The sequence below is a fragment of the Natronorubrum sulfidifaciens JCM 14089 genome (genome assembly GCF_000337735.1).
GTDB classification, from domain to species: Archaea; Halobacteriota; Halobacteria; order Halobacteriales; family Natrialbaceae; genus Natronorubrum; species Natronorubrum sulfidifaciens.
Genome location: NZ_AOHX01000001.1, coordinates 1 through 56,723 on the forward strand (window position 1 = coordinate 1; position 56,723 = coordinate 56,723).

Annotated in this window: 54 protein-coding genes and 2 pseudogenes; 30 read left to right on the plus strand and 26 right to left on the minus strand. The window is 59.9% G+C overall.

Annotated elements, in window-relative coordinates; all coding sequences use genetic code 11:
- Positions 1-107 precede the first annotated feature (107 nt).
- Positions 108-224: pseudogene (locus C495_RS18275) on the minus strand (DNA-binding protein); the annotation flags it as partial.
- A 576-nt stretch (positions 225-800) separates the two neighbouring features.
- Between C495_RS18275 and C495_RS18650 the strand changes: the two are divergent.
- Positions 801-962 (plus strand): DUF7563 family protein, encoded by a 162-nt coding sequence (locus tag C495_RS18650; RefSeq protein ID WP_449406465.1) that lies wholly within the window; start codon positions 801-803, stop codon positions 960-962.
- Positions 963-1,368: 406 nt separating this feature from the next.
- Positions 1,369-1,872 (plus strand): DUF7344 domain-containing protein, encoded by a 504-nt coding sequence (locus C495_RS00005; protein WP_049890049.1) that lies wholly within the window; start codon positions 1,369-1,371, stop codon positions 1,870-1,872.
- 59 nt (positions 1,873-1,931) lie between these two features.
- Here C495_RS00005 and C495_RS00010 read toward each other — a convergent pair whose 3' ends face one another.
- The 4 genes from C495_RS00010 to C495_RS00025 all read right to left on the minus strand — a co-directional run bounded on the left by C495_RS00010 (position 1,932) and on the right by C495_RS00025 (position 6,242).
- Entirely contained in the window at positions 1,932-3,608 is a 1,677-nt protein-coding gene (locus tag C495_RS00010; RefSeq protein WP_152418827.1) for a DUF7282 domain-containing protein, read from the minus strand.
- Between the two features lie 158 nt (positions 3,609-3,766).
- A complete protein-coding gene (locus tag C495_RS00015) occupies positions 3,767-4,264 on the minus strand; it encodes a helix-turn-helix transcriptional regulator (RefSeq protein WP_008158757.1) in 498 nt (165 codons plus the stop codon).
- Positions 4,265-4,782: 518 nt separating this feature from the next.
- Complete coding sequence (locus tag C495_RS00020) at positions 4,783-5,136, minus strand: hypothetical protein (protein WP_008158759.1); 354 nt, start codon at positions 5,134-5,136, stop codon at positions 4,783-4,785.
- A gap of 137 nt (positions 5,137-5,273) precedes the next feature.
- Positions 5,274-6,242, minus strand: a complete 969-nt coding sequence (locus tag C495_RS00025; RefSeq protein WP_008158761.1) for an NAD-dependent epimerase/dehydratase family protein — start codon at positions 6,240-6,242, stop codon at positions 5,274-5,276.
- A gap of 207 nt (positions 6,243-6,449) precedes the next feature.
- Between C495_RS00025 and allB the strand changes: the two genes are divergently transcribed.
- Complete coding sequence (gene allB, locus C495_RS00030) at positions 6,450-7,823, plus strand: allantoinase AllB (RefSeq protein WP_008158764.1); 1,374 nt, start codon at positions 6,450-6,452, stop codon at positions 7,821-7,823.
- Between the two features lie 304 nt (positions 7,824-8,127).
- A complete protein-coding gene (locus C495_RS17910) occupies positions 8,128-9,471 on the plus strand; it encodes a hypothetical protein (RefSeq protein WP_049890050.1) in 1,344 nt (447 codons plus the stop codon).
- Between the two features lie 842 nt (positions 9,472-10,313).
- Here the strand turns inward: C495_RS17910 and C495_RS00040 are convergent.
- From C495_RS00040 to C495_RS00050, 3 genes are read right to left on the minus strand one after another with little or no spacing between them, the layout of a single operon-like run.
- Positions 10,314-11,258 carry a hypothetical protein gene (locus C495_RS00040; RefSeq protein ID WP_008158769.1) on the minus strand — a complete coding sequence of 315 codons (945 nt, stop codon included), beginning with the start codon at positions 11,256-11,258 and terminating at the stop codon, positions 10,314-10,316.
- On the minus strand, positions 11,255-11,944 hold the full coding sequence (locus C495_RS00045; protein WP_008158771.1) for a signal peptidase I: 690 nt from the start codon (positions 11,942-11,944) through the stop codon (positions 11,255-11,257). Before C495_RS00045 ends, C495_RS00040 begins: the two co-directional genes overlap by 4 nt.
- Entirely contained in the window at positions 11,941-12,459 is a 519-nt protein-coding gene (locus C495_RS00050; RefSeq protein ID WP_241430567.1) for a DUF7344 domain-containing protein, read from the minus strand. Before C495_RS00050 ends, C495_RS00045 begins: the two co-directional genes overlap by 4 nt.
- A gap of 686 nt (positions 12,460-13,145) precedes the next feature.
- On the opposite strand from C495_RS00050, the gene C495_RS00055 reads away from it, so the two are divergent.
- Positions 13,146-13,364, plus strand: a complete 219-nt coding sequence (locus C495_RS00055) for a hypothetical protein (protein WP_008158775.1) — start codon at positions 13,146-13,148, stop codon at positions 13,362-13,364.
- A gap of 35 nt (positions 13,365-13,399) precedes the next feature.
- Here the strand turns inward: C495_RS00055 and C495_RS00060 are convergent, their stop codons facing one another.
- From C495_RS00060 to C495_RS00095, 8 genes and pseudogenes are all read right to left on the minus strand, one after another.
- Positions 13,400-14,470 (minus strand): quinone-dependent dihydroorotate dehydrogenase, encoded by a 1,071-nt coding sequence (locus C495_RS00060; protein WP_008158777.1) that lies wholly within the window; start codon positions 14,468-14,470, stop codon positions 13,400-13,402.
- A 74-nt stretch (positions 14,471-14,544) separates the two neighbouring features.
- Positions 14,545-15,903 carry an MmgE/PrpD family protein gene (locus C495_RS00065; RefSeq protein ID WP_008158779.1) on the minus strand — a complete coding sequence of 453 codons (1,359 nt, stop codon included), beginning with the start codon at positions 15,901-15,903 and terminating at the stop codon, positions 14,545-14,547.
- Between the two features lie 63 nt (positions 15,904-15,966).
- Positions 15,967-17,154: a thiolase family protein gene (locus C495_RS00070; protein WP_008158781.1), complete on the minus strand. Its 1,188-nt coding sequence runs from the start codon at positions 17,152-17,154 to the stop codon at positions 15,967-15,969.
- Positions 17,155-17,434: 280 nt separating this feature from the next.
- A pseudogene (locus tag C495_RS00075) lies at positions 17,435-18,313 on the minus strand (RNA-guided endonuclease InsQ/TnpB family protein); the annotation flags it as partial.
- Positions 18,314-19,492 (minus strand): CaiB/BaiF CoA transferase family protein, encoded by a 1,179-nt coding sequence (locus tag C495_RS00080; RefSeq protein ID WP_008158788.1) that lies wholly within the window; start codon positions 19,490-19,492, stop codon positions 18,314-18,316.
- 2 nt (positions 19,493-19,494) lie between these two features.
- A complete protein-coding gene (locus C495_RS00085; RefSeq protein ID WP_008158790.1) occupies positions 19,495-20,085 on the minus strand; it encodes a MaoC family dehydratase in 591 nt (196 codons plus the stop codon).
- A gap of 40 nt (positions 20,086-20,125) precedes the next feature.
- A complete protein-coding gene (locus tag C495_RS00090; protein ID WP_008158792.1) occupies positions 20,126-21,364 on the minus strand; it encodes an acyl-CoA dehydrogenase family protein in 1,239 nt (412 codons plus the stop codon).
- Positions 21,365-21,447: 83 nt separating this feature from the next.
- On the minus strand, positions 21,448-21,798 hold the full coding sequence (locus C495_RS00095) for a (2Fe-2S) ferredoxin domain-containing protein (RefSeq protein ID WP_008158793.1): 351 nt from the start codon (positions 21,796-21,798) through the stop codon (positions 21,448-21,450).
- Between the two features lie 300 nt (positions 21,799-22,098).
- Here C495_RS00095 and C495_RS00100 point away from each other — a divergent pair, with 300 nt between their 5' ends.
- Genes C495_RS00100 through C495_RS00140 form a run of 9 tightly spaced genes read left to right on the plus strand, consistent with a single transcriptional unit; the run spans position 22,099 to position 30,525 of the window.
- Positions 22,099-23,172, plus strand: coding sequence for a monovalent cation/H+ antiporter subunit E (locus C495_RS00100; protein WP_008158796.1), 1,074 nt, complete (start codon positions 22,099-22,101; stop codon positions 23,170-23,172).
- Positions 23,169-23,456, plus strand: coding sequence for a cation:proton antiporter (locus tag C495_RS00105; RefSeq protein WP_006067404.1), 288 nt, complete (start codon positions 23,169-23,171; stop codon positions 23,454-23,456). Before C495_RS00100 ends, C495_RS00105 begins: the two co-directional genes overlap by 4 nt.
- A complete protein-coding gene (mnhG, locus tag C495_RS00110) occupies positions 23,453-23,785 on the plus strand; it encodes a monovalent cation/H(+) antiporter subunit G (protein WP_008158802.1) in 333 nt (110 codons plus the stop codon). Before C495_RS00105 ends, mnhG begins: the two co-directional genes overlap by 4 nt.
- A complete protein-coding gene (locus C495_RS00115; protein WP_008158805.1) occupies positions 23,782-24,330 on the plus strand; it encodes a DUF4040 domain-containing protein in 549 nt (182 codons plus the stop codon). Before mnhG ends, C495_RS00115 begins: the two co-directional genes overlap by 4 nt.
- Complete coding sequence (locus tag C495_RS00120) at positions 24,330-24,830, plus strand: MnhB domain-containing protein (RefSeq protein ID WP_008158807.1); 501 nt, start codon at positions 24,330-24,332, stop codon at positions 24,828-24,830. The genes C495_RS00115 and C495_RS00120 overlap by 1 nt, the downstream gene beginning before the upstream one ends.
- Complete coding sequence (locus C495_RS00125) at positions 24,823-25,206, plus strand: cation:proton antiporter subunit C (RefSeq protein WP_008158809.1); 384 nt, start codon at positions 24,823-24,825, stop codon at positions 25,204-25,206. Before C495_RS00120 ends, C495_RS00125 begins: the two co-directional genes overlap by 8 nt.
- Entirely contained in the window at positions 25,199-26,719 is a 1,521-nt protein-coding gene (locus C495_RS00130) for a proton-conducting transporter transmembrane domain-containing protein (protein WP_008158811.1), read from the plus strand. Before C495_RS00125 ends, C495_RS00130 begins: the two co-directional genes overlap by 8 nt.
- Positions 26,720-28,678, plus strand: coding sequence for a proton-conducting transporter transmembrane domain-containing protein (locus C495_RS00135; protein ID WP_008158813.1), 1,959 nt, complete (start codon positions 26,720-26,722; stop codon positions 28,676-28,678).
- Complete coding sequence (locus C495_RS00140; protein WP_008158814.1) at positions 28,675-30,525, plus strand: Na(+)/H(+) antiporter subunit D; 1,851 nt, start codon at positions 28,675-28,677, stop codon at positions 30,523-30,525. The genes C495_RS00135 and C495_RS00140 overlap by 4 nt, the downstream gene beginning before the upstream one ends.
- Before the next feature lie 250 nt (positions 30,526-30,775).
- Here the strand turns inward: C495_RS00140 and C495_RS00145 are convergent, their stop codons facing one another.
- Entirely contained in the window at positions 30,776-31,918 is a 1,143-nt protein-coding gene (locus tag C495_RS00145; protein WP_008158816.1) for a tyrosine-type recombinase/integrase, read from the minus strand.
- 743 nt (positions 31,919-32,661) lie between these two features.
- Between C495_RS00145 and C495_RS00150 the strand changes: the two genes are divergently transcribed.
- The 3 genes from C495_RS00150 to C495_RS00160 all read left to right on the plus strand — a co-directional run bounded on the left by C495_RS00150 (position 32,662) and on the right by C495_RS00160 (position 35,177).
- Positions 32,662-33,276: a GAP family protein gene (locus C495_RS00150; protein WP_008158818.1), complete on the plus strand. Its 615-nt coding sequence runs from the start codon at positions 32,662-32,664 to the stop codon at positions 33,274-33,276.
- A gap of 263 nt (positions 33,277-33,539) precedes the next feature.
- Positions 33,540-33,944, plus strand: a complete 405-nt coding sequence (locus tag C495_RS00155; RefSeq protein WP_049890051.1) for a DUF5518 domain-containing protein — start codon at positions 33,540-33,542, stop codon at positions 33,942-33,944.
- Positions 33,945-34,145: 201 nt separating this feature from the next.
- Entirely contained in the window at positions 34,146-35,177 is a 1,032-nt protein-coding gene (locus tag C495_RS00160) for an AI-2E family transporter (RefSeq protein ID WP_008158822.1), read from the plus strand.
- 237 nt (positions 35,178-35,414) lie between these two features.
- Here C495_RS00160 and C495_RS17980 read toward each other — a convergent pair whose 3' ends face one another.
- Positions 35,415-35,579, minus strand: coding sequence for a hypothetical protein (locus C495_RS17980; RefSeq protein WP_008158824.1), 165 nt, complete (start codon positions 35,577-35,579; stop codon positions 35,415-35,417).
- Between the two features lie 101 nt (positions 35,580-35,680).
- Here C495_RS17980 and C495_RS00165 point away from each other — a divergent pair, with 101 nt between their 5' ends.
- From C495_RS00165 to C495_RS00175, 3 genes are all read left to right on the plus strand, one after another.
- Positions 35,681-36,391, plus strand: coding sequence for an alpha/beta hydrolase family protein (locus C495_RS00165; protein WP_008158827.1), 711 nt, complete (start codon positions 35,681-35,683; stop codon positions 36,389-36,391).
- A 212-nt stretch (positions 36,392-36,603) separates the two neighbouring features.
- The gene (locus C495_RS00170) at positions 36,604-36,951 is read left to right on the plus strand and encodes an ArsR/SmtB family transcription factor (RefSeq protein WP_008158829.1); all 348 of its coding nucleotides are present in this window, start codon (positions 36,604-36,606) and stop codon (positions 36,949-36,951) included.
- The gene (locus tag C495_RS00175) at positions 36,948-37,256 is read left to right on the plus strand and encodes a DUF7521 family protein (protein WP_008158831.1); all 309 of its coding nucleotides are present in this window, start codon (positions 36,948-36,950) and stop codon (positions 37,254-37,256) included. Before C495_RS00170 ends, C495_RS00175 begins: the two co-directional genes overlap by 4 nt.
- A gap of 421 nt (positions 37,257-37,677) precedes the next feature.
- On the opposite strand, the gene C495_RS00180 is transcribed toward C495_RS00175, so the two are convergent.
- Entirely contained in the window at positions 37,678-38,079 is a 402-nt protein-coding gene (locus C495_RS00180) for a universal stress protein (RefSeq protein WP_049890052.1), read from the minus strand.
- Between the two features lie 161 nt (positions 38,080-38,240).
- On the opposite strand from C495_RS00180, the gene C495_RS00185 reads away from it, so the two are divergent.
- The 3 genes from C495_RS00185 (at position 38,241) to C495_RS00195 (ending at position 41,071) form a co-directional block, all read left to right on the plus strand.
- Entirely contained in the window at positions 38,241-39,056 is an 816-nt protein-coding gene (locus tag C495_RS00185; protein ID WP_049890053.1) for a hypothetical protein, read from the plus strand.
- A 103-nt stretch (positions 39,057-39,159) separates the two neighbouring features.
- The gene (locus tag C495_RS00190) at positions 39,160-39,372 is read left to right on the plus strand and encodes a hypothetical protein (RefSeq protein ID WP_008158838.1); all 213 of its coding nucleotides are present in this window, start codon (positions 39,160-39,162) and stop codon (positions 39,370-39,372) included.
- A gap of 73 nt (positions 39,373-39,445) precedes the next feature.
- The gene (locus C495_RS00195; protein WP_008158839.1) at positions 39,446-41,071 is read left to right on the plus strand and encodes a cobyric acid synthase; all 1,626 of its coding nucleotides are present in this window, start codon (positions 39,446-39,448) and stop codon (positions 41,069-41,071) included.
- A 20-nt stretch (positions 41,072-41,091) separates the two neighbouring features.
- Here C495_RS00195 and C495_RS00200 read toward each other — a convergent pair whose 3' ends face one another.
- Positions 41,092-41,481, minus strand: coding sequence for a hypothetical protein (locus C495_RS00200; RefSeq protein WP_008158842.1), 390 nt, complete (start codon positions 41,479-41,481; stop codon positions 41,092-41,094).
- Between the two features lie 251 nt (positions 41,482-41,732).
- On the opposite strand from C495_RS00200, the gene C495_RS00205 reads away from it, so the two are divergent.
- The 3 genes from C495_RS00205 to C495_RS00215 all read left to right on the plus strand — a co-directional run bounded on the left by C495_RS00205 (position 41,733) and on the right by C495_RS00215 (position 44,960).
- Positions 41,733-41,984, plus strand: a complete 252-nt coding sequence (locus C495_RS00205; RefSeq protein ID WP_008158843.1) for an MTH865 family protein — start codon at positions 41,733-41,735, stop codon at positions 41,982-41,984.
- Between the two features lie 427 nt (positions 41,985-42,411).
- Positions 42,412-44,427 carry a bacterio-opsin activator domain-containing protein gene (locus tag C495_RS00210; RefSeq protein WP_008158845.1) on the plus strand — a complete coding sequence of 672 codons (2,016 nt, stop codon included), beginning with the start codon at positions 42,412-42,414 and terminating at the stop codon, positions 44,425-44,427.
- Between the two features lie 275 nt (positions 44,428-44,702).
- Positions 44,703-44,960 carry a hypothetical protein gene (locus tag C495_RS00215; protein ID WP_152418828.1) on the plus strand — a complete coding sequence of 86 codons (258 nt, stop codon included), beginning with the start codon at positions 44,703-44,705 and terminating at the stop codon, positions 44,958-44,960.
- A 68-nt stretch (positions 44,961-45,028) separates the two neighbouring features.
- On the opposite strand, the gene C495_RS00220 is transcribed toward C495_RS00215, so the two are convergent.
- From C495_RS00220 to C495_RS00230, 3 genes are all read right to left on the minus strand, one after another.
- Positions 45,029-45,382: a winged helix-turn-helix domain-containing protein gene (locus C495_RS00220; protein WP_008158849.1), complete on the minus strand. Its 354-nt coding sequence runs from the start codon at positions 45,380-45,382 to the stop codon at positions 45,029-45,031.
- Positions 45,383-45,499: 117 nt separating this feature from the next.
- On the minus strand, positions 45,500-46,318 hold the full coding sequence (gene otsB / locus C495_RS00225; protein ID WP_008158851.1) for a trehalose-phosphatase: 819 nt from the start codon (positions 46,316-46,318) through the stop codon (positions 45,500-45,502).
- Between the two features lie 3 nt (positions 46,319-46,321).
- Positions 46,322-48,067 (minus strand): alpha,alpha-trehalose-phosphate synthase (UDP-forming), encoded by a 1,746-nt coding sequence (locus C495_RS00230; RefSeq protein WP_008158853.1) that lies wholly within the window; start codon positions 48,065-48,067, stop codon positions 46,322-46,324.
- 188 nt (positions 48,068-48,255) lie between these two features.
- Here C495_RS00230 and C495_RS00235 point away from each other — a divergent pair, with 188 nt between their 5' ends.
- Positions 48,256-49,455 carry a M24 family metallopeptidase gene (locus tag C495_RS00235; RefSeq protein ID WP_008158854.1) on the plus strand — a complete coding sequence of 400 codons (1,200 nt, stop codon included), beginning with the start codon at positions 48,256-48,258 and terminating at the stop codon, positions 49,453-49,455.
- Between the two features lie 105 nt (positions 49,456-49,560).
- Here C495_RS00235 and C495_RS00240 read toward each other — a convergent pair whose 3' ends face one another.
- Positions 49,561-50,766, minus strand: a complete 1,206-nt coding sequence (locus tag C495_RS00240) for a Cdc6/Cdc18 family protein (protein ID WP_008158856.1) — start codon at positions 50,764-50,766, stop codon at positions 49,561-49,563.
- Positions 50,767-52,756: 1,990 nt separating this feature from the next.
- Positions 52,757-53,911, minus strand: a complete 1,155-nt coding sequence (locus C495_RS00245) for an iron transporter (RefSeq protein WP_008158858.1) — start codon at positions 53,909-53,911, stop codon at positions 52,757-52,759.
- Positions 53,912-54,084: 173 nt separating this feature from the next.
- Between C495_RS00245 and C495_RS00250 the strand changes: the two genes are divergently transcribed.
- From C495_RS00250 to C495_RS00260, 3 genes are read left to right on the plus strand one after another with little or no spacing between them, the layout of a single operon-like run.
- Positions 54,085-54,819 (plus strand): SCO family protein, encoded by a 735-nt coding sequence (locus C495_RS00250; RefSeq protein ID WP_008158860.1) that lies wholly within the window; start codon positions 54,085-54,087, stop codon positions 54,817-54,819.
- A 2-nt stretch (positions 54,820-54,821) separates the two neighbouring features.
- The gene (locus tag C495_RS00255) at positions 54,822-55,397 is read left to right on the plus strand and encodes a TlpA family protein disulfide reductase (protein ID WP_008158862.1); all 576 of its coding nucleotides are present in this window, start codon (positions 54,822-54,824) and stop codon (positions 55,395-55,397) included.
- A gap of 2 nt (positions 55,398-55,399) precedes the next feature.
- Positions 55,400-56,068 carry a cytochrome c biogenesis CcdA family protein gene (locus C495_RS00260; RefSeq protein ID WP_049890054.1) on the plus strand — a complete coding sequence of 223 codons (669 nt, stop codon included), beginning with the start codon at positions 55,400-55,402 and terminating at the stop codon, positions 56,066-56,068.
- Between the two features lie 379 nt (positions 56,069-56,447).
- On the opposite strand, the gene C495_RS00265 is transcribed toward C495_RS00260, so the two are convergent.
- Positions 56,448-56,660, minus strand: a complete 213-nt coding sequence (locus C495_RS00265; RefSeq protein ID WP_008158865.1) for a hypothetical protein — start codon at positions 56,658-56,660, stop codon at positions 56,448-56,450.
- Between the last annotated feature and the right edge of the window lie 63 nt (positions 56,661-56,723).

Below are 56,723 nucleotides of genomic sequence, written 5' to 3' on the forward strand. Positions count from 1 at the left end.
ATCGTCGACCCCGACCTCAACAGCAGCTATCTCGGTATGATAGCGGTCAGATCCGACGCAATTTCGGCGTGATCACCGTCTCAGTCAGTCGCTAAGCTAGAACGGATGGGCCCATCACTCGTGGCAACGAGGATCGTTCGTGCACACTCGTCACCGAGCACATCGAGTTGAGCGGCTGTGTCAGGGGTTGATTCCGATCGCGAGTTACTTGCTTGCATGGACATTGTCGTAGGTTCCTCTTTGTGGCCGTGTGGTGGTAGGTTCGCTCCGACAAGCGGGACCGAGACAGAGCAACTCGGAAAGCGGTCCATCCCTATCGTGGGCACCACCAGTACGTTCCAGCACAACGATCGGTAAGCGATAGTGGTATTTTATAACGATGTACCTTATCCAGCGAAATAAGATCATTCTTCGGCGAAACTCCAGATTTCTATCGGGAAATGGCTGATTTCGAGGTCGATTTAGCGGTCAATATCGTGTTTGCAACTCGAATACAGGCCAATACAGCTAAATTCGACGGAGGAACGGCAGTGTCGAAACGTCGCGAGTTGCCGGCACGACCCTGCTACAGCGACTGACTGGCCGGAAACTACGTATTTCGCGGCTCCAGCACCACCCCGACAAATAAACAGTCTGCGTCCTTTATTCGCGTTTGCCCCCCTCGATAGGATGATGCTCGGATGCCTGTGGCAGTGTCGCCGGTGATCGACCGCGACGGCCACCGCTAGACGACACTCGCCACATCGCATCCGCGTACCACCCCCACCACCATGAAATCCACACAACACGACTGGAAGCCCATGGAATCGTCGACAGCAGGCGCACGCTGTCGAAACTGCGGTACACATGTTACCCAACAGTTCGCCCGCGTGTTCGGTGACAACGGTGACATCGTTCACGGCTGCCCATCCTGTACGACGTACCGAGAAATGCAGTCCGGTGGCCATCTGCCAGGCAAGTGAGCCACCACGAACAGTGCGGTGCCGATAAACGAGCGCTGTTTGGCCCGTTTTTCCCGATTGCAGCGGTGTGCCTCGAGACGCACTAACCGAAACGGAACGTGATCGACGACCAGTGCGACGACACACGTGCCGACTCAATAGCTATTATCGGTTGGCTGAACTAATCAGTGTGATGTCGAATTAGGTAGATTATCCGAGGTTCCGATGTCCCGGGACACCTGCAGCTGTCGACAGACGGCTTGGCGGTCGTATTCCACACCTACTCTAGGTGGCCGACAGGAGTGTGTGCAGTCGGTGCCTAACGGCGGGGGCTAGTCTGCAAAAGTTAAAGTTAGTGGTCTGCGAAGCGTCACTGTACATGGTAGTTGGTGGACTAGTCGTCAATAACGCTCGCTCTTCCTGATCGATGTCTGTACAAACCAACCGTACCGAGTCACTTGCTGAAAGTGATGTGTTTCATATTCTCGGTAACGACAGACGTCGGTCGATCGTCCAGTTGCTCGCAGCCGAAGCCGGCCAAGTTGACGTCTCGGACATCGCCTCCGAAATCGCCGCCAACGAATCCGATACCACTCCCGTTCCGAACAACCTCTACAAGAGCGTCTACGTCTCCTTACAGCAGACACATCTCCCACAGCTACAAGAAGACGCCGTGATTGAGTACGATTCCGACGCAAAGACGATTCAACCGGGTCCGAACTTCGACGACGTGTTGCAGTATATTGACGGCCACAAAGAACAGCAGTCGACGGCTCTCACACTTCATCTGGCGCTCTGTGTTCTCGGTCTTGTCGTGATCGCCCTCGCTGGACTCGGCATCCCACTGCTCTCGAGCATCGATCCCGTTCTCTCGAGTGTGCTCGTGTTACTGGCCGTTGCTGCGAGCAGTCTCTATCGACTATTGGGATAGCCGTCGGTGGCGTTCGAGTTGTAAAAAAAGACGTCGGACGGGCTGTGCCGTGACGGCCGTCAGTATACGACAGCAGCACCAATCAGCGATCCGGCGACAGCGGTGTCCTCAGCGTCTTCAGTGTCATTCTCGAGGCCGTCAGCCTCCTCGTGGACTGGCTGGTCTTCCATGGCATCCTCGAGGAGTTCATCGAGATCTTCGATGACCACGAAGACGGATATCTCCTCGATGACAATGGTGTCGTCGGCAGCCTCGTCGTTCGTCTCCATCGTCACGTCGTCAGCATCGGACTCCGTTTCGACGGCGTCATCCTCGAGGCCATCAGCAGCGTCTTCATCGAGTTCATCGTCGGTTTCCGGTGTCATCTCCTGTGGCTCATCGACCGGGACGATCGTTAGCTCGTTGATAGTGACGTCGAGTTCGACGTTCTCGAGTTGGATGACAGTTCCCTCGTCGTCGTACATGTCGTCATCGGTGGCCATGTCATCGTCGTCTTCTGCAACGGGGTCGTCACCAGCGATCTCTCCATCGTCCGCAACAGAGTCATCGTTGGCAGCGTCGACACCAACAGCATCCTCGCCGTCAGCCATATCGTCCGGTAGTTCACCGACGTAGACGTAGACGGTTGCCCGTTCGATGACGATCTCAATGACATCGTCCTCGGCGACTTCAGATTCGTCCTCGATTGGTTCGTCAACGGGTTGCTCGTCAGTCGGTTCCTCAGCAGGCTCCTCGTCGACTGGTTCGTCAATCGGTTCCTCAGCTGGTTCCTCGTCGACTGGTTCGTCAATCGGTTCCTCAGCTGGTTCCTCGTCGACCGGTTCGTCAGCCGACTTTTCCTCCGCAGGTTCCTCGTCGACTGATTCGTCAGTCGGCTTCTCCTCGGCTGGTTCCTCGTCGACCGGTTCGTCAGCCGGCTTTTCCTCCGCAGGTTCCTCATCGACTGGTTCGTCAGTCGGCTTCTCCTCGACTGGTTCCTCATCGACTGGTTCGTCAGTCGGCTTCTCCTCGGCTGGTTCCTCATCGACCGGTTCGTCAGTCGGCTTCTCCTCGGCTGGTTCCTCATCGACCGGTTCTTCGGTCGGTTTCTCCTCGGCTGGTTCCTCGTCGACTGATTCGTCAACGGGCTCCTCATCGAGGGCATCATCGCCGTTCGCAACAGGGTCCTCGTCAGCATCACCGACAGTGACGACAGCCTGATCAGTCACCGGTTCGTCGTCAGCAGTCAGGTATGGGCCGTCTTCCTCACCCTCGGTCTCGACGAAATCGTACTCCTGATTCTCGTTCGTGTCGCGATGTGGCATCGCGATCAGCGTTTCATCTTCCTCGAGTGGCTCATCGAGCGTCACTTCGACGTTCTCGTGTGTGCCCGACTCGAGATACTCGGAGGTGCCAATGACGCTCTCGAGTACGTCGCCGACGAGCAGGCTACTGTCGTGGATCGTGACGAATCCACCGCTTGCCATCGTCACGTCGTCGACGACGACCGTCTCGCCGTCAGTCGTCTGATCGGAGAACGTTACATGGGCATCCTGTGCATCGTCCGCATCGGTTTCGGTCGGCTGTTCCTCATTCGGTTCGGTGTCCGGTTCGTCGGTTGCGTCGTCGTACTCATCATCGGTAGCTGTGTCCTCGTCGACAGTCGCAGCCGGTGTCGCACCGGCGACCATCGCCCCGCTCGAGCACACGAGCATCAACGCAGTAAGTACCACAAGTAGCTGATTGCGTGCAGTCATGTCTATGCCGTGAAGGCAGTCGCTAATCGAGATTTTACCACATAAACTGACACAGCGCTTTCGGCTCGTAACTGCATACTGTGCCTCCGGGCCGCAGTGCAGACTCTCGGTCTCGAGTGGAAAGCAACGGTTGGTGACAGATACAGCCCGCGATCACGTTACTCGCTTTTGGGCTGTTCAGGCGTCTGTGAAGCCGTCGGCTCGTGTCCCGGCAGACACACCAAGTTCTCACGTCCGAGCCGCAGTTTCGTGATTCGACCGTCCTCCTCGAGTTCGGCGAGGAGCCGGCTGACTTTGGCTTTCGACCAGTCAACTGAGTCGACGATCTTCGACTGTTTCATCCGCCCGCCGTGTTCACGAACGAGCTGTTGTACCCGCTCTTGGTCGGTCAAGAACTCCTCGTCGTGTGGCTTCGACGTGGCGACGAACGTATTCTGGGCGGCGAATCGGTTCCGGGCCATGAGAACACCGCCGAGAAGTGCGAGGACGACGATACCCACGAGTGCCGCGAGATGTGGACCCCATTCGAGCTGAAAGAGAGAGACAAGACCGAGTGTGACTGTCTCAGAACGGGTTCCAACACCGATGACGCCGCTGCTGCTCGCGATACCAGTGGAGGCGGTTATCGTAGCGACCCGCTGAAACGGTGTATTCATGGCGTCTCGATGGGACTGAGTTCGCTCACACTGCTCTGTATCATCACCATCACCTGTGAAAGTGTTTTTTATCGATCATTTATTGGTGTCCGTCTGCAATTCACCAGTTCTTGTATATCATTTCCCACACGATTCCAACTCGAGTCATCCACCCGATTTCGGTCACAGAGTGTCACATCGTCGTCGATGTCGTTGGTCGACTGCTCCGACACGGTGGCGTATCAGCGTGACCTCTGACCGGGATACACCTGATGTGTGGATAAACGCAGTCGGACGTTCGCAATGGCTAGCGCGGATTCTCCTCGGTTCAGTTGGTAAGCAAATATTTCACTGACTAGTCCAATACGCGGAGTCTACAGTAGAACTGTATGTTTTCAGATACGTATCGGTGCCGCCGAACGTCAGCATAACCAATCGGCCAGCGACTCGACATCGGTATCGAACCGACCCAGTCGTACCGGAAGACGAGACACATCTTCGACAGTCCCGCAATGACCGTCACTGGCTACGATAGCGGTTTACACGCCCGGGACGCCGACAGCATCGAATCCAGTCGCACCGACGAGTGCGAGGACATACAGAACGACCAGCACCGACAGCCACGCGACGATCGTAATTGCAGCAGCATCGACCCAGCCACCGGGGTATCGTGCATTGATCACCGCGAGATAGGCGATGAAGACGAGCAAGGGCCCAAGCAGCGGAATCCAGCCGAAAAAGAGCCCAACGAGACTCCAGACGATCGCCCCTAATAGGGCTGTGACGACAGCGTACGTGTAGTTTTCGGCGTCGACGATTACTTTTGCACCTGCGTAAATGCCGACAGCACCGATTAGCAGGCTCACGACGAAGACAACGAGGTTATCGATCATGGGCCACGCTGAAGCCGTGGCTACCGTTAGTTATCTTTCACCTACACTCACGGAAACGGTGCACTATGAGCCGACATTGGTTCGATCTGTGTGTAACTCGGTTCAGTTGGTACGAGAGAAACGACAGCGCCAGCCCCTTACATCGGATCAACGACGGAGTCGACATCGTCACCCATCGGCGACAGTCTCGTGCCGTCGACCAGCGATCGAATGCCGCACTCGAGGCTCACTCGAGGCTCGAAGCCAAGCGTCCGCGTTGTTCTGGAGAGATCGGCACCACTATGTCTGATATCACCCGGTCGAGACTCGTGATGGACGATCGGCGAGGACGAGTCGGTCACATCACGGATGAGTTCGGCTAGCTCATTGATCGACGTCCGAGAGCCCGTCCCGATATTGTACGCGTCGCCAACGTCGTCAGTGGTCGCTGCCCGCAGGTTCGCCCGAACGATGTCACTCACGTGGACGAAATCGCGCGTCTGCTGGCCGTCACCCTCGACCGTGATCGGTTCGTCTGCCCGTGCCTGCTCGAGAAACGTCGAGATGACGCCGCTGTATGGCCCCTGTTGGCGTAACCCGTAGACGTTGAAATACCGTAGCGCGACCGTCGGCAGGTCGTAGAGTTCCTCGTACAGTCGAGTGTACTGATCGAGTGCGAGTTTCTGCACGCCGTACGGGGAGGTCGGATCGGTCGACGCCGTCTCCGGAACCGGCAGTTCGGAGGGGTGGCCGTACACCGCCGCACTCGAGGCGACGACAACCCGCGCATCCTCCTGACGAGCCTGTTCTAAAACGAGGAGGCTCGCATCGAGGTTCGTTTCGTTGCTTCCACGCGGCGCATCGACACTCTGGGAGACGCTGACAACCGCTGCATGGTGGAAAATAATATCGACGCCGCGAGCAGCCTGCTGGAGCGCGATCGGGTCGCGGATATCCCCATCGACAACGGTTACGTCCGCTGGGAGCCGTGAACGCTCGCCTGACGAAAAGTTATCGAGCACCCGAACCTCGTTGTGTGGCGCCAAGGCCTCCACGAGATGACTGCCGATAAAGCCCGCCCCGCCGGTCACGAGTACCGTCTCGTCACGAATCGCTTGCGAGTCCATTTCCTCGACACACCATGTCCGCTCCGTTTAGTATAGCACTCGTACCTCGAGTATACCACACTCCTAGCTCGAGTATGAGCTGATTACCGGTCGTCTCGAGCGGAATCGGTTGCCGATCGGTTTCGTCGGGAAAGGTCACTCGAAAGAGCGAGTGCTGTGCGATCGGTCAACAGAAGGTATATGGACGGCGATTGGCAACGTCCGGCAATGAGTGTCGATCTCGTCGTACGCAACTGTACCGTCGTTACCCCTGCCGGGCGAACGCCCGACGCGGGCGTCGCTGTCGAGGACGGAACCATCGTTGCCGTCGGCAGAAGCGACCGACTGCCCGACGCAGACCGGGTCCTCGACGGGAACGGGAACGTTCTGGTCCCCGGCATCATCGATGGTCACATCCACAACCGCGAGCCCGGACTCGAGTACAAAGAAGACTGGGAGTCGGCCACACGTGCTGCCGCCGCCGGCGGTGTGACGACCGTCGTTGGGATGCCAAACACCGACCCAGTGATCGACCGACCCGAGCACCTCGAGTTGAAGTTCGACCGCGGAGAGGCGTCAGCCCACGTCGACTTCCAGAGCTACGTCGTCGTCACATCCGAAAACCTCGATCTCATTCCGGATCTCGACGAGGCCGGCGCGCTCGGGTACAAAATCTTCCTCGGCTCCACAGTTGGCGACGTGCCGCCACCGAACGACGGCGAGATCCTCGAGGCGATGGAGCGAATCCGCAAGACGGGCAAGCGACTCGGCTTCCACGAGGAAAACGGCGAGATCATCGACCACTACACGGAGCAGTTCAAAACAGCGGGGAAGAACGACCCGATCGATCACTCCCACTCCCGGCCGGTCATCGCCGAGCAGGAAGCCGTCGAACGAATGCTCACCTTCGCCGAGGAGACTGGCGTCAAGGTCCACATGTTCCACGTCTCCTCGGGGTCGGCCGCCGAAGCCGTCGCCCGCGGCAAGGCTCGTGGTATCGACGTCACTGCCGAGACCTGCCCACACTATTTGTGGTTTACCGAGGAGGTCATGCGCGAGAAAGGGAATCCAGCACGGATTCAACCACCCATTCGGGACGGCGACGAGCGAGAACGGCTCTGGGAGGTCGGCATCGACAACGGCGCGATCGACAGCATCGCGACCGACCACGCACCTCACACCCCCGAAGAGAAGAAAGTCGACGACCCCTTCGGGAACACCTGGGAGGCGATCTCGGGCTTCGTCGGCCTCGAGACCGAAGTCCCAGCGCTGCTCACCTTCGTCGATCAGGGCCGACTCACGCTCGAGGAGTGGGTCCGCCGCCACTCGACCCGTCCCGCCCAGATCTGGGGGCTGTACCCCAAGAAGGGGTCGCTGCAGGTCGGTACCGACGCCGACTTCACGATCGTCGACCCCGACCTCGAGTGGACACTCGAGGACGGCGACGAGCTGCACTCGAAAAATTGCGTGACGCCGTTTATCGGTGAGTCTTTCACTGGCAAAGCAACGGCGACCGTCGTTCGCGGCGAGGTGGTGTACGAGGACGGTGCCGTGGTTGGCGAGGCGGGATACGGGACTCGAGTCGACGTAGACGACAGCTAACTAAACAGATCCGTTTTCAGTCATTATCTTCGGTGGCAATGGCAAGCAGCGACAGCGCTCGAGCGGGTTCGTTCGGCATCAGTAGCCCGTGATTGACACGCTCGAGAACAGTCAGCAAATCCGTAACGAGGTGGCTACCGTTTGTCGAGTTCCTCGAGGCTCCGTCTAGCGGTCTACATGGCTGTGTATATATACACCCCTCCATACGGTCGGTTCTGGTGTCTCACTCGGAGCGAGCGCCGACGGCTCGCCACGCGGCGACGCCGTGTCACGGCAGCCCGACTCCGACGTGGGGGAGACAACCATGACAGACGAAAGCAGTTCAGTCTCGAGGCGAAACGTGCTCGCAGGACTCGGTACCATCGGTGTCGGTGGGGCACTCGTGGGTGCAGGCACGAGTGCGTTCTTCAGTGACGAACAACAGCTGCCGAACGAGATGGTCGCTGGCGAACTCGAGCTCAAACTCGACTGGCAACAGCGCTACTACGGTGCATCACAGGAGACGCGACCGCAGGATTACGGAGGTGCAGGACGGCCGTACGTCAACGCACACCCGGACCACGACAAAGACGGCGAACAGTCGATCGTGGTGAACGACACGGAGTACAGATACGGTGAACTCGGCCGAAACATCGGCGACGACGAGATCGATTACTGTGCAGATCTCGATCAAGACTTCTACTTCGGCGAAAATCAAGACTCACTGATCGAGCTCGACGACATCAAGCCAGGTGATTGTGGCGAGATTACCTTTAGCTACCACCTCTGTGATAACGACGGATGGATCTGGTTCCGAACGAAGAACAAGGACTACCCAGAGCCGAGTGAAGAACCACACCTCGTCGACGCGATCGAGGCAAAGGTGTGGTACGACGTGTACGAAAACGAGGACGAAGGTATCGAACAGGGAGACAATGAGCTCCAAGAGGAAAAAGAACCGCTGATCGCCCAAGGGTCGCTGCGTGACGTGCTTGAGGAACTCAACGAGACCAACGGTGGATTCCTGCTCAATCCCGATCCGCTGGTCGATCCAGATACGAACGATGAGAACAAAATCGACGGCTGCGTCGAACTCGATACGATCGACGACGATCTCGAGGCCGTCGACGACGTCCAGCAGTACCTACGCGACCTCTTTGCGTCCTATCAAGAGAACGAACAGGACGGAGAGTACATTGAACTCGAGGGAGAAGGTGACGACGTAATCAGAATCTGGATCACCGGCCTGATCTATCAGGACGCGAATGATCCCACCTCCGAAGTCGTCGGCTTCGACTGGGAGAGCAACTACGGTATCTGTCGGACGAGAGTGAAAGGCGGTCCGGACGACGACGAGTTTACCGTCGAAGACTGTGCCTTCGAGGGAACGTCTGTCGCGCCGTTCGGTGCTGCACAAGGAACGAAGCGCTCCGGCGTCAGCAACTTCCAGTTCTGGTACTGTGAGGGTGTCGAGGAAGCGAAAGAACCAGAATGTTTCGAGGCATCGACCACCCACTACATCGGCTTCGAGTGGTGTCTCCCAGAAGGCGTCGGCAACGAGATCCAAGGCGACGCACTCGAGTTCGACTTCGGGTTCTACACTGAGCAGTGCCGACACAACGACGACCCAACACCGTACTGGAACGAGGAAGAGGAAGAAAACAGCTGAACTAATCCCGTCGACAGACGCGTTTTTTCCGTGTTTATTTACCCCGTTTCTATCGACAGTCTCAATCTCGGGCTGACTGTTTCTGTGCGCTGGATTACCGAAACACCTGCAGTCTACTATTCGGCACTTCTCGAGCAGCCCGTCATCAGCCGTGCTGAGTCAGAGACGGCCGCGTGACCATCGGCGTGAGACGTGATTGACGAGCGACTGAGAGGGGGTGCTGTCGTCGGTGACCGCCAATCGCCGATCCGTGGCTGGCGATCGGCGGGAACTCAGTACAACAGTCCCGATGAAACGGTGGTCTGTGAGAGTTGTCGTGTAGCTACCGTTCGATGACCGTATCGGTCATTTCAGTTGCGTTGGGTGTATGTTAGCACACTGGAGATGATTTCCAAACGACAACGCACAATGGAGCCGTCCTCGAGTCGCCGGGCCCGAAAGCTCGACAAAACCGCTCGAGTGTCAGCGGGTGCTGTCCGATAGGGACGGTGAGAGTCGCATCATGACTGAGCCACGTTCCGTGACAGCGGACAGTCACAGAATCGTGGACCCAGTGACGAACGCAGTGCTCACACTGATTGACCGACCGCCAGCCAGTGCTGTCGTGTCGGCCACTCTGCTGGGAGAGTCCAACCCAGTCGCTGACGTGACGGACTACGAGTGCGTATGTGCTGCTCGACAGCGCGACCAAATGGACTGTTGCAGTTGACTATCTCTGCTGCTGTTCACTGGTCACGCGCTGGACGTATGCGAACGACAAGACGGGACTCGAGCGGTCACGTGTCGTACGGTTGAAAAGGAGTTGCCAGTGTAGCAGCCACTATGTGCCGTTCACACGGTGATTATTCGCCGTCGGTTTCATCGGTCTCATCCGACGGCGTGTCTTCGTCGCCATCATCAGTGGTATCGTCTTCCTCAACCACACCGTCGCTAGCGTCGTCATCGGAATCAGTCTCGTCTTCGGTATCGGAGTCATCTGTTTCGGTCCCGTCTTCGCCATCAGAACCGTCTGTTTCGGTCTCGTCTTCGGTATCAGAGTCGTCCGTTTCGGTCTCGTCTTCGGCATCAGAGTCGCCCGTTTCGGTCTCGTCTTCAGCATCCTCATCAACGGGATCGGCCTCGTCATCCGTCTCCTCACCATCGTCACCAGTGTCGTGTGCTTGTTCCTCGTTCTCGTCGGCGTTATCAGCGGTCTCATTTTCCTCGAGGTCGTTTTCATCGGTCTCGTCTGTGACCGTGTCCGGTTCAGTATCCCCATCGCCAGACGAGTTGCCATCCTCACGTTCGGTACTGGTCTCGTTTCGATCACCATCCAACTCCCCGTCACCGCCATCGTCGGTAGTAACGCTGGCTCCGCCTGGCCCACCACTGCGGACAGCTGCAGTTCCGCTGACGGAGCCGCTGTCAGCAGTGAGTTCGTACGTGTACTCGCCGCCAGCCAACTCGTTCGGCGGCACTGTAAGCGTTGTTTCAGCACTTTCTCCAGCCTCGAGTTGCAGTTCATCCGTCAGTGAAAGCTGTGCGATCTCGAGTGTGACCGAGACGGTCTGTGCACGATCGAGGTCGTTGGTAACGGTCACGCTGATCGGAGTCGCGCCACTGTCGCTGATTTCGAGTGTCCCTTCGTCGATCGTGGTTTGCCACTCGTCGGCGGCGCTCATCTGATTCTCGGTGAACGAGTTGTGATCAGAGAGGACAGCCGTCGTCGGAGCGACTGCAGCACCACCAGCGACGGTGCCGATCAGTACGAGGACGACGGTCAGTCGAGTGATGGCTGTGGTTGTCATTCGGTCTCCTCCGTCGATGTCGTCTCGTCTTCTCGTGTCGGTGGCTCGGATACCGTCGTGTCTGTGTCACCTGCACCGACTGTGTGGGACTCGAGTACCGTCTCATCGGCTGGCTCCAATGCCGGTGGATCGTCGGCTGCCTCGAGTTCGGGTGGCCCAGCAGCCGAGAGATAACCGAACTCACGGAGCAACTGCAAGCTGCCCGAGGCGACGAGTGCGACACCGGGGGCGATTACGAGGACGAGCAGTCCGAGACCCGAGCGAGCAAACAGGAGCAAGTGACCGAGATACGGAATATGCCAGTGGAGATCACCCTGTGCGTACTCGGCCGGGACGAGTCCGTCGTCCGGGTTGTCGTTAGCATCACCCTGCAACTCGAAGTAGCGCTCGCCGTCTTCCTCGACGATGTCGACGACTCTGTGGGTGACATAGCCCGAATCATCGCTGCTCCCGTCGTGGAAGGTGACGACATCACCAGTCTCAATCTCGTCCGGTGAGACATCCTGCGTAACGATGACGTCACCCGGCTCGATTGTCGGGCTCATGCTTCCGGAGGTGACGATGTATGTATCGTCGCCACTGACGAGCCCCGGAACGGCGATTATCCCCACGAGCAACAGTAGGATCAACAGGCCGCCGCCGAGAAGGACAGTGAGCCCGGTTTTGACGCTCGAGTGTGCGTTCATGCGTCCTCACCTCCTGTCTCGTTCGGTGGCATCCCGTTCGCACCGAGTTGCATTCGACTGTCATGGCGAACGTGAACGAGAGCCGATGCAGTAAACAACACCGTCACGAGGGTCGTCCCCGCCAACGGTGGGATCAACGAAAACGGAAGCAGTCCCACCCACATTCCGACGACGAAGCCAGTACAGAGAACACCCAACCCGAGATAATACTTGCTCCACGGAATATCGTCGTGTGGAACGACATCGAGATACACCTCGAGTTCCGATGCGGCGTCGGTAAGGACGACAGTTCCACGATCGGCATCGAACGAGATGATGTCACTGTCATCCAGTTTCGGCAAATGTGACTGTCGCAACGCGGTGTAGACCCGCGTTCGTTGCTCGTAGGTTACCTCGGTCGTCGGGACACCGTTCTCCCAGGCGGCGATCTGTGCGACAAGTTCGCGCAGGTCAGCGACGCCATCTGTCTGCTTGAGATAGTGCAAGACGTACCGACGGCGTCGGCAGCTCAGCATCTCGAACGCGACATCCTGAGACAGGTGTGGCGTTCGGTCTGCCGACTCACTAACTGGTCGTAAAGCGCCCGTCGACATCATTGCCCTGTGTGTCGAAGCGAGTCACCGCCCGTCGAATTACTCGTTCGCCACCGTGAAACGAGCGTGATACTCCCCATAGCTGCACGCCTGACTGATAGTACGGTTTTTCGCATACTCCAGACATCACATCAATTATGGTTAGTTATGGACAATGTAGACAGTCTCGAGCTTCGAGGAGTTCCAGTTTGGCAGCGACTAGAGATCGTTTTCAGACGGTTACGATCACGACGCTCCCGGCTCTCAGAAACGAATCGGTGCGATAGACAGCCAAATAGTACGACTCAGCCGGTCTTCCGTCCCAATGGCCCACCGGTCATGAGGACGGAGTCGGTCACAACGGGCCGTGACGACAGCAGTCCGTCTCACTGGTGTAGTAACCGCAAAACGTCACTGCACATCACCCCGTACGACAGCTGTGCGATGCGTGTGTCAATCGCTTCAGTTGAGATTATCGGACGGGTTCGACACGACATCCAACCGTCGTCGACGTACTCGCACTCACGCTCAACGTGCCACACGGACCCGTGCGCGTTCTCACGCTGTGAAATTGTCAGCAGGTTTATATTCAGTACCGAACCAAACGGATTCGGTAGCTGTTCCGATCAATGACAGAAACAACTTCCGAACGCGACGAGACGAGCCAAGCAGAACGACTCCGATCGGTGTATCTCTCCGTAACCGGCGACGCCGAGCCCGTCGTCGAATCACAACAAGAAGATTCACCAAGTCGAGAGATCCAGACGGAACGTGCCGACGGAGCCGTCGGCCCGGCTGAACTGCACGGACTCGACGATGCGATCGACGATCCCGGCCCTGCCGATTAACCGCCGTTATAGCCGATCGATGGCAACGGCTCGAGCTATTCGAGGCCTGCACCCACGGCGTCTTCGATCGAGGCGAAGCCATCCCGCTCGAGTAGCTCCACGAGCCCCTGATTGATCCGTTTCGCCGTCGAGGGACCCTCGTAGACGAACCCGGTGTAGAGTTCGACAAGCGATGCACCGGCGCGGATCTTTTCATAGGCCGCTCCGGCCGAATCGACGCCGCCGACGCCAATGATCGGTACGTCGCCGTCGGTGTACTCGGCGATCGTTCGAATGACCGCAGTGGATCGATCCTCGACCGGTTTCCCGCTGAGGCCGCCCCACTCCTCCTGGTTCGGGGACTCGAGACCGTCTCGAGTCGTCGAGGTGTTCGTTGCGACGATCCCGTCGAGGCCAAACTCCTGGACGATATCCACGAGGTCCAGAATCGAGTCGTCGGGCGAGTCAGGGCCGATCTTCACCAGAATCGGTTTGTCGGCGTCGTTTTCGGCCTCGAGCATCTCGAAGATCGCGCGAAGATGCTCGGGCGAGCCCTCGTCGAACTCCTCGGGCGTGTTCGGACAGGAGACGTTGACGACGACGTAGTCGGCAAACGGTGACAGACGGTCGAACACCCGCCGATAGTCCTCGATCGCTTCCGACTCACTCGAGGAGTTCATCTTTCCGATGTTTACGCCAAGCGGAAATCCAGGCGTCCCGTCGGTCTCGAGTCGCGATTTGACACGCTCCATTCCCTGGCCATTAAAGCCCATCCGGTTGATCATCGCCTCGTCCTCTCGGAGTCGGAACAGTCGGGGGCGATCGTTGCCCGACTGCGGATAGGGCGTGACGGTGCCGATTTCGACGAATCCGAACCCAAGCGCTTCGAGCGCGTGAGTTACTTCGGCGTTTTTGTCGAAACCAGCAGCGACGCCGACCGGGTTCGGAAACGTGGTGCCAAAGAGGTCAACCTCGAGTGCGGGATGGTCGTACTGATAGGCCGCTGCGAGCGCGTTTCGTGTCGGCCACGTCGACTGCGCCGCCCGGAGCGTCCGCTTCCCGAGATCGTGAGCCGTCTCGGCTGGAAGTTTGAACGCGAGGGGGCGAACTCGCGAATAGAGCGTCATTGGCAGCTATTCGGACCGGCGGCTAGGTAAACGTCTCGAAGCTGTCGAACGACTGGAGCATCCAGACGAGTGGGTTACAGTTTCTCGAGGAGGCGACTCACGTCCGAGAGCGTTCGGAGCGTATCGAGGTCGGCACACGCGCCGTCGATATCGACAGCGTCGGGTGCATGCTCGGCACACAGCCGGAACTTCTCGTGGAGTTCGTCGTCGGTAAGCGGGTCGTCGTGCGTTCCCGGCGGCTTCGCCTGGAACTGCTCGTGGCGTTCTCCCGAGCGCGTCGTGATCTCCACGGTGGCGGCGTTCGAGTCGTAGGGCAACTCGTCGTCGACGATCAGCGACACCTGTTCGCGAACGGACTGGACTGCCCGATCGTCGATACGCTCGTCGTCGAACGCCGCGAGATCGACGCGCTCTCGAGCGATGGCGCTCGCGATGAGATACGGCATCGAAAACTTCGCCTCGAGTCCCGTCGACGGATCGTCGTGGGCGAGTGCGTCGGCCGCACCTTGCGAGGCCGTGACAACTACGTCGTCGATCTCCTCGGCCTCGAGTCCATGTGTGTCCGCGAGTTCGCTTGCAGCGTAGATTGCAGCGTGGGTGTAGTAACAACAGGGATACTTTTTCACGTCGATGCCGTCCTCGAGCAGCGACCATCGCGTTCCCAACTCGGGGAGTCGTTCGAAATCCGGTTGTCCATCGCCGCGATAGGAATCGAAAAAGCCGCGCTCGCCGTCGATCGCCGCCGAATCCGCTGTTGCACCCTCGCCGGCGAGCAGCGCCGCAGTCATCCCGGACCGTGCCGCCTGACCCGCGTGGATCGGTTTCGTCGTCGAACCGAAGTTGCGTTTGAGCCCGGCCGGCATCGAGGCAGCGATTCCGAGTGCGTGTTCGACGCGCGCCTGTGATAGCTCGAGCAGTTTCGCGACGGCCACAGCGGCACCGAAGACGCCGAACGTCGACGTCGCGTGCCACCCGCCTTCGTAGTGGCCGGGGCTGATCGGCCGCGAGAGATAACACTGGGTCTCGAAGCCGGCGACGAAGGCCGTCAGGACGTCGCGTCCCGAGGCATTCTCCCGTTCGGCGACGGCGAGCAGCGGTGCGACCATCGGCACGCTCGGGTGGCCGTCCATCGCTGCGAGCGCGACATCGTCGAAATCGAGCGCGTGGCCGCCAACCCCGTTGATGAAGACGGCATCCGAGAGCGGACGCGTTTCGTCTCGCCCGAGCAGCGTCGTTTCGCCGGTCCCATCACGGATCGCCGCCGTGGCGATCTCGCCGGCGTCGGCAGCCGCCCCCGCGAGCGTCACGCCGACGGTGTCCAGAATCGCCCGTTCGGCGAGCCGAAGCGCCTCCTCGGGGATATCGTCTGCCGATAGCGACGTGACGAACGTCGCGAGTTCACTGGCAGCCCGTCCCATGTCTGCATCGGTCATGCTCGTCCTATCTGCCCGCATCAATATATACTGTCGGACGGGACGCGAAACCGTCGGACGAACTCAGCGCTCCTCGAACAGCGCCATGATCGCGCCGCCGCCGCCGACGCTCATACCCACGAGTCCGCGTGAAACGTCGGGATCGTCCCGCAGCTGATAACCGAGGCTGGCGGTAAGCATCCCACCCGAAGCACCGATCGGGTGCCCGAACGCGATCGCGCCGCCACAGGGATTCATCGTCTCGCGTGGGATCTCGAGGCGGTCCATAACGTACACCGACTGGGCAGCGAACGCCTCGTTGATCCAGAACGCATCGATATCGTCGACCGAAAGGTCGTTTTGCTCGAGCAGTTCGGCGACGACGTCACCGACAGCTTCGTTGAACTCGTCCGGATTGCGGTAGACGAGGTCGTAGTCGACAAGCGTCGCCATCGGCTCGAGACCGCGATCGGCGGCCGTCTCGCCGTCGGCCAGCAACACCACGCCCGCGCCGTCGCTGAGCTTCGAGGCGTTTCCGGGCGTGATGGTGCCGCCGTCGCGAAACGGTGTCGGGAGCTCGGCCAGCTCCGACAGCGTCGAGTCGGGTCGCGGGCCTTCGTCCCGCTCGACGCTGCCCGAGCGCGTCTCGACGGGAACGATCTCGTCGTCGAACGCGCCGGATTCGATCGCCTCGGCCGCCAGTTGGTGGCTCTTCATCGCGTACTCGTCCTGTGCTTCTCGAGCAACGTCCTCGCGGTCGACGAGCCGTTCGGTGATCTCGCCCATGTGGAGGTCGAGGTTGACGTCCCACAACGAGTCCAGCAGCATCGAATCCTTGAGTTCGACGTTGCCATGGCGTCGCCCCTTTCGATATCCGGGTAGAATCCACGGCGCGTTCGACATCGACTCGAACCCACCGGCGATCGCGAGATCTGCGCGACCGGCCGCGATCCGGTCGGCCGCGAGCGTAATCGCTCGCAGCCCCGAGCCGGAGGCTTCGTTAACCGTCGTCGCCTGTGTCTCGTTCGGTAGCTCCGACTTGATGACCGCTTGTCGACCGGGCACCTGTCCGATCCCGGCCTGAATGGCGTTGCCGAGAGCCACCCAGTCGATTTCGGTTTCGTCGATGACGACGCGCTCGAGTAAGTCATCGATGGCCGTTCGGCCGAGATCGACAGCCTCGACATCCGCGAGCGAACCGAGTAGCGTTCCGTGTGGCGTGCGCGCACCGTCGACGAGGACGATGTCGCTGCCGGGTTCAGTGTCGGACATGGTGGGCCGTCAACGCGAGTCCGCATTAATGTTGTTCCAAGGACATACTCGGTTGGAGATGGGTTGCTCGAGTCTCGAGTGCCGAGCGACGGGAAAGATGGAGTCGATGTGGAGACAAAACTCCCTCTGACCACCCCTCACTTCCGGTCCAAAGTCACTGTATAGAGTCTCTGTCCGGGTTATTCGATCATATTCAGGAGAAAGAGAAGACAAACACACCCCTCGTTTTCAGTCAACAGCCTCGGGGCTTGACCCCGAGGCTTGTCGGTGAACTCCCGTTCTACCCCTCCAATCGAGGGGAGGCGTTGAAATCGCCATTTACGTTCAACGTTCCCGACTTCAGGGCCAGTTGACAGGTGGCCCATCCACCGCGAGACTTTTGCCCGCGATGGATATACGCACAGTATCGGTTTGCGATGTTCTTCGCCGCATTGTAGTCTGCGTTCACCTCGTAGTCGCACTTGAGACACTCGAACGACTTATCCGAGCGGCTGTCCTCGTGGACAAACCCGCACTGCGAACACCGCTGGCTGGTGTATGCGGGATTCACCGTATCCACGAACAGGACGGTGTCTTCCACCTTGTATTCCACCAGTTTGATGAACTTTGCAACTGCCCATTGCTGGAATTTCGCGGCGTTCGAGATGCGTTTGCGGATGTGCTTCAGGTTCTCGAAGACGATCCCGTGCACATCCGAGCGTTTGGCTTCAGCGATCAGCTCGTTCGCACGGTTGTGGAGCCAATCGAGTGACCACTTCGAGAACCTATCTCCGATAGATTGGATTGTAAGGTGTGCCGAGCGCGTGCCGATTTGTTGGAGCCGACCTCGACGCTTCTCGAACTCGTTGCGACGGTGTGTGAGGTGATCCGCAGAACCGATGAATACTCCTGTCGAGGTGACAGCGAACGCGCCGTTCACGTTCAGGTCGACGCCGAGAACCACTCCGTTCTCGGAACCATCATCTTCGTGAGCGGCTTCTTGCCGTTCGCTGTCGGCATCACCAACGTGCTTCGTGGTGACGTGCAGATAGAACTCATCGGCCAGTTCGTCGTACTGTAGCGTGGCGTGTGAGGCGTCCCACTCGTCACTATCGTAGTAGCGACCAAATGGGGTTTCCTCACGCTTCGACTCTGGAGGAACGACGTACTCGGGAAACACTCAGACCACGTCGTCGGCCCGCAACTGCTCGATTTCCGCACTCGAGTAGCCAAGCGCCGCCAACACGTCATCCGTATCCTCACCGAGGTCGGGCATCGGTTCGGCCGCGAACTCGAGCGAGTCGCTGTCGATCGGGGTGTCGATATAGGGAATCGGACCGTCCTCAGTCTCGAGGTCCTTGACCAGGTCCAAATGTTCGGTCTGTGGATGCTCGAGGACGTCGTCGAGGTGGTTGACGTCGCCCCACGGAATGCCGGCCTCGTCGAGCCGGTCAGCCCAGTAGTCCCGCGGCTGGTCGGCAATGAGCGACTCGATCGTTGGCTCGAGGACGTCGCGGTTTTCGACGCGGGCTTCGTTGGTCGCGAATCGCTCGTCATCGAGCAGGTCGGGTCGCTCGAGGACGGCGTCACAGAGCAGTTCCCAGTGGGCCTCGCTGAGGATCGCGAAGTTGATGTATCGGTCGTCGGCCGTCTCGTGGGGGCCGTAGGGTGTCAGCAGGTGGTGGCGCATGCCGATTCGCTCCGGAAGCTCGTCGTTGTGCCAGTACTTCTGTGGGAAGTAGCCGAGCCACGAGAGCATCCCGCCGAACATCGTGACGTCGAGTTCTTGGCCCTCGCCAGTGCGTTCGCGATGGAAGAGCGCGAGCAGCGTCGAGATCGTCCCGTAGGTCGCAGCGTTGATATCACAGACGCTCAGTGGGATCTTGGCCGGGGCGTCCGGTGAGCCGTTCATCAGGATGAGTCCGGTTTCGCCCTGCATGACCATATCGTAGGCCTTCCGGTCGCTGTAGGGGCCGTCCCGGCCGTAGCCGGAGATATTCAGATAGATGATATCCTCATTGATTTCGCGAACGTCCTCGTAGCCGACCCCGAGACGGTCGACGACGCCCGGCGAGTAGTTCTGGACGACGATATCGGCTTCCTCGACGAGTTCGTGGAAGATTTCGGTTCCCTCGTCGCTCTTGAGGTTCAACTCGACACTCAGCTTGTTGCGGTCGACCCAGACGTGCGCCGAGGAGTCCCCATCGACGACCGAATCCCAGTGGCGGTTGACGTCGCCGACGCCGGGGCGTTCGACCTTGATGACTTCGGCACCGAAATCGCCGAGCAGTCGGGTACACAGCGGCGCGCTGATCCCGCTCTCGAGACTGACGACCGTGATGTCCTCGAGTGCGAGCACGGTTACAGGTCCTCCGGCTGCGTGCCGATGCCCTCAGGCCAGCCCGGCGGCTCGGCGGCCGAGGGCTCAGCGTGGCTTCGTTTGAGGACCATCGGAGTGCGCTCGAGCGAGAGGACGAGGTCGCCGTGTTGGTTGTACGCCCGGAGTTCGGTTTCGACGATGCCGACGTGGTCCCGGGACTCGAGTTCGCGTTTGTGCAGCACCTCGCTCTCGGCGAAGATGGTATCGCCGTGGAAGACGGGGTTGTGATGGCGAATATCGTCGTAGCCGAGATTGGCTGTGGCGTTGACCGAAATGTCGATGACGCTCATCCCCACTGCGAGTGCGATGACGAACGTGCCGTCGACGAGCCGTTCGCCGAACTCCGTTTCGGCCGCGTAGGCCTCGTTAAAGTGCATCGGATTGAGATTCATCGTGACGTTCGTCATCCAGACGTTGTCCGTCTCGGTGACAGTACGCCCGAACGGATGTTTGTAGATGTCGCCAACCTCGAAATCCTCGTAGTAGCGGCCGTGCCAGCCGGAGACGAGTTGCTTGTCGGTCGATTCGTCGTCAGTAGCGTCTGTATCGGTAGTATCGTCTGTATTGGACATGGTTCGTGGGGTGGTTCTGGGAGTCGTCGTCAGTGAGTGTTCAGTACGACCGCGGGAGTCCGAGCACGTTCTCGCCGAGATAGTTCAGCGCCAGTTGCTGGGTGATCGGCACCAGCCGCGTCAGGCGGGCTTCTCGGAAGTAGCGTTCGACGTCGTACTCCCTTGCGACGCCGAACCCGCCGTGAGTCTGGACCGCTGCATCGGCCGCCTCGTAGGCCGCATCCGCGGCGAGGAACTTCGCTGCGTTCGCATACGCACCCAAATCGACATCCTCGTCCGAGGCGGCGCGATCCGCGGCGTTGTAGGTCAGCTGTTTTGCCGCCTGTAGGCGAGCGTAGGCCTCCGCCAGGGGGTGCTGTATCGCCTGATTCGAGCCGATAGCGCGGTCGAAGACCTCCCGGTCGGTGGCGTACTCGACCGCTCGCTCGAGTGCCAGTCGACCCAGCCCGATACACTCAGCGGCGATGACGAGTCGTTCCTCGTTCAGTCCGTCGAGCACCTGATAGAAACCTTCGCCCTCGACGCCAATGAGGTTCTCCGCGGGCACGCGGAGGTCGTCGAACCAGAGTTCGAACGAATGGACGAACTCGCTGGCCGATTTGGGGATCGGCTCCATCTCGAGCGCGCCCTGTTCGTGGGCGTCCTCGAGGTCGACGAGAAACATCGAGATGCCGTGGGTTCGTTTCTCGACCTCCGACCGCGGCGTCGTCCGCGCGACGACGACGACGTAGTCCGAGACGTCGACGCGGGAGGTCCAGATCTTCTGGCCGTTGATGACGTACTCGTCGCCGTCTGTTGCCGCGGCTGCGTCGCTTCGTGCCTCGCTTTTCTCTGCACGCGTCTCGATCGCCGTCGAGTTCGAGCCCGCGTTTGGTTCGGTCAGTCCGAACGCTTGGATCGAACGCTCGCCGTTTGCGACGTGAGGAAGCAGGTCCGCCTTCAGTTCCTCGCTCGCGTATTCGACGATGGGCACGGAGTTGTAGACGCCGCCGTGGACGGCCTGTGCGGCGCTGAAGCCGCCGCCGTTGGCGGCGATTTCCTCCATCATGACGACGGTTTCCTGCGTTCCCATTCCCGCACCGCCGTACGCTTCGGGGACGAGAATCCCCATCCAGCCGTGGTCCGCGAGCGCATCGACGAACTCGTGTGGGTACTCTCCGTCGGCAGCACGTCGACGCCAGTACTCGTGGTCGAAATCCGAACAGATATCGCTGATGCTCGAGCGAACGAGCTGTTGGCTCTCAGTGAGTGCAACCGCATCGTGCAGGAGTCTGGCCATCGGGTAGACCTCGTCAGGTCAGGAGAAAAACGTTGTGTCGCAGGCGGGCGATTCCTATCTCGTTGGCGGGACAGCAGGCCGTCTCACTCAGTGGCTCGCTGTTCGTACTCGTCACCGATACAGTCGGCGTTCGGGCCGAACTCGGACTCGAGAAGTGCCGGCACGTCTTCCGGTTGGACATCGGAGTACCACTCGTTGCGCGGTTGAATCGCAAGCGCAGTGCCACCCTCGCTACAGAGCCCCAGACACTGCGTCTCCGTCACTGAAATCGGCGACCAGAAGGCGTTGCGGTCGCGAAGCCAGGATTTGATTGCCTCAACAGTTTCTTTTCCGCCGGCGTCGGCACAGCAGGCGTACTCGCCGTCGCGGTCAGTCGTACAGACGAACACCTGCGCCTTGAGGCGCGTTCGCTGTTGGTCAGTGCGGCGTTTCATCTGTTGCCAGACCGAAGTGGAAGTCGAATCGAAACGGGGGCGTTCGTCGGCATGAATTTCGATTTTTGTTACTGAAACTGAGGTTGTAAACGTTGTGTTTCATCAGATACGTGTCCCGTGTTCGCACACTCGATAGTCCGATGAAATTCAGCGTTCAGTTACAAGTACGGCGTATTGGTTGATATATTTGCGGGAACGTGATATACTAGTGAATGTATGACGAGCGACCGGGCCAACTGCCGGATAACGAAATTGTTTTCCTACGGGTAACGCTTGAGTCGACTATCAACGAGTCCATGAATGTCCAACGACGGTCACCAAGAAGGGGGGTTCGCCGTGGCGGCTGACCGACTACTCGTACCGCTGTCGGACACGGTGACCGTCCGACAAACGGTCGGCTACGCGGTTCGATCCGGCCTCGAGCGCAGCGACGAACTCGAGGTTCATCTCGTCGTCGCGCTCCCACACGAGGCGGATTTACCCGAGAGTCGCCATCACACAGCGGACGCCGAAGAGTTGCTCTCAAAGGCGGCAAACTGGGTTCGAGAGGACGCGGGCAGCGCGTCAGTCACGGTCGAAACAGCACTGCTCGGAACGGATGAGTACCTCTTTGGCCCCCGTGACTTCGCCGACACGTTCGGCGACTACGCACAGGAACACGGGATCGATCTGGTGGTTCTCGACCCGGAGTACCAACCCGGGGCGACGGCTCAGATGCTCCAGTCGATCGAGCGCGAACTCGAGCGCGTCGGACTCGCCTACGACGAAGCGCCGGTCGAGCGACCGGCTCGCCACGAGCGGTTGGTCGGTGACGGAACCGAACGGTTCGATCGACTGTTCGCGATGTTCTGGATCTCCTACGGCTTCTATCTCGTACTCGGGGACCCAACGTACTGGTTCGACCTCGTGACGGGAGCCGCAGTTGCCGGAATCGTCTCGGTGTCGCTTGCACAGATCACGTTCACGTTCCCGCTGGACCGTGTCCAGTCGCCGATCCGGACGGTCCGGTTTGCGTTCTACGTGCCGTATCTCCTCTGGGAGATCGTCAAATCCAACCTCGCGATCTCACTCGTCATCCTGCGACCATCGATGCCCATCGAACCCACGATGACACGGGTCAACACCCGCGTCAGAAGCGGGCTTCCGCTGCTCGCACTGGCAAACAGCATCACGCTCACGCCGGGCACGCTCGTCGTCCGAGCCGACGACCAGCGGCTGCTCGTCCACACCCTGATTCCATCCGCACGCGAGGGGCTGTTCGATGGTGACCTCGAGCGGGCCATCAGGTTCGTCTTCTACGGCCGTGAGTCGGCAGCGATCCCGACGCCGCGCGAGCGCGGTGATACGGAGATCATCGGAGGTGACGACCAGTGATTCCGAGCGGAGTGACCATCGAGGAGATTTTCCTCGGGGCGGCCGCGCTGTTCGTCGTCCTCGCGATCATGATGTTTTATCGTGCCGTCGCGGGACCGACGACTCAGGATCGATTGCTCGCGGTGAACGTCCTCGGGACGAACACGGTCGTGATTCTCGCGCTGCTTGCGGCGGGACTCGACGAGCCGTGGTTCCTCGATATCGCGCTGATCTACGCCCTGTTGAACTTCCTGATGGCGATCGCTATCTCGAAGTTCACCGTTGAGCGAGGTGGTGTGCTATGATCGAATCGCTTCGCTTCTGGGCGATTATCGTGCTCGTCGCCTTCGGCCTGTTCTTTACGTTCGTCTCGGCGGTGGGCGTGCTTCGACTGCCAGACGTCTACGCACGAGCTCACACCGCATCGCAGGCGGACACGCTCGGTGCTGGACTCGCACTCGCAGCCGTCGCGATCGCACTCGGCTGGCAGCACGCGACAGTGTACACCGTCCTGTTGCTGTTTTTCGTGTTCATCACGAACCCGACGGCAGCCCACGCGATCGCACGTTCCGCCGCAGAGAGCGGGATCGATCCATGGACGACCGACGATACAGAGGAAGGTGAGTCGAAATGAGCCCGTTCGCACTGGTGCTGGCCCTGTTCATCCTGCTCACTGCGCTCGCAACGGCCCTGTTCCGAGACGTCCTCTCGGTGATCGTCGTCTTCGGTGCCTACAGCCTCGGCATGGCGATCCTCTATACGTACCTGCTTGCGCCCGACGTCGCGATGACCGAAGCCGCGATCGGAGCCGGCGTGACGACGATTCTGCTCCTGTTGACGATCGCGCGGACGACCCGGCCACCGACCGACCGGCTGTTCGAAAAAATCGACGTGCCAGCGATCGTCGCCGTCGGCGCGTTCGTGCTCGTCTTGATGACGCTACTGCCGGATATGTACGCCGTCGGTGTCGAAGACGCACCGATCTGGGGTGGCGGGGTGCTCGAGCAGACGCCCTCGCTGTACTACCTGCAGGAAACGTACGCTGATACCGGTGCCCAAAACGCCGTGAGTGCAGTGCTTGCCTCCTACCGTGGGTTCGACACCTTCGGTGAGGCCGTCGTCGTCTTCGCGGCCGGGCTCGCCGTTCTCCTCGTCTTGAAACGGGAGGTGTTCACATAATGTCTCGTGCAGAATCCTACGACGATACCTACACCGAAAGTCAGGTGATCATGACCTCGGTCAAGATCATTGCACCGTTTATCCTCACCTACGGGATGTTCATGAGCCTCCACGGCGCTGATACGCCCGGTGGGAGCTTCCAAGGTGGTGCCATTATCGGCGTCACCGTCCTCATGCTCGCTTTCGCGTTCGGGATCGAACCCACCCGTCGGTGGCTGAAAAACTCCTTTATTGTCGGCCTCGTCACCGGCGGCGTCACCATCTTCATCGCCACCGGTCTCGCGACCATCGCACTCGGGGGCAACTTCCTCGAGTACGACCAGTTCACCGAAACCTTCGGCATCGCCCACTACTGGGGGATGGAAGCGATCGAAGTCGGTGGCGTCGCACTGATCGTCGCGGGCATCGTCATCACGCTCTTTTTCGCGACCGCCGCGGGCTTTACGCCCAACCGTCGTGAAAACGACGGCCTCGAGACGGAGGTGAGAGACGATGATTGACGCTGCAGTCGACGTGCTGACGACGCGGTACGCCTATGCCCTGATGTTCGTCGTGATGGGCATCGGGATGTATATGATGATCGCAAACGAGAACCTCGTCAAGAAGCTGATTGGTGTCAACCTCTTCCAGACCGCGATCTTCCTGTTTTTCGTCGCGGTTGCCTACGTCGAGGGTGGAGACGCACCGATCGTGCCAGCCGACCCGAACCCGGGCGAGCTCGCGATGGCGAGTCCGCTCCCGCACGTGATCGTGCTGACCGCGATTGTCGTCGGGATCGCGCTGACTGCCGTCGGATTGGCACTGCTCGTCCGCATCTACGCGGAGTATGGAACCCTCCGCGAGGATACCCTTCGGGAGGTGCGTGCCGATGAGTAACCTCGCCGAACTGCTGCCGGCCCTGCTGATCGCCGCGCCGATCCTACTTGCGACCGTGCCGATCGTACTCGGCCTTCGGTTTGACCGAACCGGCTGGTCCGTGGCTGCGATCACGACGACGGCGCTGTTCGCCGCGACGGCTTATCTCGCCGCCGCCGTCTACGAAACCGGCCGCGTCGTCCACGTCCTTGGCGGCTGGGGCGAACCACAGGGGATCGGCATCGAACTCGTCGCCGACGAGTTCTCCGTGCTGATCGCCCTCCTCGTTACGGTCACTGCGGCGGCCGTCCTCGCATACACCCGCACCGGCGGCCCGCGCGGAAACACGTTCTACACCGGCTACCTGCTGCTCGTCGGTGGCCTGCTCGGTCTCTCGATGACCGGCGACGTGTTCAACATGTTCGTCTTCCTCGAGATCGTCGGGCTGGCGACCTACGCCATGATCGCCAGCGGCGACGGTCCCGAATCCGCAGTCGCCGCCCTGAAATATCTCATCCTCGGCACGCTCGGGGCCTCGATGTACCTGATCGGTGTCGGCTTCCTGTTCATGGCGACCGGCGCACTGAACATGGACGTCCTCGGTGAGGCGATTCCACAGATCGCCGACAACGGCGGAAGCGATCTGACGCTGCTCCGTGCGGCCTTTGCGTTCATCTTCGTTGGCTTTGCGCTGAAGGTGGCCCAGTGGCCATTGCACAGCTGGCAGCCCGATGCCTACCAGCACGCTCCTGACGGCGTCACCCCAGTGATCGCCGCCCTCGTCTCGACCGTCTCCGCGTACGCGCTCGGTCGAATCATGTACAACGTCTTCGGACCCGAGTTCCTCACCGCGACGCCGTATCTGACCGAGATCGTTGTCACGGTCGGCGCTGTGAGCGTCCTCGCCGGGAGCACGCTCGCCGTGATCCAACGCGACGTCAAACGCATGTTCGCGTACTCCTCGGTCTCGCAGTTCGGCCTCATCGTCGTTGCCTACGGCCTCGTCACACAGACGGCGTTCGTCGGCGCGGTCATCCACCTGATCGGCCACGGCGTCATCAAAGCCGGCCTCTTCATCGGGGCTGGCGTCGTCGCCGTCGGCTACGGTGCCCGAACCGTCGATGAGTACGCTGGACTCGCCAGTAACCGGCCGTTTGCGGCCGGTTCGATCGCGCTCTTGCTGATCGCACTGATCGGCATCCCGCCGTCGGCTGGCTTCATCGGCAAGTGGTATATCGCCGTCGGCGCGGTCGAAGCCGAGCTGTGGCCCATCGCGATCGTTATCTTCCTCAGCACCATGCTGACGCTGGCGTATTCGGCGCGGCTGCTCGAGAAGATGTATTTCACCCCAGCAACTGGCGTCGACTCGCCACACCCAGCAGGGGTTGCAACTGACGGTGGCAGGGCCGGAGCCGTCTCGATCGGCATGCTCGGCATCCTCATCGTGACAGCCATCGTCGCCATCGGGCTCGGCTTTGCGGGTGGTGCCTTCTTCGAGTGGCTCGAGCCGTTTACTTCGGAGGTGTTCAACTAAATGACTGAAGCGTCCATACTGCCGTTGGCCGCCGTCCTCGTGTCGGCGGTTGCGATGTGTCTGATCATCGCGTCGTATCGTTATCCGAACGTCCGCGAGGGCTGGTCGGTCGTCGCCGCACTGACGAAGTTCGGGATCGTCGCGAGTATGCTCCCGGGCGTCATGGAGGGGACGACCTACTACTGGAGTCTCAGCGAGTCACTCGGCGTCGAGTTCCTCGCTGGAATCGACTTCGTCCTGCGTGCCGATCCGCTTGGCATGCTGTTTGCAATGCTCGCGAGCTTCCTCTGGATCTTCACTTCGTTCTACGCCGCCGGCTACATGCGCGGGCTGGACGAACACGCCCAGACCCGATTCTTCGCGGCCTTCGCAGCGAGCCTCTCGACGGCGATCGGGATTGCCTTCTCCGGGAACCTGGTGACGATCTTCATCTTCTATGAGCTGTTGAGCCTCGTCACCTACCCGCTGGTCGCCCACAACGAGGACAACGAGGCCCGCATCGCGGGTCGGAAATATCTCACCTACACGTTCTTCGGTGGCGGGGTCTTCCTGCTCGCCGGAACCGTGTTGGTCTACTGGCTCACCAGTAGCGCAGACCCTGCCGGAAACGCACATCTAGCGTTCGAATCCGGCGGTATCGAGATGCTGGCCGAAGCCGCTGCCGCAGATCCGGCTATCGCCCAAGCTGCGTTCTACCTCCTGATCGCTGGCTTCGGCGTCAAAGCAGCCGTGATGCCGCTTCACTCCTGGCTGGCCGACGCGATGGTCGCGCCGACGCCCGTCTCCGGACTGCTTCATGCGGTCGCAGTCGTCAAATCCGGCGCGTTCGGCGTCGCTCGAGTGATCCTCGAGGTGTTCGGGCCGGGTCTGATTCACGACCTGCCGCTGAACGTGCCCGCGATCGGTGAGGTCGGGTTGAACGTTCCGGTGGCGATACTCGCGGCGTTTACGCTCACTGCGGCGAGTATCATCGCGATGCGCAAAGACCACCTCAAGCGTCGACTCGCGTTCTCGACGACGGCACAGCTCTCTTACATCGTGCTGGGGCTGTCGATGCTCCATCCGTACGCGATCCTCGGGGCGCTGTTCCACATCCCCGCCCACGCGTTCGGGAAGCTCACCCTGTTCTTCTGTGCGGGGGCCGTCCACGTCGAAACCCACACAGACTACGTCAGCGAGATGGCCGGCATCGGCAAACGGATGCCGCTGACGATGTCCGCCTTCGCCATCGGGGCGGCCGGCATGGCCGGAATGCCGCTGATCGCCGGCTTCGTCAGCAAGTTCTACATGCTGATCGGATCGGGAAGCGTCGGCGGCGGCTACTGGATCTTCGCGGCCGCACTCATCCTCTCGGGAATCCTCAACATCGCCTATCTCTGGCCGGTCGTCTACACGGCCTTCTTCGAGAGCGAGGACCGCCACGACGCCAAACCCGTCCTCGAGTTCCCACCGGGTGGCAAACGCGAGTCGTACTTCGCGGACGACGAGTACGCAACCGACGGTGGCGAAAAGCCAGACTCCGGACACCCACAGCCCGCTGGCGATGACGACGAAAGCGAATCCAAAGGCGCTGGAACGCCGACGGAGCTGGACGACGACGAGTACGAGTATGCCGTCGACAAGTATCCAAGCGACCACACGGCCTCTGACGACGATCACACCGATGACGGCCACGACGACACTCACAACGACGCTCATGACGACCACGACGACCATCACCACGGCGGCCCACCAGCCAGTGGCTGGGCTCGTCACACCCCATTCAGCGAGAGCACGTGGCTCATACTCGTCCCGATCAGCATTATCGCGACGGGCGCAGTCACGCTCGGGGTGGTCCCCGACTACGCCGTCTTCCTCGATCTGGCGACCTACATCGTCGAAGGCGTCTTCGGGGTCGAATCGTTCGATGAGTTGCGTGGCCGCTCGCTTGCGGAGGCTCTCGAGGTGATCAACGAATGACCGAAATCGACATGTTGACCATGGCGTACCCACCGCTGATCGTCTTTGCAGCGGCCCTGCTCGTGCTCGTCCTGCCACGGGTCCTTGGCTTTGCGCTCGGTGCGCTCAGTCTTGCGTCCGTGGTCGCAGTCGCACTGTTCGCTCCAGAGGGTGCACATCTGACGGGGACGTTCCTCGGATTCGCGGAGATACAGCCGTTCTACATCGACGACTTCACCCGAATGATGGGTGTCGCACTCGGGTTCCTTGGCACCTTCGCCGTTATCTACGCCTACTCGAGTGAGGCGTCGAAGACGATGGCCGCGTTCGCACTCGCCTACGTCGCCAGCGCGATCGGTGCGGCATTCGCCGGTGACTGGCTCGTCCTCGTGTTCATGTGGGAGATCATGGCGCTGACGAGCACGCTGTTGGTCTGGCACTATGGTGGCGACGCAGTCCGTGCGGGCTACCGGTACGCGCTCGCCCACGGGATCGGTGGCAGTCTGATGCTGTTCGCCGTGATTGCCCACTACGCGCAGGTCGGAACCTTCGCTTACGGCGAGGGTGTCGACTACGCTGATGCCGTACTGGCTGGTGGGATCGCCGACGGACTTCCACTCTTGCTTGCAGTGCTCGGGATCGGTGTCAACGTCGCGTTCGTCGGGTTCCACACCTGGCTGCCCGACACCTACCCCCGCCCACACTTCGCGGCGTCGGTGTTCCTCGCTGCTTTCACCACGAAGACGAGCGCGTACGTTCTCCTGCGGGCCGTTCCGGAGGGGAACATCTACCTCGCGTACATGGGCGGCCTGATGGCCGTCTACGGCGTCGTCTTCGCCCTGCTCCAACACGACATGCGCGCGCTGCTGTCCTATCACATTCAGGCCCAGCTTGGGTACATGGTTGCCGGGATCGGTATCGGGACCACGATCGGTGCCGCCGGCGCGATGGGACACCTGTTCAACAACGTCCTCTATAAGAGCCTGCTGTTCATGGCCGTCGGGGTCGTCATCTACCGAACTCGAGAGAACGACCTCTACAAGCTCGGCGGCCTCTGGCGTGAGATGCCGCTGACCGCGATTGCCTTCTTCATCGGCGCGCTCTCGATTACCGCCGTCCCCGGCTTCAGCGGCTTCATCAGCAAGGGGATGGTGCTCGACGCTGCGTCAGGCTACTTCGGTGGCCCTGAACACCAAGCCCTGTACTGGCTGCTGTTCCTCGGGGCCATCGGCACGTTCCTCTCCTTTATCAAACTCGGCTACTACGTCTTCTTCCACGGCGAGAGCGACCGTGAGGTCCGCGATGCGAAACCGGGACAGACGACGGCGATGTTCGCTGTTGGCGGGGCATGTGTCGTCCTCGGACTGCCGGCGATCGGGTGGCCAGTGTTCACCGACCTGTTGCCGCTGGTCGATGGAGCCCAGTTCGCCGGGACGGACGGACTCGAGACGCTCAACCCGTACAGTATGGGCCATCTGCAGGATTCGGCGATCCTCATCGCCATCTCCGCAGTCGGCTTCAAGATCATCCGCAAGCCGCTTTCGAAGCTCGACTACTCCGACCCGGCACTGATCGTCAACCCCGCAATGTACCACCTCGGTCGCGGAACGATGCGCGTCACGACGTGGACGTACGCCACCGTCGACGCCGCTGTCGTCAACGTCGTCACGAGCTGTTACTGGATCGGGAACAACCCCGTGCTGGCTGTCGATGCCGCTGCCCGCCGACTCCCGATGGTCGACGTCAAGGAACACCGCGCCGCAGACGGCGGTCATCCATCGACGATTCACCTTCGAACTGGGATCGGCACCACCGTTCTCCTGTTGACGATCCTGTTGACGGTCGTCCTCTGGCTGCTGATCAACTAACGCGTCTTCGTTTTCTCGAGGTGCGACTCGACCGACCTCGAACCAGTCTGCAGTCGGTGGTGTCAAAAATCAACTGACAGTCGACAACCGGACGAACGGATACTATAGTAGCCACTGCAAGTCAGTGCGCACCTGATCGCACGACGGCTGTGCGATCAGTGTGTAAATAGTTGCAATTGTTACTATAATCAAAACCACGCCGTAACGATCCGGACAGTCGGCGATCCGTGACTCGAGCCGTCCGGCAGTGTCAGCTCTGCTCCGAGTGTTCATCGTGCTCGCTCGAGTCGACGTCGACGATCGGTGAGTACGTTTTCGGAACCGCGATCGTCCGCTCGAGTGCCGAGGTGCGTAAGGCGGGTTTCGACGCCGTGGCTTCGCGCCGGTAGTTGTCACCGTCGTGAGCCCCGCGGACGCCGCGTGGCGTCAGGTAGTCGCCGTCGACATCGATGTTCGCGTCCTTACAGAGCCGTTTGAGCACCGATCGAGCGCCTTCGGTTGTGATCGCCGGGGGCGCAATCGCGTGTTCGCGGGCGAGTTCGCTCGCCGTCGCCTCCGCACACAGCGTGTCGATTTCGTCGTTGTCGTAGCCACGCTCTGCCAGCACGTTTTTGACTCGACGAGCGATCGACGGCGCATGCCGGGTTGGAAACAGCGGCCAGTCGTTGGCCGGCGGATCGAAGACGACCCGATACCGTCGCAGCGGCGTCCGGGCCGGGCCGGGCAGTGGCACATCCTCGAGTCGCTGAGATTTGCCCAGCACGCGAATCGTGCCCGTATAGAAGTCGACGTCCTCCCACGTCGCCCCGCTGCGGCGCTCGTCGTCGGGGACGCTGAACAGTTCGGAACCCCGCACGCTCGAGTGGGCGAGCAACGAGACCATTGCGTACTCGCGCAAGCGATTGCACCGCTCGTCGTGGTTATCGGCTGCCGTCGATGCCGCAAGTGTGCGGTCTCGAAGGTAGCGCTCGAGTCGGCGGCGCTGAGTCGCCGTCCAGCACTCGCTGTCCGGTCGCTCGTCAGCGGTCGGCAGCGTGGCCATGGCGTCGTCGGTCGCAGCCGGATTCGACTCGAGAATGCCGCCACGAACACACCACGAGAGAAACGCGCGGACAACCGCGTAGTACGTGCCAGCAGTCGAAGCCGTATACTCGCCGCGGTCGACTCGAGTGCGCAACTCAGTGGCGTAGGCGTGCATATGCTCGACGTCGAGAACGAACAGTGAGTGGACGTTGTGTTCGGCCTCGAGCCAGTCAGCCCAGCGTCGCAGGATCGACTCGGCGTTGGAAGCGTACGTCCCCGCCCCCCTTCCGTCGGGATCGCCGACGGCTTTCCGCTGGAGGTAGGCGTCGACCGCGTCGACGATGGCGACGTCCGTCTCGGAGTCGGTCACGGTTCGATCACTCCGTTGGTCGTGCCGGCAGCGACGCCGCGGATCATCTACTCGTACGGTACTGGTCCAGCACCCTAAATCTGTGTTTCGGTGTCGCCGATTGGTGGTCATTGGACGGTGGCCTCCGGACGACAACCGGCAATCCTGACAGCTATTCAGACTGTCACGCAGACCCACGGCTGCAAGCCTGCTATAGTAGCCACTGACCATCACTGCACACCCGATCGCATGACGGCGATGCAATCTGTGTGTAACTCGTTTCAGGTGTCACTATAGCCCGACGGCGGTTCTGCAGCGCCCCCTCGAGAAGTTTCGACTCGTGCGCCGGACTGAATGTCGACTGTCGGTCCAAGCGTTTCCTCGTTGGGACCCTCCACAGAAATTCTCCCAAGGATTGAAAAGCAACTTCGCGATGTTGAGAGGGAACCGTTCCTCACGAGTTCGGTAGTCAAACAGGAGGGTACAGATGGGCTACAGGGTGTGATCGGTGCCTTATCAGACAGATTGAATTACGACGTTGCAGTCGCAAAAAGACGATGTTAACTGGACACATGTTACTGTGCAGTATATCTAACTAAGGCGGGACAGCCGCTACCATACCAGTACGTGATCCCGACCGAGACCAGTTCCTCGAGAAGGGGCCGAGACAGTGCCCTTCCTCGCGTCGGCTGTGCGACGGCGTCGACATCCAACGGGCGTTTCTCAGGCCACCACCTGGCGTCCAGCTGTGCAGGAGTCAACGCATGAGCATGCTCGAGCTCTTACCGCTAGTGTTCGTGATGATTGCGGGACCGCAGATCCTTACTCCGATTTTCCTCGCGACGAGCGAAAACTGGCGCAAAAACTCCGCCGCGTACGTCGCTGGCGCATCACTCTCGATTTCCCTCATCGTCACGCTTGCATACGTGTTTGGCACCGGTACCGTCGGACAGGGCGCGTCGAACACGACGCTCAGTGCAATCGTTCTCGTCGCACTCCTGCTTGCGATGGTGAACACGTATCGAACCAGAAACGAGTCCGAGCCACCGCGATGGATGGGGAAACTCGAAACCGCAACGCCACGGTTTTCGTTCAGGCTCGGTTTTCTCCTGCTGGGATTTTTTCCAACCGACATCCTCACATCGGTCGCCGTCGGTTCTTATCTCGCGGCGAACGAAGCACCGTTGACGGACGCAATCCCGTTCATTTTGCTCACACTCTTGGTTCTGGCACTCCCATCGCTGACTCTGATTGCGTTTGGCGATCGCGCAGAGACGTTTCTCCCGAAGGCTCGAGACTGGATGGACGAGAATTCGTGGCTCGTCAACGAAGCCGTAATCGTCTTTTTCATCGCGATGAGTTTGAACAATCTTTTCTGATGAGTGACATTTTACTCCCTCATACGGTTTACTGTCGTCAATTACCGCCGATCGCCAACCCGTTCTGGCGATCGGTGGGAAATTGGTACAACAATCCGTATCAGACAGACAGTCAACCATTCACCCAACGGTAGATCTACACAGTATCTGATCAGCCAATATTCTCCATCGAAGTGTTGTCAGAGATCCGGTCTGTGAAATTTGACTGTCAATATCACCTGAAACGAGTTTTATGATATCTGACAGCGTACTGATGTGTGACCATGAACATCAATTGGACAGCTGTACTCACTGGATTCGCCATGACCCTCGCGTTAGGGTTCATCAGCGGCCTCGTCTATGTCGGATCGGAGGCCTCGGTCGTGTTGCTATACTGGGGCGGAATCGGACTCCTCGGCGGCCTCACCGCTGGCTACCTCGCTGGTGGTGCGGTGAGTTCCGGTGCGGTCCATGGCGGTCTCGCAACCGTCTTCGGGTCGTTGATCCTGTTAGCTATCGTGACGGTTACGTCCCTTCTGTTCGGGGGGCTCGTCGCGTCGTTCGGTGTGCTCGTCCTCGGGTTACTCATGCTCGTGTTCTACGCCATCCCCGGTGCCTTGGGAGGTGCAATCGGGTCGTGGGCAAAACACCGCAGAGCCACCCCGGAGCCAACGGGCGCACGAGCCTGAGCGACCAGTCCCACAACAGTACAATCCTGATTTTACCGTGGCACGCTGGGACCATCATCGGCAGTTGAGTTTCATTACTGGCATAACTCCCCTATTATTATCCTTGGAGATGTAGTCTGTCTCAGCATCTCTCACAAGCAAATAATTATCATATTGGCTAGGGGTGGGACGTATAATTGATAAGTAGACATTCACAAGTGCATGAGTACAGACACGAAACGTTCGAAGCGGTTTCTCCTGATACTTGGGCTGCTAGTTGGACTGCTCTCGTTTCTGATCGTCCTGCCGTTTCTCACCTGGATTCTCGTCGCCGTGATCCTCGCGTACGCTCTCACCCCGATCAACGATCGGCTATCGCGTCGGTTTAGCTCGGGACTATCCGCCGGATTATCGATACTCATCGGTCTCTTTCTGATCGTTCTTCCGATCGTCATCATCCTCGGTGTTGCAGCGGGGCAGGCCCGTCAACTCTTCGCCGACTTCGAGCCCGGGAACGTCTCTCAACTCGACGACGTGATTGCAGATCGGTTCGGTGTCCAAGTCGATATCGCAACTCTACACGATGCATTCAGCGGTGCAGTCAAAACAGGTGCACGAGGCCTTGCTGGCAATCTCTTCAGTATTATCGGTGGACTCCCCGAACTCTTCATCGGGTTCACGGTCCTGTTTTTCGTCCTGTTTTACTTGCTGAAAGACGGGGAGCAAGCCGTTGCGTGGTTTCGGAGGAGTCTCCCGATTGAACCAGCCGTTCAAAAGGAACTGTTCGAGGGAACCGGTTTATTGCTCCACAACTCACTGGTCGGAACAGCCGCCGTCGCTGGCGCACAGGCAGCCCTCCTCGGCGTTGCGTTCCTCGTTCTCGGCCTTGGCAACGTTATTTTCTGGATCGTAACGACGTTCGTTGCAGCGATGATCCCGCTGGTTGGTGCATCGATCGTCTGGATTCCCGCGTCGCTCTATCTGTTCGTCATCGGTCGCCCCATTGCCGGAGTCGTGCTGTTTGTCTTTGGAGCAGTCGTCATCAGCACGGTCGACAATATCCTTCGCCCGATCGTCATGCGACGCGGGACACAACTCAGTCCGGTTGTCACGATCATCGGTATTTTCGGCGGGATCACACTGTTCGGGTTTGTCGGTCTCTTTGTCGGACCGATCATTCTCGGACTGCTGAAACTCATCATCGATATCTTCGTTCGGGAGTATCCCGAATCGGTACTCCTCGAGCAGGGGTGAACGTGAATTTTCGTATATCGCTATACAATTCATAGATGGTGCAAATCGGCTACGTGTAAAATAGAGCCCTCGAGCCGACAGTATTTGCCCGTCTACCGAAAAGCAGGATGTACTTTGGATTAGTCCAGTAATCACAAGTACTCTTTCTGTCCACAACGCCGTCCGGTCATTGCAGGCGATGAATACCAGCAATTTCGGGGGGTTGTCCCGGCGAAACCCACAGCAGCCGATGAACCGTCAGGACGGATGTTGATGGCTGATCTTCTCGGCGAACTGACCGGGAACCGGCGTCCCACACTGGCTGCATTTCCAGCGCCGTCGCGTGAGCGCGTCCTCTTTCTCGAGGTCCTGTTTGAACTCCAAGCGCGCGCCACAGGTGCATCTGTAGGTCGTCCGAGTCATACAGTATTGCTCGAGAGACACGAGCCTAAATGGTGTGCTGGCACGCGATCGAACGGCGACGGACACAACGACTACGGCAGCACCGTCCGTGGATGAGATCAATGACCGAAACGACACATCGGATTCCAGTCGCCAACGGCGAAGCCGTCGCGGCCGTCCACCACGACGCACCGAGCGACAACTGGCTCGTGTTCTGTCACGGCTTTCTCAGCGACAAACACGGAAGCTACGAACACCGATGTCAGCGAGCGGTCGAGGAGGGATACAACGCCGTTCGGTTCGACTTCCGGGGCTGTGGCGAGTCCGATGGTCGATTCGTCGACCAGACACTCAGTACCAAACTCGCCGATCTCCGTGCCGTCGTCGATCAGTTCGATCCCGAGTCGTACGTGCTCTTTGGCTCGAGTTTCGGCGGCAAAGTCGCGTTCCACGCCGCAGTACAGGACCCACGGATCGAGGCCGTGGTGACGCGAGCGCCCGTCACGTACAACGACGCGTTCGAGGCGTACCGCACAGCCGTCGAACACGACGGCGAGTACCAGTTCGAGACCGGCGACCGGATCGATCAGCGGTTTTTCGAGGATTTCGAAACGTACCGCTTTGCCGATGTCGAAGCCGAACTCGACGTTCCGGTCGCGATCTTTCACGGCCGAGCCGACGACTCCGTCGACATCGCTCACAGCCTCGAGGCCGTGGCCCAACTCGAGACCGACGTGCTCTTCGAGGCGTTTGCGACCGACGGCCACCGATTTTCGAGGCCGGCCGAAGCACGGCTTCTCGAGCGGCTGTATCACTGGCTCGAGACGCAGTGACGGACGATGTAGGTCACGCGGTTCAAAACTGGATCGACAGCGGTGTTCGGTCATTCATATACTCTATTACGCGATATCATTTCTCGCGTCGGTCGAGCTGTCGGCCCCGAGTCGGACGTCGATAGCCGAGTGTCCTGAGGGGAGAGACCGGATTTTCTCGTTCAGAAAAACCGGACCGTTTTTCATAGCGATACGGGAACGATGAGACAGCAGTGAGTGAGGAGACTGATCTATCGACTGTACTCGCCGTGCTCGACGACGAGTACGCACGCGAAATCCTCACCAATACGAGTATCGAACCAATGTCTGCCAGTACCCTGAGCGAGCGATGTGATGCGTCCTTGCCGACGATCTATCGGCGACTCGATCGGCTCGAGGAGTGCCACCTCGTGACCGAGGAAACGGAGCTCGCACCCGACGGAAACCATTTCAGCGTCTACAGTGCGAACCTCGATCGGCTCGAACTATCCCTCGAGGACGGCTCGTTTGCCCTCGAGTTGACCTACCGTGATGAGGATGTCGCCGACAAGTTCACCCGGTTGTGGGAGGGGATGCGATGAGTCAGGTCGTCCGAATCGACGAGGCACCGGTGTTCGAACTGCTGACTGTCGCGAGTCTGTTTCTGGTTGCGCTACTGGGGACGCTCATCGCATATCAGGCCTACCGAGGCTATCGGCGCAACGACGCGACGTCGATGCTCTATCTGGCTGTCGGCTTGCTCCTGTTGACGCTCTGTCCATTTCTGATCAATGTAGCAGTGACAACGCTCGTCAGTCCGGGACAGGTCGTCACCGTGTTTCTGGAGAACGTGAGCCGACTCGTCGGACTCGTCGCGATCATGTACTCACTGTACGGCCACCACTAGCGGTCTCTGTTGTGCTGGCTCACTGCATTCGAATCGGCGGGCGAAGGCAGGTTCGGATATCGACCACCGGCGGGGAGAGGGATTCGGTGCTCGAGCGCCGTCGATCGGCACCTCGAAGCGTTTCTGTGGGCCGAAGCGGGCAGGGACACTGGTCGGGGCCCAGCCGAACGGCATGGGCGGATTGTGGCCGTTCGTCAGGGAACGGGAGAGACCTCGAGGACGATCTCAGTCACGCCGTGCGAGAGTCGGATGGTCGTCCCCGGACGCAGATTATGGCTGTCACCTAATAGTGCCACGAGCGCGTTTTCTGGCTCGGAAAATCCATGCAGCGAAACGGATCGAATCGCCAGTTGCGTACGTAACACCGTCCCCACCTCCGGTTGTAATCGGCCGGCGATCAGCGGAATCGCAACCGGACCGGCTATTCGACGACGAGAACGGATGTCGGCGCCTTTCTCGAAACCTGCTCGGAGACGCTCTTCCGGAAGAAGCGCTCGATACCGCGATTCCGACCCATAACGATCAGGTCGACGTCGTGGTCGGCGGCGTAGTCGAGGATCGCCTGATGGCGAAGTCCGTGGGTGACCGTCGTTCGCACGTCGTCGATCCCGGCTTCCGTGGCCTGCGTTGCGACGTGATCGACGGCTCGTTCCCCGATGGGCTCGAGGTCCTCGAAGTCCATTCCCGGCGCGATTTCGGCGGAGTTGATGACGTACAGCGCGTGGACGGACGCGTCGTGAACGCGTGCGAGTTCGATCGCCTCCTCGATCGCTCGCTCGGTGTTCGGCCGACCGTCGGTCGGAATCAAAATCGTGTCGTACATACGCCGTTCTTCGACGACGCCCGGCAAAAATATCCCGAAGCTGTCACTCGCGCTGGAGCTGGCCGTAGTACTCATCGGACGACCGGGTTCGACAGATCGAACGCGTACTGGTAAACTGGTGAACAGTCCATTAATATCAGTTGGCAACAAAGAGACCACGAATGAGTGAGGACCAGTGCCGATTCACCGGTGACGCAAGGGTTCTACACGGGCGAGCAGTCAGGACACCACTTCCTGACGAAGCCGCCGAGCGGCTGTTCTACGAGAACATGATGACCATCGCGGACGGTCAAGAACGGAAGGCGGAGCTGCTTGCAGATCCAGATGTTCCGTTGTTGCAGGCGTACGAACTGGCGTTCGAGCGTATTGCCGAGAGTTTCAAACGGCGACTTCGCCATATCGCCGGCGAGAACTACGAGGACGTTGCGATAGCATACTGCCGTGGTCACCGGAACGATCGGCTGGGGGAACTCACGTCGTACTACTACGAAGCGCTCTGGCGGATTCAACAGCGGCCGACCATCACGGACATGCTCTTTTCACCGCTCATCGTACGCTATCCGGATAGCTTCACGGTGAACGTCCGGTTTGCCACCGGCTATACGACGACGGAGTCGATCCTGTACGAGTCACCGGAACATCTCACGGAGGAACTCGAGGACGAACACGCACGGACGTACCACGAAGAGAGCAGCTACTCACAAAAGCAGGCGGCGAAGTACATCAAGGAGGCGGCACGGATCATCCGAGCGGAGTTTCCCGACCCCGAAACGACCCCGTTCGAAGAGCGAAAATACGGCGGCATCGTCGCAGCGGGTGGGCGGCGAGGAACGACGTTCTCGTCGCTGCTCGAGCGCGTCGAACCGGACCGGCAGCGGTTCACCGAACCGATCGACGAACCGACTTTGGTCGACGCGGGCGAGGAGGCAAAGCGAACGGAGCGGGAACTGCTTTGCGACGGCGACGTCATCCTCTGAGACGGTCTGCTGATCCGTCGGCGTCAATTCGTAACAGAGAGCCTGAAAACGACTTTCACGTGCAAGGCATGAGGGGACCAGCCAACACCGTGATCCGTTCCGTATGAAAGTCGTCTACAAACCCGGAAACGCCTACGAAGAGATCAACTGTTTCGACTTCCGTGAGTACGAACACGGTATCGTCCTCCACGACGAAGAGGGGTACAACATCGGCTACGTTCCCCACGAAATTCTGAGCCATATCGAACCACATCCGAGCGAAACAGTCGACTTCGAAGCCGGCCACCAGCCGGGAACGGACACAGACGACGAGTAACGAGACACGCACGGCCGACACACGACAAACCGATAGGACGATACCCCGAGCCGCGCGAGGTATCCCCACGCGGATGACACGGACGCTTCTCGTCGCAGGGACCGCAAGCCACGTCGGTAAGTCGACAGTGGCGGCCGGGCTCTGTCGGCTACTCGTCGATCAGGGGCTCTCGGTCGCCCCATTCAAAGCACAGAACATGAGTAACAACGCCCGGGTCGTCGTCCAGCCCGAGGCGGTCACAGGCGATGACACCGAACACGTGGACGACTCGAGTGCCGACCAGTGGGGAGAGATCGGCGTCTCCCAGTTCGTGCAGGCACAAGCGGCACGCATGACGCCGACGACGGACTGCAATCCGGTGCTCCTCAAGCCCCGCGGCGACGGCGAAAGTCAACTCGTCGTTCAGGGCCACGCCCACGAACACGTTCCCGCCGGGGCGTACTACGAGGAGTACTGGACCGAGGCTCGCGCCGCAGCCGAGGAATCCTACCAGCGGCTCGCAGCCGACCACGACGTCATTATCGCCGAAGGTGCCGGCAGCATCGCCGAAATCAACCTCCACGATCGAGACCTCGCGAACGTCGAGACCGCCCAGTTCGCCGACGCCGACATCCTGCTGCTCGTCGATATCGAGCGCGGCGGGGCCTTCGCCAGTCTCTACGGGACGATCGAACTGCTGCCCGAGCCGCTCCGCGAGCGCATCGCGGGTGCGATCATCACCAAGTTCCGGGGCGATCCGACGCTGCTCGAGCCCGGGATCGAGGAGATCGAGGATCAGACCGGCGTGCCAATCCTCGGCGTGCTCCCCTACGACGACCCCGGCCTTCCCGAAGAGGACAGCGTCGGGCTCCCCTCGACGAGCGAACGCGGTGTGTTGGGCAACGAAGACGGCGTGCCCGACGACCAGCGGCTTACGATCGCCGTCCCCCGACTCCCGCGCATCTCGAACGCGACGGATCTCGAGGCGCTGGCGGCCGAGCCGGGCGTCTCGGTCGTCTTCGTGCCGGTCGAGACCGGTCCGACGAGCGACACAGCGGCCCCGGCCGACGAATCGCTCGCGACCGTCGATGCGGACGCGATCGTGTTCCCGGGAACGAAAAACACCGTCGACGATCTGCGCGCGCTTCACGAGGCCGGCTTCGACGACGCACTCGCCGCGTTCGACGGACCGATCGTCGGCATCTGTGGCGGCTACCAGCTGCTGGGCGAGCGAATCACGAACGCCGCCCTCGAGGGAACCGGCGACGACGACATCGTCGAGGGACTGGGGCTGTTGCCCGTCGAAACGCGATTCGAGGGCTCGAAACACGTCGAACAGACGACTGTGCCCATCGACGGCGATGCGACGCCGCTGCTCGCGGGCGCGACAGGGTCCGCCTCGGGCTACGAGATCCACGCCGGACGGACGCAGGCGCTCGAGGACGTCAGCCGGCCGCTGGGTGCTTCAAGTGCGGCCCGGAGCCGAATACTCGGCACGTATCTCCACGGGCTGTTCGACAACGAATCGGTTCGAAAGGCGTTTCTCGAGGCCGTCGCTTCGGAGGCAGGAATTGACTGGTCGACTGGGAACGTGGCTGAACACTCGGCATCGGCCGGCGAGACGCCGTCAGACCGCGCTGCGACGCTGGTCCGCGACCACGTCGACCTCGAGGCGCTGGGTGAGCCGTTCGAATCGAGCGGCGAGCAGCGGAGTCGGTAGCGCGCAGTCGCCCGAGACGACTACGCGGGCTGTTGTCGATAGGTTCCGAGCAGTTCCTCGAGGATAATACACTCCTGATCGGTCGCATCGTAGTGGGTGTCGATGAACCGCTCTGCGGCTTCGAAGTCACCGCGTAGACCGTGTTTACGGACAGTGATTACGGCATCGAGGAAGAAGGTCCCGCCGTCGGTACCGAGGGCTTTGGCGTGGTCTGCCTCGGTGATGTCGAGTTCTGATTTGATCTCATCGAAGTTGAACGTCTTCACGTCGTGATCGCCGTTGATCAGTGTGAGGACGTACTCCGCGGAGAAGCGGTAGAACTCGGATTTGCTTTCGAACATACCGTCGTCGACGAGGGTATCGATCTCTTCGACGACCTCGTCCGGATATCTGACGGTATCTTTCGCCATATCGCCATCTGCTCGCTACGGACACATTATTGTTTCGAATAACTGTCAGCCAAGATACTGGTTTTTGGAAAACAGCTTACCCCGAGCAGACACATCGGAGAGAAGTAGGTTCGAGACGTCACAGTGAGTGTTATTGCCTGAGCACGCCGAATATCTACTCTCAACCGTTCTCTCGTCGTCACAAGGGGTCGAACCAGTCTGTTGCAACTACCTGCAAATTTATTATTTATCGGACGCAAGTAGAGCGCGCAATGGCAAACGAAGACGAACTCCGCGAGCAGATGATCGACGCGTTCGAAGGTGCCGACTACCCAATCTCGAGTCCAATGGATCTCGTCCCCGCGCTGCCGAACGGCCCCGGGACGAAATTCGAGTCCGGCGACTTCTCGGTCACCGCGATGGAACTGAACACGAAAACCTCCGGCGGCGACTTCCCCTACGACGACCCCGAGTCCTTCGTCGACGACATCATCGACGACCTCAAAGAACAGGGCGAACTGTAGCTCGAGTCGCCACCCGCGGGCGACAACTATAGACGCGTTAACCGACCACCACGCCGCGGTATCGAACCAGTTTCTCGAGATTTGTATCGCCGAGTCGATACGAAGTCGACCAGTGCTCTCGAGGTCATCGCCACTGCAGAGGGTTTTCTACACAGTGTAAACGTTCTACACTGTGTAAACATTCCATACGGTGTACAGGGGCGACCAGTTCGGCATGAGTCAGACTGAAAGACATCAACGGAAGCGGAGAAACTTATGTCGTGTTTACAGAAAGAGAGGGATATAGGTTGACAAGCACAAACGGCCGGCGACGCTGATGGAATACCCGAGTCGGCTAACCAGTAGTCTTTTGTTCTGTCATTGTATTGGTTCCGAAAGACGCATCCGACTAATTACGATCGGCAACATCGTCTGCGCTACATCCTATATGACTGATGAGAACCGGCCCGGATTGATCATCCACGTGGCAGCCACCGACTCGAGTTCGCTCGAGAGACGGCTCCGCGAATCGACGACCCTCGGCGTTCGATCGGTTTCACCGGAGGCTGCACTCGAGACCGTGTTCGGTTCCAAAACCGAAACTCGAGAGAAGGAAAGTTCGACATGTCCTGCCGGTGTCGTTGTCGAACTCGACTGTCCAACGCGGACGAAGGCGATACTCGAGCGTGCCACCACCCGGTATCCGGCTGCTCCGTCGGTCGTCGTTCCACCCTCGGGAAGCGAGACGCTCGCGGCGACCGCGCTACGGGCAGACGCAGACGAGTACATCCCCGCGGACCACGAGGATGATCCCATCGAACGGGTTCTCGAGACGCTTTCCTCGAGTCAGTCCACCGACACGGAGCCAGAGCAGACGGATCGAAAGTACCACCACATCCTCGCGAACGAACTGCCCGACGAGGCGTTCGTCCTCGCCGACGATGGGACCTACCTCAAGTCGAAAGTCCGCCCCGGAACGGCCGACCGCTACTCGGTCTCGGCTGACGAGTTGACTGGACACCGACTCGAGGACGTGTATCCGGACGACACCGCAGCGAAGTTAGAAGGCTGTATCGACGAGACCCTCGAAACTGGCGATATCCAGTCGATCGAGTACACCGTCGAAGCGACCGACGGTCGCCGACGGTACGAGGGGCGTGTCGTCCCGATCGACGAACGGATCAATGGCCAACGGGCCGTCGTCTGGCTGGCACGCGATATCACCGAACGAGCCCGACGCGAGCGACGACTGCGTTCACGACAGAACCAACTCGAAACGCTCAACAGGATCAATTCGGTCGTCGGGCAGGTTATCGAAACGCTGGTCGAAGCGCGCTCGAGAGATGCGATCGAACACGAGGTCTGTGCCCAACTCGTTGACTCGGAGCTGTACTGTGGGTCCTGGATCGCCGAGCGAACGGGCGAGGGTACGCTCACCTACCGGAACGGGACGGGCAGTGCTGAAACGTACCTCGAATACGTTTCCGAGTCGGAGGTCGATCACGGGTGGCTCGCACGCCGCGCCGTCCAGACGGGAACGATCCAGACACAGCCCGGACTGACGGAGAGCGAATCGGTTCCCGACCTGCTTCGGGAGGGCGCCCGCGAGGACGATGTGAAAGCCGCAATCGCCGTTCCGATCAGCTACAACGAATCGATCTACGGCGTCTTGACCGTCCTCGCAAGCCGTGAAGAAGCGTTTACTGAGGGTGAACAAGCCGGGTTCGGGCTGCTCGGTGAAACGATCGGGTTCACCATCATGGCCATGCGGAACCGCCAGTTGCTGTTTGCCGACACGGTCATCGAACTCGAGTTTCGAATCGACGGCGGCGACACCTTCTCGTTCGATCTCTCCAGAAAGTACGACTGTACCTGCTCACTCGAGTGGGCTGGAACGACATCGGGCGGACGGACGGTACAGTACGTTACAGTTGCAGGACTCGATTGTGAGACCGTCCTCGAGGCGGCAGACGCCCACGAGTCGGTCGAGGAGTGTCGACGGATACACGATGGCGGGGAGAGCTGTACGATCGAGTTGCGCCTCGCGGAGTCGGGTGTTCAGGCGCTTGCAAATCACGGGGCGACGATCAGAGAGATTACCGTCGAGGACGGAGTCAGCACCTGTCTGATCGAGGTCTCACAGGACGCGAACGTTCGAGAGATCGCGGACACACTAACTGTCGTCTACGAGAACGCCGAACTCGTTGCACGACGGGAAGTCGACCGCCCGGTCCGCACGGCCGCCGAGCGGTGTAATCGAATCCTCGATCAGCTCACCGACCGACAGCTCACAACGTTGCGACTCGCATACTACAGCGGCTTTTTCGACTGGCCCCGAGAGAGCACGGGCGAAGAGATCGCCGAGTCGATGGACGTGACACCGCCGACAATGCACCAGCACCTCCGAAAGGGGCTCAAAACGGTTCTCGGTGAGTTCTTCGAAACAGATGGCGACGGACCGTAGCGGCGGTGTGAGCGGTCCGGGAGCAGGTCGTGTTTCGAAGTGGAAGACGGGTTTTGCGATCGCCGACGGTGCGGGAACGTCACATCCCGATAGCGTGGTCCCAGTCACCACCCACCGAATGTATCACGAAAGCCGACACTCACGAGATAATAACTGTACACTATGTAAACCCAAATGGCGATACAGAAAAGTCGACATTCTCCGAATAGGATGGAGACAGCGAGTACGTTCAGAGTGGTGCCCAACACTCGATCGGTGGAGGCCCAGCCGTGATTGTGGACGCCCCCATCGAGACGCTTTATAAAGGATCGGACGGCCGCTACTACACAGACCACCAACTCACGAAGCGACTCGAGAGCGAGCGGTGGAAACGCTGTATTCGACAGCAAGAGCCGGATCGGCAACTGGTGGAGACAAGCGACGGATGCTTACTGCTGTTGACGGCCACTGACGTCCTCCCCGAGTGGGCAGAACTCCGTATCGACGACCGCGGCGCTCGAGTCGTCGATACGCGGGGTCCGCGGCCAAAATAGTCGAACCGCTCGCCATCGAGTCCGCCGGCGCTCGCTGTTCAACTAGTCCGCCGACGGCAGGAAGCTGACTACTCGTCGTCGTCGTGTTCGTCCTCACCGCGGACGAAGCCGGCCTGCGAGTCGCCACACTGTTCGCTGATATCCACGCTGGGTCCTTCGATGAGCGCTTCGAAATCGTCGACATCGTCGTACTGATCGCGGTAGACGAGTGCTGCCTTTCCCATCGACGTGATCTCGTACAGTCCAGATCGTTCCGCCGGTCCGATCTTCCGTACAAGGCCGTAATCTTCGAGCACCGGGAGACGGGTGTTGATGTTCTTGCGGCTCTTTCCAGTGTGTGCAGCGAGATTCGTCGCGACGTTTCGTCCTTTGTCCTCGAGCTCTTCGAGGACCAAGAAATCAGTAGGTTGGCGGAGTTTCACTATCGTTCACTCTCATCAACTACTATATTTCCAGTGGTAACTAATACTTTCGACTTCACCGTTTGTGTTTTATCAAACGCGGATTACCGGGTTCACGGAACGAAACAGCGTTCACAGTCAGGGTTCATCGCGCTCGAGTAAGCCGACACCGACCGACTCGAGCCAGCACAACAGCGTCGCAACCTCGGCGGGCGAGTCTACTCGACAGGAGGCCGCAGACGGTTCGTCGCCGCCAACGCGGACACCGATGCCGTCGGGTTCGACCGTCCGGAACGCCGATTCGTCGGTGACATCGTCGCCGATATAGATCGACACTGTCCCTGGTGGCATCTCCGAAGCGATCAGCTCGACCGCGTTTCCCTTGCCCCAGGGGACCGATGGTCCGATTTCGAAGATCCGTTTCCCACCCGACACCTCGAGAGCATCACCACCGATCCGATCGACGACCGCATGTGTGTCTCGGCGAACGACCGGCCACAGAGCGGGCGGGACGGACCTGACGTGGACCGTTCCCGTCAGTCGCTTGTTTTCGATCCGGCAGTTCGGCACCGGCTCGAGCACTGTCTCGAGTGTCGCACACACCGCCTCGAGTCGTGACATCCGTTTGCGAGCGGCCGGGTGAACCATAACCGATCCCTCCCGCGAGAGTTCAAGTCCGTGGTTGCCGGCGTACGTCGTCGGGCCGTCGATGCGGTCGCGAACGTCCGCCAGTGCACGGCCGCTGACGATCGCCGTCGAGACGGCTGGAGTCGACGCAAGCGACGCCAGCGCGGCTTCGTGCTCCGGCAGCGGCTTCGCCTCGTCCGGGTCCTCGACGATCGGTGCGAGCGTCCCATCGAAGTCCAGACAGAGCAGGAGGTGAGATGCCGCCGTAAGCGTCGACCGGAGTCGTGTCCGCTGTTGTTCGATCGGTCGAGGAGGGGATGTCGACGACATCAATTACACCGACGACGATGGTTCGTGGGGGCCAAACTCCATGTCCGAATCGGAGTCGGTATCACGGTCCGCCCCCGAATCGGTGTCTCGAGTCGAATCTGAACGGTGTCGCTCGGTTTTGACGGCACGAATCCAGTCGAACTGGGTTTTCATCCACCACTCGAGGTTGCCGTCGAAGACCCGATTTCGGAGCGTGTTCATCCGGCGTTTCCGTTCGTGAGCGGGCAGTGAGACGGCCCGCTCGAGTTGGTGGGCGAAGCCGTCGATATCGGTCGGATCGATGGTGAGCGCCTGCGAGCCGAGCGTCTCGTGTGCGCCAGTTTCCTGGCTCAACACCAACGTCCCATCGCCGTCGACGCTCGCCGCGACGTACTCCTGGGCGACCAGATTCATGCCGTCGACCAGTGGACTGACGACCATCAGGTCTGCACGCCGATACAGCGCACAGAGCTCCGTGGCCGTGAGGTAGTCTTCAGTGTAGACGATCGGGTCCCAGTCTTGGATTCCGAATCGCTGATTGATCCGCTTGACCTCGCTTCGGACGAGTTCGCCGTGTCGTTCGTACGTCTGAATCTCGGTTCTGGATGGTGTCGCCGTCTGTACGAACGTGAACTCGCCGTGCCAAGATGGATTCCACTCGAGGAACCGTTCGATCGCGGCGAGCCGTTCGGGAATCCCTTTCGTGTAATCGAGCCGGTCGACACCGAGGCCGATCACCGTCTCGCGTTCGATGTCGTATCGCTCGAGCAGCGACGAGAGCTGTGATGAGCCACTCGACCGTGCGTTCCGGTCGTAGGATTCGGTATCGACACCCATCGGTGTCGCGACAACGCGGGTCGTCTCGCCATCGTACGTGACGGTCCGTTGTCCCCAATCGACAGCGGCAGCCGGAAGTGACCGGTCGACGCAGTCGAGAAAGCGCTCGACGTATCGGTCGACGTGAAAGCCAAGCAGATCGTTCCCAAGCAGCCCCTCGAGAAGACGGCGGCCCGCAGGACAGTGCTGGAACGTCGCCGCAGTCGGCCACGGAATATGCCAGAACTGGGCGACAGTGGTCGACCGTGGGACAGTTTCCCGAATCATCCGCGACGCGAGTGCGAAGTGATAGTCCTGTAGCCAGACGACCGAGTCGGCCGTCGCATGTTCGCAGACTGCCTCGGCGAAGCGCTCGTTGACCGTTCGGTACCACTCGAGGTCGTTCGATCGGTGTTCGACGAGGTCTGTAAATCCGTGGCACAACGGCCAGAGAACGCGATTGCTGAACCCGTAGTAGTAGGAGTCGACCGCTTCGTCCGACAGATCGATTCGCTGAAGGGTGTACGACGGGTCGTCCGGCGGAACGGCCACGCAGTTTTGCTCGTCGGCGACGTCGAAATCAGCGTCGCCGTCACCCCAGGCGATCCAGGTTCCCGCAGACTGCTTGAGAACGGGGTCGAGCCCGGCAGTGAGGCCGCCAGTCGGTTCGTCAACCGTGATCGAACGGTCGCCGGACTCGGCAGTCGGTTCGGGGGCTGCCCCGTCGGTCCGCGTCTCAACGGTAGCGGTGGCAGCCGACTGGTCATCACCGGCGGCCGACGCCGCGTCGTCGTACTCGTGACGGTACGGTTGGCGGTTCGAGACGACGATCAGGGAACTGGGACAGGTCGGGCCGTCTGCCCGTGATTCAGTAGTCTCACGGCCGCGTCGGTCAGCACGTGAGTGTCGGTCGCTTGGAGACGTCAACGACAGTCGCTCGTCGATAACTCGCATTCGCTGCTATTGCACAGCCTCGTCTCGGGTTGGTTCGCGGCCTGCACCCGCATGGGTATCTAATAGCGTCCCGATACTGACCGAAATGGAGTGACGATCTACGCAACGTGACTATCCAGCGATCCTGACAGCCGATCGGCAGCGACTCATGACCAAACGTTCTTTCGGCCGATACCCGAATCGACGGTATGGACGCTCCGTTCGCGACCCGAATACGCGACTGCAAACGCCGGCTTGAGGATGTCGACGCGGCGCTTTTGATCTGCTTTCCGAGCCCAAACCTGACCTACCTCACCGGATTCGAGGAGACGCCGTCGGAACGTCACCTGTTGTTGTTCGTTCCACGGACCGGCGATCCGGTTTTCGTCGCCCCAGCGATGTACGACCAACAGCTTGCAAGCTTGCCACTCGACTGTCGGTTCTGGAACGACGGCGACGATCCCGTCGAACTCGTCGACGATGTTCTCGAGGAGATCCTTGACCAGCCTCGTGGCGAACGGCAGACAACTGCTCGTGATTCCGCCGACCGATCGACAGCCGACGACACGACGCTCCTCGTCGACGATCGGCTCTGGGCGACGTTCTCACAGGACCTCCGCGCCTGTGTCCCGAACGCGACGTTCGGGCTTGCGAGTACCGTCCTCGAGGAGGTTCGAATCCGTAAAGACGCCCGCGAACTCGACGCGCTCCGGCGGGCCGGGGCGGTCGCTGACCGCGTCTCACTCGAGGTTCGCTCGCGCGGGGAGGATTTGATCGGGATGAGCGAGAGGGAACTGGCGGGTGAGATTGAACGGCTCCTCGCATCCGCTGGCGGCGGTGAGCCGGCGTTTTCGACGATCGTCGCGTCGGGGCCGAACGGCGCTCGGCCACACCACCACAGCAGCGACCGACCGATCGAGGTAGGCGATCCGATCGTACTGGATTTCGGTGCGTTCGTCGCGGCGGACCTCGAGGGTGGAACAGGTCGGTATCCGGGCGATCAGACGCGAACGATGGTGGTTGGCGAGCCCCCAGCCAAGTACAGGCAGGTGCATGAAACCGTACTGCACGCCCAACAGGCCGCCATCGACGCCGTCGAACCCGGTGTCACCGCCGGCAGCATCGACCGCGCCGCACGGTCGGTCATCGAGGACGCCGGCTACGGCGACGCGTTCGTCCACCGAACCGGGCACGGCGTTGGCCTCGAGGTCCACGAGCCACCCTACATCGTCGACGGCAACGACCGCGAACTCGAGCCCGGAATGGTGTTCAGCGTCGAACCGGGGATCTATCTCGAGGGCGAGTTCGGTGTCAGAATCGAAGACCTCGTCGTCGTCACCGACGACGGCGCTGAACGGCTCAACGACTCGCCACGCGGCTGGGCTACCGGCTCGGTGGGCGAACAGTAGATCACCTCGAAGACACCCGGTTTCCGGTGAAACGACCGAACGAAGGGGCGGCGACGAGCCGATCGGACAGGACGTTTCCGGTGAAATGTGCGAGAAAGGTACCGACTACGTCTCGTCCGTCTCGACGAGCACTTTCCGGACGACGTCAGGGTCCTCGAGTAACTGATGTTCAGTGTAACTCCCCTCCGCACTCCCACCGCTCTGTCGGGACTGTTCGATGATATCGAGAAACGCGTGTTCTTTCAGCAGATCCCGAACACGGCGCAACGAGAGCGTATCGGAGCCTTCCTGACGACAGATCTCCTCGTAGACATCGTAGATACGTGTCGTCCGGAACCCGTCTTCGTCCGTGCTGTTGAGTGCAAGCACCGCAAGCGCCTGCAAGACGTACCGTGAGTGTGGCGTCGATCCCCGAATGAGCTCTCGAAACCGATCAGTTTCGGCCCGCTCACGGGCCTGCACGACGTACTCTTCGCGGACGGTTTCGTTCCCGGTTGACTGTGCGATCTCACCCGCATACCGAAGGATGTCGATCGCCTTCCGCGCGTCGCCGTGTTCTCGAGCGGCCAGTGCCGCAGCGCGCGGGATCACAGACGAGTCGAGGACCCCGTTTTTGAACGCATCGCTGCGAGCCTGCATGATCTCGCGGAGTTGATTGGCGTCGTACGGCGGGAAGACGAACTCGCGTTCACAGAGACTGGATTTGACGCGCTCGTCCATCCGATCTTTGTACTTGATCTTGTTGCTGATCCCGATCACACCAATCTTACACGACTCGAGTTTGCCGGCCTCGCCCGCACGCGAGAGTTGCATGAGAATGTCGTCGTCATCGAGTTTGTCGACCTCGTCTAAAATAATGAGGACGACCTCGTACTGGGTATCGAGAACCTTCCAGAGGCGCTTGTAGTACGTCGACGTGCTGAGTCCTTTATCAGGGATCTTGATATCAGTGACAGCAGAGTCGTTCAGCGAATGCGCGATCGTCTGGACCGCCTGTGTCTCCGTACTGTCTTGTGCGCAGTCGACGTACGTGAACTCGGCCGTGACACCCTCTTCTTTGGCAACACGGACGAGTCGTTCGGAGATATGTTTGGCACAGAGCGATTTGCCGGTGCCAGTTTTCCCATAGATGAGCAGATTGCTTGGGCTTTGGCCGAAGATTGCCGGATTAACTGCGTTTGCGAGCTCAGCAATCTCGTCGTCTCGGCCAACGATCCGCCCCTCCTCCGGGAGGTGATTGATCTCGAGCAGTTCTTTGTTCTCGAAGATAGGATCGTCACGGGTAAAGAGGTCATCGCCGGAACTCGACATGGATCATAGACACCACGTTTCCGGTGAAACGTCTTTACTGTTTGGGATTGGAGCCGGCAAACCGTTGAGAGTGGAATAATAGGGAGTTAGAGGCGCTCTCGAGAAGGTACATAAGCAAACTGGTAGCTCGGTGGAAATTGGAGCACACACACACCACGTTTCCGGTGAAACGGAAAATAGGTGGGTTCGGGTTCCAGTGGAAACGGGGGTTCGGATTCACCGGAAACCGGGTGTGTTGAATACGACTCATTGAGGAAGCGGCCTATGAGAGGTTCTAGGCAGGAATTACGGACAATAAGCAGAAAACAGAAGAGCTCGAGACGTCTCGAGTTGGGCTGACCTCAACAGAACGAGCTCGATTGCAGTCAGTAGACCACGTGACCACAGAGCAGACCACGTGACCAACGAACAACTGAGCCACAGAGCGACGAGAACAGCACTACTGTGGAAATTCATCGTGTGAGTTCAGATGAGAGTACGATAACCGACAGAACAACTCGTGGTGAGACGCCACACTCGAGAGCGATTTCCGGTGAATTGTCCGATATTGACTTACGTCAAAGTCCTATTTCATATGGGACTTAATGGACTATTGGTTTAGTGGTTACTTATAGATAACTATACTATCAGCATGTATCATCGTAACCAAAGTCATCTTCGTGGTTAATTCCAGACGTTCCATCTTGGATAAGTGCATGCACTAAATTAGAATTTTAAGATTGTATCCGGTAGAGGCGTATTTTTATTGGTGAATGCCTGACGAACTCTGTGGATGATATGACTAACTTGCCTTTCAATAACGGCATATTCCATTCCTACGATGGTTCGTTTCTGCTTGCCTCACCCCCCCTTGTTCGTGGCGTTTCACCGGAAACGTGGTGTGTGTGTGCGACGTGTCGAGCACCGATCTCACCTGAGTTCTTGATTTCGACTGGGGGCACGCTCCACCCCATCCCCCTCTCGAGGCGTTTCACCGGAAACCCGGTGTGTGCGCGCACCGGTAGCCATCGAAAATTCGATCCGACTAACCAATCTCTCGTCCTGCCGTCGTGTGCTTCTTGGACGCTCCGTAGTTGTCCGTGCTCGAGCCCACCCTCGAGCACGGAGATCTGTCTCGAGATTCCACCGAACCTCTCGTTCACCGGAAACGTGGTGTGTCCCTCCGGACGGCCGGTCGTCGATATACGTCGACGGCGTGATCTGGTAGCCGCTTTTTTCCTCGACTGGTCTTGGTAGTCTACTCTTCTCGTTTCGAACGCGTGTTTCACCACTGCAGTTGTCTCTCTGTCATGTTCATCGGAAACCCGGTGTGTCTCTCGACGAGTACTCTGGTGTTGGGATCTCTCTCCTTGTCGCTAAGACTGTCTGCTCTTGTTGAAATTCACCGGAAACGCGGTGTGGATCTAGTCGACCGTAAGTCATACCGTTGGACAGCAGTCAGTGAGAACTCGGTCGCGAATTCGCGGCAGTCATCTTCGGGGACGGCCGCAGTAGTGCAACCGTCCTTCGAATAGTTCTGTCCGACAGTATCAATAGTAGTAGAGTCCGACCTCGTGTCCACAGTTTCGACACGTCGTTTCCGTTCCCTGTAGTCGGTTCGAGTCGTTCGCTTCATCGATTCCTATTCCTGATGGGAGGGTTGCATTCACGGCCGAATCGCATTCCGGACAGCCGATACGCATATCTGCTTGATCTGATTGAGACATCTCTCGGGCGTATTCGACTGTCGATGATAGTTATACTACACGTACGTTCGGATTCGGAACCGTTTCGGTCGATTCCAGGAGAGTAGGACGATGTTTCAGCTACCAGACGACCATCAGTTCACACCGCTCGTATTTGAGAGTCACTGGCTGCCGTCTGAGACTCCGGTTATCTGATCACCCGGTGATCACTGCTTGCTGTCCGATGGTCAGAGCGCAGATGTGGTGCTAACCGATCTTTACAGCCTCTTCACATAACTCTCATCTCACACCACCCTCGACTCATATCACTTCTCGTAGCTGTACGTTACCTCCTCGAACTCGAAAAACGCCGTCTCGTAGCCGTCATGTCGTGACACCTGCGGTGGTGAGTCGACGCCGATCGTTATTTCATCGCCTGCCTCGAGTGCGTCGAGTTCGAGTCCGTAGTGGTGGCCGAACTCGTGGTCGATCGTCTCACGTAGTGGTTTGTTCTCGAGAACGAACGTCCCGTCTCGTGAGATCGTTGCGCTCAGGGCTGCAAGCGGGAGGATGCAGTCGTTGTATGGGGTTCGTTTACAAACGACTAGGTACTGATTGTCATCTGAAATTCGATCGACATCACTCACGAGAGCGGTGAGCTCGGCGTCGGCGCTTCGTTCGGTTCCCAGTCGCTCGCCGGGCAACGAGTCGATCGGGGGGCCAGCCGACGTGGGTGGATGACCGAGTTCACCGAAGCTTTCGGGACTGGCGATTCCGCCGTGATCGTGATCGTCGCCGTGCTCGTCGCCGTGGCTTCCGTGGTCGCTGTGATCCATCAACGGGAGTGCATCACGGCTGCCGCGGCGCTCCTCGGCGATCAGGTCGTACTCGAGGTCGTGGATATCCGACCGTTCGAACTCGAACTCGATCTCGAGTGTCGTTGCGCGTTCGAACCGGGTTTCGAACCCCCCGCGCCCGTCGACGGTGAGTGGACCGACCTGAATGCGGGCTGTGTAGGTTCCTTCCTCCGGAAGTTGGATGTTGTCGCCGTAGTGAAAGCCCATCCGCTGGGAGAGCATCGGCCAGGGAGTGAACTGTCCGTCGACCGACTCGCCGTCGTGGAGCAACTCGAGGCTCGTATTCACCGGAAGGACGGTGTCCGTTTCGGTGTCCCAGACGGTGAGCATGAGATGCATACTGTCGTTGGCATCGACGTCGACCTGTTCCGTGTCCCCGGCAACGAGCCAGAATCGGTGGGGGAGCGTATAGCTCAATTCGACGGCGTACTCGCCTTCGCCCGCACGCCCGTAGCTCTTCATTTCCTCGCTGCCCGCGGGGAGATAGACGGCATCGGGTCGATTCTCGACGAGCGGCGGGTTCGACCAGGCTGATTGTTCTTCGAAGCCGAGTCGCTCGAGACAGCCGGCAACGCCGATACTGCCGGCCACGGCTGTTCCACGCAGAAAGCCCCGACGGTGCATTACGCTCGAGTTGGGGGTGCGGTGACAAAACGCCTGTTGGTTCACTGCTCGAATGGGTTTCGAGTCGCACTCGACGCCGGTTCACGGTTTCTGGCCCGTTATGTTCGATTACTGACTGAATGTTCGGTGGTTGAACCAACGGACATTTGATCCCGCGTTTCTACGAATTACGTATGGAACGGCGGACATATCTTCGCTCGCTCGGGGTCGCCGGTGTTGCTGGTGTTGCTGGCTGTCTCGATACGCTTGATGGGGCAGTATCCGGCGATGATAGCAGAACGGTCCTGTCGCCGTCCGACGACCACCCGTCCGATCCGCCGTACCCGAGCCACGGTGACGAGTTCCCGTCGTTTTCGATCCCCGATCCAATCGCAGAGACGACCGTCTCGCTCGACGATTTCGTCGGTGAGCGCCCGTTCGTGATGACGTACTTCTTTACGTCGTGTCCGGACGGGGCCTGTCCTGCCTTACTCTTGCGACTGCGACGGGTACAGGAAGATGCCGCCGAACACGGCTACGAAGACGATATCGGCCTGCTCGCGTTTACGTTCGATCCCGAACGGGATACATCGCCTGTTCTCCGAGAGTACGCCAACGAACAGGGTATCGATTACGAGGCTGACAACTGGCAGTTCCTCCGACCCGATACCTACGAGGAAGCCGAGTCACTGACAGTCGATACCTTCGGGATGGCACTCAGGCGCATCGACGATGACGACGAGCACGAAGAGAGCGACCACGACGACCACGACCACGGTGAGTACACCTTCGCTCACAACAATCGGGTAACACTCGTCAACGAGGATGGAATCGTCGAACGCGCGTACCCGAGCGCGGTACTCTCCGAGCACGCAGTCGATCCTGAGACGGTCGTTGAAGACACCAGAACAGTCGTGGGGGTGGAGTAACGATGCGCCGACGGGAGTTTCTCGCCGGCGTTGGAAGCGTTGGCGTCGTCGCTGGTGCCGGTGCAGTTGCCGTCTATGGGCTTCCATCCACTGATTCGTTGCGTGACGGCGATGGCGAGGGCGACCGCTACGACCCGCTCGAGATCGAAACCATCGATGCGCCGGGAAGCGACGCCGGAACGATACAGGTCCCGGACCCCGACCAACCGACGTTCGTCGATTTCTTCGGGACGTGGTGTGCGCCGTGTATCGAACAGATGCCGGCACTCGCCGAGGCCAACGAACGAATCGGCGACGACGTGGTTTTCTGCTCCGTTACCAGCGAGAACGTCGGCGACGGTGGCGCACTCTCCGAGGCAGAACTCGTCGAGTGGTGGGACGACAACGACGGCAACTGGACGGTCGGGCTCGATCCGACAGCCGAGTTGACGGCACGGTATCTCGAGGGTGGGTACCCGTCGGCCGTCGCGATCGACGCGTCGGGACGCGTCCAGTGGGCCGACTCCGGCGTCAAAACTGCGGACGAACTGGTCGCTGGGATCGAACAGGCACTCGAGGCCGACGCCGGTGATGAGTGAGTATGATTGATGGATCGCTCCCACTCGCGTTCGCGCTCGCGGCGGGCGTTGCGACGTTCTTTTCGCCGTGTGCTTATCCGCTCTTGCCGGGTTACGTCGGATTCTACGTGAGCCAGACCGAAGGTGAAGAGGCGTCGCTCTCGGGAGCACTCAGCCGCGGGCTCGTCGCCGGGACTGGTGCGCTCGTCACGTTCGGTGTCTTGCTGGTCGCTGCGTACTGGATCGGGCATTCGACGCTGTCGAACATCACGCTGTTCGAGCCGATCGTCGGAGGGATTCTTGTCGTCTTCGGACTCTTGATCGTGTTCGATCGGGCTCCGTCGCTGTCGATCACACTCCCGAAACGCCGCTCGAGCGTGCTTGGCTTCGGTATCTTCGGGGCCGGGTATGCGCTTGCGGCTGCCGGCTGTGTCGCGCCGCTGTTCGTCGCCGTCATCGCACAGGCGCTTTCCCTGCCGCCGCTGTCGGCGGCACTCGTCCTCGGTACGTACATCGGCAGCGTTGTCGTGTTGATGATTTCGCTGACCGTCGCCACGGGGATGGGACTCGTCGCAAGTGCCGGCCGTCTGGCAGCACACAGCGGTGCGCTCAAGCGAATCGCGGGCGTCGTCATGATCATCGCTGGTTTCGGCCAGCTGTATCTCTCCATCGTCATCCTCGACGTGATCTGATCACGTTCGACCGAGCCACTCCGTTTCTGCCGTCTCATACGGATTGCTGTCCCGATGTCTCGCCAATCGCCGACCCGTGCTGGCGATCGGCGGTCAGTGACTCCAGTAAATCGTATCAGTGATCGCTACAGCAAGGCGTGTCGAGACGTTCGCTTGCAAGCAGACCGACTGTGTTGGTCGTCACTGTAGCGATACCCAATGGATTCGAAACGACCCGACGTTCGATTGGACGACTCGCCGGACGAGGACGGTCTCGTGACCAAACGCGACGAGTCACGCTCGGTTCTCGAGCGGATTCGATCGTTCCTCCAGTCGTAGCGTCCCCGACTGCACGAGTCCTGCACCGGATGGGGCCGTGCCAGTCAGTACCATGGACTAATCACTCGAGCAGTCCGAGATCGGTCGCAACGAGGTCGGCGATCTGGTCGGCGATGTCGGGATCGACTGTGGCGATGTCGTCGCCGTTGTGCAGTTGTTCGTTGTGTCGTTCGATCGCGTCAGCCACAGCGTCGAGTGGCACGCGAGAGGTCGTTTCACACGCATCACAGACGATCGGGACCCCGGGATCGCCTGACTCGGTTCCGGCTGTCATTGGGTGGATCTCTCGAGCGGATTGTCAAAGACCCACTGATCTCACGTGAGTGAGCCGCTGAAA

What these genes read in the sequence shown, in the direction of transcription:
- C495_RS17910 (WP_049890050.1), top strand. Translation starts at nt 8,128, where the DNA reads ATGACAGACGAAAGCAGTTCAGTCTCGAGGCGAAACGTGCTCGCAGGA.
- C495_RS00065 (WP_008158779.1), bottom strand. Translation starts at nt 15,903, where the DNA reads ATGACCGATGCAGACATGGGACGGGCTGCCAGTGAACTCGCGACGTTC.
- C495_RS00155 (WP_049890051.1), top strand. Translation starts at nt 33,540, where the DNA reads ATGAACATCAATTGGACAGCTGTACTCACTGGATTCGCCATGACCCTC.
- C495_RS00245 (WP_008158858.1), bottom strand. Translation starts at nt 53,911, where the DNA reads ATGCACCGTCGGGGCTTTCTGCGTGGAACAGCCGTGGCCGGCAGTATC.
- C495_RS00005 (WP_049890049.1), top strand. Translation starts at nt 1,369, where the DNA reads ATGTCTGTACAAACCAACCGTACCGAGTCACTTGCTGAAAGTGATGTG.
- C495_RS00055 (WP_008158775.1), top strand. Translation starts at nt 13,146, where the DNA reads ATGACAGAAACAACTTCCGAACGCGACGAGACGAGCCAAGCAGAACGA.
- C495_RS00115 (WP_008158805.1), top strand. Translation starts at nt 23,782, where the DNA reads ATGAGCCCGTTCGCACTGGTGCTGGCCCTGTTCATCCTGCTCACTGCG.
- C495_RS00085 (WP_008158790.1), bottom strand. Translation starts at nt 20,085, where the DNA reads ATGTCCAATACAGACGATACTACCGATACAGACGCTACTGACGACGAA.
- mnhG (WP_008158802.1), top strand. Translation starts at nt 23,453, where the DNA reads ATGATCGAATCGCTTCGCTTCTGGGCGATTATCGTGCTCGTCGCCTTC.
- C495_RS00205 (WP_008158843.1), top strand. Translation starts at nt 41,733, where the DNA reads ATGGCAAACGAAGACGAACTCCGCGAGCAGATGATCGACGCGTTCGAA.
- C495_RS00180 (WP_049890052.1), bottom strand. Translation starts at nt 38,079, where the DNA reads ATGTACGACACGATTTTGATTCCGACCGACGGTCGGCCGAACACCGAG.
- C495_RS00260 (WP_049890054.1), top strand. Translation starts at nt 55,400, where the DNA reads ATGATTGATGGATCGCTCCCACTCGCGTTCGCGCTCGCGGCGGGCGTT.
- C495_RS00140 (WP_008158814.1), top strand. Translation starts at nt 28,675, where the DNA reads ATGACCGAAATCGACATGTTGACCATGGCGTACCCACCGCTGATCGTC.
- C495_RS00240 (WP_008158856.1), bottom strand. Translation starts at nt 50,766, where the DNA reads ATGTCGAGTTCCGGCGATGACCTCTTTACCCGTGACGATCCTATCTTC.
- C495_RS00025 (WP_008158761.1), bottom strand. Translation starts at nt 6,242, where the DNA reads ATGGACTCGCAAGCGATTCGTGACGAGACGGTACTCGTGACCGGCGGG.
- C495_RS00160 (WP_008158822.1), top strand. Translation starts at nt 34,146, where the DNA reads ATGAGTACAGACACGAAACGTTCGAAGCGGTTTCTCCTGATACTTGGG.
- C495_RS00235 (WP_008158854.1), top strand. Translation starts at nt 48,256, where the DNA reads ATGGACGCTCCGTTCGCGACCCGAATACGCGACTGCAAACGCCGGCTT.
- C495_RS00010 (WP_152418827.1), bottom strand. Translation starts at nt 3,608, where the DNA reads ATGACTGCACGCAATCAGCTACTTGTGGTACTTACTGCGTTGATGCTC.
- C495_RS00020 (WP_008158759.1), bottom strand. Translation starts at nt 5,136, where the DNA reads ATGATCGATAACCTCGTTGTCTTCGTCGTGAGCCTGCTAATCGGTGCT.
- C495_RS00120 (WP_008158807.1), top strand. Translation starts at nt 24,330, where the DNA reads ATGTCTCGTGCAGAATCCTACGACGATACCTACACCGAAAGTCAGGTG.
- C495_RS00200 (WP_008158842.1), bottom strand. Translation starts at nt 41,481, where the DNA reads ATGGCGAAAGATACCGTCAGATATCCGGACGAGGTCGTCGAAGAGATC.
- C495_RS00150 (WP_008158818.1), top strand. Translation starts at nt 32,662, where the DNA reads ATGAGCATGCTCGAGCTCTTACCGCTAGTGTTCGTGATGATTGCGGGA.
- C495_RS00195 (WP_008158839.1), top strand. Translation starts at nt 39,446, where the DNA reads ATGACACGGACGCTTCTCGTCGCAGGGACCGCAAGCCACGTCGGTAAG.
- C495_RS00015 (WP_008158757.1), bottom strand. Translation starts at nt 4,264, where the DNA reads ATGAATACACCGTTTCAGCGGGTCGCTACGATAACCGCCTCCACTGGT.
- C495_RS00135 (WP_008158813.1), top strand. Translation starts at nt 26,720, where the DNA reads ATGACTGAAGCGTCCATACTGCCGTTGGCCGCCGTCCTCGTGTCGGCG.
- C495_RS17980 (WP_008158824.1), bottom strand. Translation starts at nt 35,579, where the DNA reads ATGACTCGGACGACCTACAGATGCACCTGTGGCGCGCGCTTGGAGTTC.
- C495_RS00100 (WP_008158796.1), top strand. Translation starts at nt 22,099, where the DNA reads ATGTCCAACGACGGTCACCAAGAAGGGGGGTTCGCCGTGGCGGCTGAC.
- otsB (WP_008158851.1), bottom strand. Translation starts at nt 46,318, where the DNA reads ATGTCGTCGACATCCCCTCCTCGACCGATCGAACAACAGCGGACACGA.
- C495_RS00250 (WP_008158860.1), top strand. Translation starts at nt 54,085, where the DNA reads ATGGAACGGCGGACATATCTTCGCTCGCTCGGGGTCGCCGGTGTTGCT.
- allB (WP_008158764.1), top strand. Translation starts at nt 6,450, where the DNA reads ATGAGTGTCGATCTCGTCGTACGCAACTGTACCGTCGTTACCCCTGCC.
- C495_RS00265 (WP_008158865.1), bottom strand. Translation starts at nt 56,660, where the DNA reads ATGACAGCCGGAACCGAGTCAGGCGATCCCGGGGTCCCGATCGTCTGT.
- C495_RS00040 (WP_008158769.1), bottom strand. Translation starts at nt 11,258, where the DNA reads ATGACAACCACAGCCATCACTCGACTGACCGTCGTCCTCGTACTGATC.
- C495_RS00095 (WP_008158793.1), bottom strand. Translation starts at nt 21,798, where the DNA reads ATGAAACGCCGCACTGACCAACAGCGAACGCGCCTCAAGGCGCAGGTG.
- C495_RS00045 (WP_008158771.1), bottom strand. Translation starts at nt 11,944, where the DNA reads ATGAACGCACACTCGAGCGTCAAAACCGGGCTCACTGTCCTTCTCGGC.
- C495_RS00230 (WP_008158853.1), bottom strand. Translation starts at nt 48,067, where the DNA reads ATGCGAGTTATCGACGAGCGACTGTCGTTGACGTCTCCAAGCGACCGA.
- C495_RS18650 (WP_449406465.1), top strand. Translation starts at nt 801, where the DNA reads ATGGAATCGTCGACAGCAGGCGCACGCTGTCGAAACTGCGGTACACAT.
- C495_RS00130 (WP_008158811.1), top strand. Translation starts at nt 25,199, where the DNA reads ATGAGTAACCTCGCCGAACTGCTGCCGGCCCTGCTGATCGCCGCGCCG.
- C495_RS00175 (WP_008158831.1), top strand. Translation starts at nt 36,948, where the DNA reads ATGAGTCAGGTCGTCCGAATCGACGAGGCACCGGTGTTCGAACTGCTG.
- C495_RS00060 (WP_008158777.1), bottom strand. Translation starts at nt 14,470, where the DNA reads ATGACGCTCTATTCGCGAGTTCGCCCCCTCGCGTTCAAACTTCCAGCC.
- C495_RS00070 (WP_008158781.1), bottom strand. Translation starts at nt 17,154, where the DNA reads ATGTCCGACACTGAACCCGGCAGCGACATCGTCCTCGTCGACGGTGCG.
- C495_RS00210 (WP_008158845.1), top strand. Translation starts at nt 42,412, where the DNA reads ATGACTGATGAGAACCGGCCCGGATTGATCATCCACGTGGCAGCCACC.
- C495_RS00255 (WP_008158862.1), top strand. Translation starts at nt 54,822, where the DNA reads ATGCGCCGACGGGAGTTTCTCGCCGGCGTTGGAAGCGTTGGCGTCGTC.
- C495_RS00190 (WP_008158838.1), top strand. Translation starts at nt 39,160, where the DNA reads ATGAAAGTCGTCTACAAACCCGGAAACGCCTACGAAGAGATCAACTGT.
- C495_RS00090 (WP_008158792.1), bottom strand. Translation starts at nt 21,364, where the DNA reads ATGGCCAGACTCCTGCACGATGCGGTTGCACTCACTGAGAGCCAACAG.
- C495_RS00050 (WP_241430567.1), bottom strand. Translation starts at nt 12,459, where the DNA reads ATGCTGAGCTGCCGACGCCGTCGGTACGTCTTGCACTATCTCAAGCAG.
- C495_RS00165 (WP_008158827.1), top strand. Translation starts at nt 35,681, where the DNA reads ATGACCGAAACGACACATCGGATTCCAGTCGCCAACGGCGAAGCCGTC.
- C495_RS00125 (WP_008158809.1), top strand. Translation starts at nt 24,823, where the DNA reads ATGATTGACGCTGCAGTCGACGTGCTGACGACGCGGTACGCCTATGCC.
- C495_RS00185 (WP_049890053.1), top strand. Translation starts at nt 38,241, where the DNA reads ATGAGTGAGGACCAGTGCCGATTCACCGGTGACGCAAGGGTTCTACAC.